The 57,671-nt window shown below is 51.3% G+C and carries 52 protein-coding genes (2 of these 52 running past the window's edge); 14 read left to right on the top strand and 38 right to left on the bottom strand.

Translation table 11 applies throughout. The features are described 5' to 3' along the window. The 9 genes from FMR86_RS08505 to FMR86_RS08465 form a co-directional block, all read right to left on the bottom strand. Positions 1 to 60: the 5' end (the start) of a transketolase family protein gene (locus FMR86_RS08505; RefSeq protein WP_163350669.1), read on the bottom strand. It extends 861 nt beyond the left edge of the window; 60 of the gene's 921 nt are visible here — the first part of the coding sequence; its start codon is at positions 58 to 60; the stop codon falls past the left edge of the window. Next, positions 53 to 859, bottom strand: coding sequence for a transketolase (locus FMR86_RS08500; protein ID WP_163350668.1), 807 nt, complete (start codon positions 857 to 859; stop codon positions 53 to 55). The genes FMR86_RS08505 and FMR86_RS08500 overlap by 8 nt, the downstream gene beginning before the upstream one ends. A gap of 17 nt (positions 860 to 876) precedes the next feature. Then, complete coding sequence (locus FMR86_RS08495) at positions 877 to 1,908, bottom strand: phosphotransferase (RefSeq protein ID WP_163350667.1); 1,032 nt, start codon at positions 1,906 to 1,908, stop codon at positions 877 to 879. After that, positions 1,895 to 2,521: a hypothetical protein gene (locus FMR86_RS08490; protein ID WP_163350666.1), complete on the bottom strand. Its 627-nt coding sequence runs from the start codon at positions 2,519 to 2,521 to the stop codon at positions 1,895 to 1,897. Before FMR86_RS08490 ends, FMR86_RS08495 begins: the two co-directional genes overlap by 14 nt. A gap of 99 nt (positions 2,522 to 2,620) precedes the next feature. Further along, positions 2,621 to 3,691 (bottom strand): radical SAM protein, encoded by a 1,071-nt coding sequence (locus FMR86_RS08485; RefSeq protein WP_163350665.1) that lies wholly within the window; start codon positions 3,689 to 3,691, stop codon positions 2,621 to 2,623. 9 nt (positions 3,692 to 3,700) lie between these two features. Further along, complete coding sequence (locus tag FMR86_RS08480) at positions 3,701 to 4,267, bottom strand: SIS domain-containing protein (RefSeq protein ID WP_163350664.1); 567 nt, start codon at positions 4,265 to 4,267, stop codon at positions 3,701 to 3,703. Continuing rightward, complete coding sequence (locus FMR86_RS08475; RefSeq protein WP_163350663.1) at positions 4,257 to 5,234, bottom strand: hypothetical protein; 978 nt, start codon at positions 5,232 to 5,234, stop codon at positions 4,257 to 4,259. Before FMR86_RS08475 ends, FMR86_RS08480 begins: the two co-directional genes overlap by 11 nt. A gap of 1 nt (position 5,235) precedes the next feature. After that, on the bottom strand, positions 5,236 to 6,765 hold the full coding sequence (locus FMR86_RS08470; RefSeq protein ID WP_163350662.1) for a PfkB family carbohydrate kinase: 1,530 nt from the start codon (positions 6,763 to 6,765) through the stop codon (positions 5,236 to 5,238). A 4-nt stretch (positions 6,766 to 6,769) separates the two neighbouring features. Beyond that, positions 6,770 to 7,645, bottom strand: coding sequence for an N-acetylneuraminate synthase family protein (locus FMR86_RS08465; RefSeq protein WP_163350661.1), 876 nt, complete (start codon positions 7,643 to 7,645; stop codon positions 6,770 to 6,772). 192 nt (positions 7,646 to 7,837) lie between these two features. Between FMR86_RS08465 and FMR86_RS08460 the strand changes: the two genes are divergently transcribed. The 3 genes from FMR86_RS08460 to FMR86_RS08450 are packed head-to-tail and all read left to right on the top strand — an operon-like array spanning position 7,838 to position 12,255. Then, positions 7,838 to 8,992: a glycosyltransferase family 4 protein gene (locus FMR86_RS08460; protein WP_163350660.1), complete on the top strand. Its 1,155-nt coding sequence runs from the start codon at positions 7,838 to 7,840 to the stop codon at positions 8,990 to 8,992. A gap of 39 nt (positions 8,993 to 9,031) precedes the next feature. Next, a complete protein-coding gene (locus FMR86_RS08455) occupies positions 9,032 to 11,560 on the top strand; it encodes a glycosyltransferase (RefSeq protein ID WP_163350659.1) in 2,529 nt (842 codons plus the stop codon). A gap of 38 nt (positions 11,561 to 11,598) precedes the next feature. Next, the gene (locus tag FMR86_RS08450) at positions 11,599 to 12,255 is read left to right on the top strand and encodes an FkbM family methyltransferase (protein ID WP_163350658.1); all 657 of its coding nucleotides are present in this window, start codon (positions 11,599 to 11,601) and stop codon (positions 12,253 to 12,255) included. A 63-nt stretch (positions 12,256 to 12,318) separates the two neighbouring features. Here FMR86_RS08450 and FMR86_RS08445 read toward each other — a convergent pair whose 3' ends face one another. Together FMR86_RS08445 and FMR86_RS08440 are read right to left on the bottom strand one after the other, a co-directional pair. Beyond that, positions 12,319 to 13,833 (bottom strand): hypothetical protein, encoded by a 1,515-nt coding sequence (locus FMR86_RS08445; protein WP_163350657.1) that lies wholly within the window; start codon positions 13,831 to 13,833, stop codon positions 12,319 to 12,321. 17 nt (positions 13,834 to 13,850) lie between these two features. Continuing rightward, positions 13,851 to 17,654 carry an FkbM family methyltransferase gene (locus tag FMR86_RS08440; RefSeq protein WP_163350656.1) on the bottom strand — a complete coding sequence of 1,268 codons (3,804 nt, stop codon included), beginning with the start codon at positions 17,652 to 17,654 and terminating at the stop codon, positions 13,851 to 13,853. 441 nt (positions 17,655 to 18,095) lie between these two features. Here FMR86_RS08440 and gmd point away from each other — a divergent pair, with 441 nt between their 5' ends. Genes gmd through pseC form a run of 3 tightly spaced genes read left to right on the top strand, consistent with a single transcriptional unit; the run spans position 18,096 to position 21,302 of the window. Beyond that, positions 18,096 to 19,184: a GDP-mannose 4,6-dehydratase gene (gmd, locus tag FMR86_RS08435; protein WP_163350655.1), complete on the top strand. Its 1,089-nt coding sequence runs from the start codon at positions 18,096 to 18,098 to the stop codon at positions 19,182 to 19,184. Between the two features lie 15 nt (positions 19,185 to 19,199). Further along, positions 19,200 to 20,138, top strand: coding sequence for a GDP-L-fucose synthase (locus tag FMR86_RS08430; protein WP_163350654.1), 939 nt, complete (start codon positions 19,200 to 19,202; stop codon positions 20,136 to 20,138). A gap of 12 nt (positions 20,139 to 20,150) precedes the next feature. Next, positions 20,151 to 21,302, top strand: coding sequence for a UDP-4-amino-4,6-dideoxy-N-acetyl-beta-L-altrosamine transaminase (gene pseC / locus FMR86_RS08425; protein ID WP_163350653.1), 1,152 nt, complete (start codon positions 20,151 to 20,153; stop codon positions 21,300 to 21,302). A 13-nt stretch (positions 21,303 to 21,315) separates the two neighbouring features. Here the strand turns inward: pseC and FMR86_RS08420 are convergent, their stop codons facing one another. The 11 genes from FMR86_RS08420 to pseF all read right to left on the bottom strand — a co-directional run bounded on the left by FMR86_RS08420 (position 21,316) and on the right by pseF (position 33,670). Then, the gene (locus FMR86_RS08420) at positions 21,316 to 22,338 is read right to left on the bottom strand and encodes a sialidase family protein (protein WP_239057183.1); all 1,023 of its coding nucleotides are present in this window, start codon (positions 22,336 to 22,338) and stop codon (positions 21,316 to 21,318) included. After that, positions 22,338 to 24,275 (bottom strand): glycoside hydrolase, encoded by a 1,938-nt coding sequence (locus FMR86_RS08415; protein WP_163350652.1) that lies wholly within the window; start codon positions 24,273 to 24,275, stop codon positions 22,338 to 22,340. The genes FMR86_RS08420 and FMR86_RS08415 overlap by 1 nt, the downstream gene beginning before the upstream one ends. A 5-nt stretch (positions 24,276 to 24,280) precedes the next feature. Then, positions 24,281 to 25,477 (bottom strand): ATP-grasp domain-containing protein, encoded by a 1,197-nt coding sequence (locus tag FMR86_RS08410; RefSeq protein WP_239057182.1) that lies wholly within the window; start codon positions 25,475 to 25,477, stop codon positions 24,281 to 24,283. A gap of 214 nt (positions 25,478 to 25,691) precedes the next feature. Then, entirely contained in the window at positions 25,692 to 26,897 is a 1,206-nt protein-coding gene (locus FMR86_RS08405; protein ID WP_163350650.1) for a bifunctional 2-polyprenyl-6-hydroxyphenol methylase/3-demethylubiquinol 3-O-methyltransferase UbiG, read from the bottom strand. 13 nt (positions 26,898 to 26,910) lie between these two features. After that, complete coding sequence (locus FMR86_RS08400) at positions 26,911 to 28,443, bottom strand: TIGR04372 family glycosyltransferase (protein WP_163350649.1); 1,533 nt, start codon at positions 28,441 to 28,443, stop codon at positions 26,911 to 26,913. Positions 28,444 to 28,452: 9 nt separating this feature from the next. Beyond that, positions 28,453 to 29,382 carry a transketolase family protein gene (locus FMR86_RS08395; protein ID WP_163350648.1) on the bottom strand — a complete coding sequence of 310 codons (930 nt, stop codon included), beginning with the start codon at positions 29,380 to 29,382 and terminating at the stop codon, positions 28,453 to 28,455. Then, positions 29,382 to 30,212, bottom strand: coding sequence for a transketolase (locus FMR86_RS08390; protein ID WP_163350647.1), 831 nt, complete (start codon positions 30,210 to 30,212; stop codon positions 29,382 to 29,384). The genes FMR86_RS08395 and FMR86_RS08390 overlap by 1 nt, the downstream gene beginning before the upstream one ends. A 9-nt stretch (positions 30,213 to 30,221) precedes the next feature. Beyond that, positions 30,222 to 30,971, bottom strand: coding sequence for an SDR family NAD(P)-dependent oxidoreductase (locus tag FMR86_RS08385; protein WP_163350646.1), 750 nt, complete (start codon positions 30,969 to 30,971; stop codon positions 30,222 to 30,224). A 5-nt stretch (positions 30,972 to 30,976) separates the two neighbouring features. Further along, positions 30,977 to 31,891: a bifunctional 2-polyprenyl-6-hydroxyphenol methylase/3-demethylubiquinol 3-O-methyltransferase UbiG gene (locus tag FMR86_RS08380; protein ID WP_163350645.1), complete on the bottom strand. Its 915-nt coding sequence runs from the start codon at positions 31,889 to 31,891 to the stop codon at positions 30,977 to 30,979. Between the two features lie 101 nt (positions 31,892 to 31,992). Further along, positions 31,993 to 33,027 carry a PseG/SpsG family protein gene (locus tag FMR86_RS08375; RefSeq protein ID WP_239057181.1) on the bottom strand — a complete coding sequence of 345 codons (1,035 nt, stop codon included), beginning with the start codon at positions 33,025 to 33,027 and terminating at the stop codon, positions 31,993 to 31,995. Further along, positions 32,984 to 33,670 (bottom strand): pseudaminic acid cytidylyltransferase, encoded by a 687-nt coding sequence (gene pseF, locus FMR86_RS08370; protein WP_163350644.1) that lies wholly within the window; start codon positions 33,668 to 33,670, stop codon positions 32,984 to 32,986. The genes FMR86_RS08375 and pseF overlap by 44 nt, the downstream gene beginning before the upstream one ends. Positions 33,671 to 33,797: 127 nt before the next feature. On the opposite strand from pseF, the gene FMR86_RS08365 reads away from it, so the two are divergent. Next, positions 33,798 to 34,226 (top strand): PACE efflux transporter, encoded by a 429-nt coding sequence (locus FMR86_RS08365; protein WP_163350643.1) that lies wholly within the window; start codon positions 33,798 to 33,800, stop codon positions 34,224 to 34,226. Positions 34,227 to 34,330: 104 nt separating this feature from the next. Here FMR86_RS08365 and FMR86_RS08360 read toward each other — a convergent pair whose 3' ends face one another. From FMR86_RS08360 to FMR86_RS08350, 3 genes are read right to left on the bottom strand one after another with little or no spacing between them, the layout of a single operon-like run. Next, positions 34,331 to 35,512 (bottom strand): NAD(P)/FAD-dependent oxidoreductase, encoded by a 1,182-nt coding sequence (locus FMR86_RS08360; protein ID WP_163350642.1) that lies wholly within the window; start codon positions 35,510 to 35,512, stop codon positions 34,331 to 34,333. Further along, a complete protein-coding gene (locus tag FMR86_RS20820; protein WP_163350641.1) occupies positions 35,509 to 35,826 on the bottom strand; it encodes a type II toxin-antitoxin system RelE/ParE family toxin in 318 nt (105 codons plus the stop codon). The genes FMR86_RS08360 and FMR86_RS20820 overlap by 4 nt, the downstream gene beginning before the upstream one ends. After that, the gene (locus tag FMR86_RS08350; protein WP_163350640.1) at positions 35,817 to 36,089 is read right to left on the bottom strand and encodes a CopG family ribbon-helix-helix protein; all 273 of its coding nucleotides are present in this window, start codon (positions 36,087 to 36,089) and stop codon (positions 35,817 to 35,819) included. Before FMR86_RS08350 ends, FMR86_RS20820 begins: the two co-directional genes overlap by 10 nt. 170 nt (positions 36,090 to 36,259) lie before the next feature. Here FMR86_RS08350 and FMR86_RS08345 point away from each other — a divergent pair, with 170 nt between their 5' ends. Further along, positions 36,260 to 37,003, top strand: a complete 744-nt coding sequence (locus FMR86_RS08345) for a hypothetical protein (RefSeq protein ID WP_163350639.1) — start codon at positions 36,260 to 36,262, stop codon at positions 37,001 to 37,003. Between the two features lie 76 nt (positions 37,004 to 37,079). Here the strand turns inward: FMR86_RS08345 and FMR86_RS08340 are convergent, their stop codons facing one another. Then, the gene (locus FMR86_RS08340; RefSeq protein ID WP_163350638.1) at positions 37,080 to 38,498 is read right to left on the bottom strand and encodes a mannose-1-phosphate guanylyltransferase/mannose-6-phosphate isomerase; all 1,419 of its coding nucleotides are present in this window, start codon (positions 38,496 to 38,498) and stop codon (positions 37,080 to 37,082) included. A 322-nt stretch (positions 38,499 to 38,820) separates the two neighbouring features. Between FMR86_RS08340 and ychF the strand changes: the two genes are divergently transcribed. After that, positions 38,821 to 39,921, top strand: a complete 1,101-nt coding sequence (gene ychF / locus FMR86_RS08335; RefSeq protein WP_163350637.1) for a redox-regulated ATPase YchF — start codon at positions 38,821 to 38,823, stop codon at positions 39,919 to 39,921. 156 nt (positions 39,922 to 40,077) lie between these two features. Here ychF and FMR86_RS08330 read toward each other — a convergent pair whose 3' ends face one another. Continuing rightward, positions 40,078 to 41,001 (bottom strand): DMT family transporter, encoded by a 924-nt coding sequence (locus FMR86_RS08330; RefSeq protein WP_163350636.1) that lies wholly within the window; start codon positions 40,999 to 41,001, stop codon positions 40,078 to 40,080. Positions 41,002 to 41,187: 186 nt separating this feature from the next. On the opposite strand from FMR86_RS08330, the gene FMR86_RS08325 reads away from it, so the two are divergent. Then, on the top strand, positions 41,188 to 42,321 hold the full coding sequence (locus FMR86_RS08325) for a hypothetical protein (RefSeq protein ID WP_163350635.1): 1,134 nt from the start codon (positions 41,188 to 41,190) through the stop codon (positions 42,319 to 42,321). 91 nt (positions 42,322 to 42,412) lie between these two features. Here the strand turns inward: FMR86_RS08325 and FMR86_RS08320 are convergent, their stop codons facing one another. From FMR86_RS08320 to FMR86_RS08285, 8 genes are all read right to left on the bottom strand, one after another. Continuing rightward, positions 42,413 to 42,781, bottom strand: a complete 369-nt coding sequence (locus tag FMR86_RS08320; protein ID WP_163350634.1) for a response regulator — start codon at positions 42,779 to 42,781, stop codon at positions 42,413 to 42,415. Positions 42,782 to 42,908: 127 nt separating this feature from the next. After that, positions 42,909 to 43,739, bottom strand: a complete 831-nt coding sequence (locus tag FMR86_RS08315) for an FAD/NAD(P)-binding protein (RefSeq protein ID WP_163350633.1) — start codon at positions 43,737 to 43,739, stop codon at positions 42,909 to 42,911. Next, the gene (locus FMR86_RS08310) at positions 43,732 to 44,790 is read right to left on the bottom strand and encodes a 4Fe-4S dicluster domain-containing protein (protein WP_163350632.1); all 1,059 of its coding nucleotides are present in this window, start codon (positions 44,788 to 44,790) and stop codon (positions 43,732 to 43,734) included. Before FMR86_RS08310 ends, FMR86_RS08315 begins: the two co-directional genes overlap by 8 nt. Before the next feature lie 2 nt (positions 44,791 to 44,792). Then, positions 44,793 to 45,752, bottom strand: a complete 960-nt coding sequence (locus tag FMR86_RS08305; protein ID WP_163350631.1) for a 4Fe-4S dicluster domain-containing protein — start codon at positions 45,750 to 45,752, stop codon at positions 44,793 to 44,795. Positions 45,753 to 45,782: 30 nt separating this feature from the next. Further along, the gene (locus tag FMR86_RS08300; RefSeq protein ID WP_163350630.1) at positions 45,783 to 46,247 is read right to left on the bottom strand and encodes a hydrogenase iron-sulfur subunit; all 465 of its coding nucleotides are present in this window, start codon (positions 46,245 to 46,247) and stop codon (positions 45,783 to 45,785) included. Continuing rightward, a complete protein-coding gene (locus FMR86_RS08295) occupies positions 46,235 to 48,193 on the bottom strand; it encodes a CoB--CoM heterodisulfide reductase iron-sulfur subunit A family protein (protein WP_163350629.1) in 1,959 nt (652 codons plus the stop codon). Before FMR86_RS08295 ends, FMR86_RS08300 begins: the two co-directional genes overlap by 13 nt. A 28-nt stretch (positions 48,194 to 48,221) precedes the next feature. Further along, a complete protein-coding gene (locus FMR86_RS08290; protein WP_163350628.1) occupies positions 48,222 to 49,112 on the bottom strand; it encodes a CoB--CoM heterodisulfide reductase iron-sulfur subunit B family protein in 891 nt (296 codons plus the stop codon). Further along, positions 49,109 to 49,669: a 4Fe-4S dicluster domain-containing protein gene (locus FMR86_RS08285; RefSeq protein ID WP_163350627.1), complete on the bottom strand. Its 561-nt coding sequence runs from the start codon at positions 49,667 to 49,669 to the stop codon at positions 49,109 to 49,111. The genes FMR86_RS08290 and FMR86_RS08285 overlap by 4 nt, the downstream gene beginning before the upstream one ends. A 584-nt stretch (positions 49,670 to 50,253) precedes the next feature. On the opposite strand from FMR86_RS08285, the gene FMR86_RS08280 reads away from it, so the two are divergent. Together FMR86_RS08280 and FMR86_RS08275 are read left to right on the top strand one after the other, a co-directional pair. Then, entirely contained in the window at positions 50,254 to 50,733 is a 480-nt protein-coding gene (locus FMR86_RS08280; RefSeq protein ID WP_163350626.1) for a cytochrome c family protein, read from the top strand. A 10-nt stretch (positions 50,734 to 50,743) separates the two neighbouring features. Beyond that, entirely contained in the window at positions 50,744 to 52,732 is a 1,989-nt protein-coding gene (locus FMR86_RS08275) for a methyl-accepting chemotaxis protein (protein ID WP_163350625.1), read from the top strand. Between the two features lie 328 nt (positions 52,733 to 53,060). Here FMR86_RS08275 and FMR86_RS08270 read toward each other — a convergent pair whose 3' ends face one another. From FMR86_RS08270 to FMR86_RS08260, 3 genes are all read right to left on the bottom strand, one after another. Next, a complete protein-coding gene (locus tag FMR86_RS08270; protein WP_163350624.1) occupies positions 53,061 to 53,480 on the bottom strand; it encodes a hypothetical protein in 420 nt (139 codons plus the stop codon). A 67-nt stretch (positions 53,481 to 53,547) separates the two neighbouring features. Beyond that, positions 53,548 to 54,621, bottom strand: a complete 1,074-nt coding sequence (locus FMR86_RS20685; protein WP_163350623.1) for an OmpA family protein — start codon at positions 54,619 to 54,621, stop codon at positions 53,548 to 53,550. A gap of 115 nt (positions 54,622 to 54,736) precedes the next feature. Next, positions 54,737 to 56,056, bottom strand: a complete 1,320-nt coding sequence (locus FMR86_RS08260) for a serine dehydratase subunit alpha family protein (protein ID WP_163350622.1) — start codon at positions 56,054 to 56,056, stop codon at positions 54,737 to 54,739. 451 nt (positions 56,057 to 56,507) lie between these two features. On the opposite strand from FMR86_RS08260, the gene rfaD reads away from it, so the two are divergent. Together rfaD and FMR86_RS08250 are read left to right on the top strand one after the other, a co-directional pair. Next, the gene (gene rfaD, locus FMR86_RS08255; protein ID WP_163350621.1) at positions 56,508 to 57,485 is read left to right on the top strand and encodes an ADP-glyceromanno-heptose 6-epimerase; all 978 of its coding nucleotides are present in this window, start codon (positions 56,508 to 56,510) and stop codon (positions 57,483 to 57,485) included. Between the two features lie 13 nt (positions 57,486 to 57,498). Continuing rightward, on the top strand, positions 57,499 to 57,671 hold the beginning of the coding sequence (locus FMR86_RS08250) for an LPS-assembly protein LptD (protein ID WP_239057180.1). 2,140 nt of this gene lie beyond the right edge of the window; the window shows 173 of its 2,313 coding nt (coding positions 1-173); its start codon is at positions 57,499 to 57,501; the stop codon falls past the right edge of the window.

The following is a 57,671-nucleotide window of genomic DNA, read 5'->3' as shown; positions in this document are numbered from 1 at the left end:
AACTACCCGTTCATCTTTTTTTGCCAGTTGGTAGACCTGTTCCAGACAAGCTTTACGCATGGTAATCCTCGATGCCCTTAATAATCATGGCGTGATCTTCTGCTGACATCTTTGTTTTGTGGTGCCAGGTGGGATTGTTTTCTGCGGCAGGTATGCCCTTGCCCTTAACGGTATGACAGATAATGACTGACGGTTTGTCTTTTTCAAAAGGAAGGTCCGCGAAAGCATTTTTCAGTTCCGGGACATCGTGTCCGTCAACCTCACGTACAGCAAATCCGAAAGCTTCCCATTTGTCGGCAAAAGGTTCCAGTCCGGAGATATCTTCAGTGGGACCGTAGGATTGCAGCTTGTTGTAATCCACAATGGCGGTCAGGTTGGAGAGTTTTTGGCGGGCCGCGCTCATGGCTGCTTCCCAGACTGAACCTTCTCCGCATTCCCCGTCGCCGAGTACAGTAAAAACACGGCTTGCCGAATTGTCGATTTTAAGTGCAGCAGCAACGCCCACCGCAAAAGGTAAACCATGTCCGAGGCTTCCGGTGGCAAACTCCACTCCCGGAGTTTTGGTGGTGGGATGCCCGCCTACGAGTCCTTCAAAGGAACAGAAACTGAACAACTCTTTTTCACTGATGAATCCCTTTTCCGCCAGCAGCACGTACAGGGCCAGACAGCCGTGTCCCTTGCTGAGAATGAAGCGGTCCCGCTCAGGCAGAAGCGGGTTGGCGGGATCATATTTTAAAACCGAATCATAAAGAACGCGCAACATTTCCACCAGAGACATGGACGGCCCGACATGGCCCCGCCCGGCATGGTGGAGCACGTCCACGATTTTTTTTCTGAGCTGCTTAGAACGCTGGTCCAATTTATTTCTCCGCTATATTAATTCTGTAAATTTAATGCGCTTAGTATCTGTAAATCTTTATTAAGGAAAATTTCAGCTTTTTCAAGTTGCTGCGTCTGCAACTCTTCACGTTTGCCGACGTTGCCACGGGCAAATTCTCGGCGTTCAAGGTGCTGGTTTATGAATTCGTTAAGCAGGATCATACACCATTTCAAACGGAACAGGGGCAGGTAGGTTTTAAAACGCCGGGTGAAGTTCTGATCAGATTTAAAGGTGTTTTTCATGCCCGCAAAGAAAACAGCCATCTGTTGCGCACCCAAATCCATGGCCGGGTGGAGCAGGAAGTCCGCAGCAGCTTTAACCGGATCATCCCAGCCGAAATATTCGAAATCAACAAAAGCGAGTCCGCTTTCAGTTCGCAACGCATTATGAAAACCGAAATCTGACGGGCTGAGCGTTCTGAAATTTTTTTTCAGCTGCTCATGCCATAATTCTCCGGGGAAATGTTGCTTTGCAATGCCGATGCACCTATCAAATTCCGGAAAAAACCTATCATCCAGAAATGAATGCATACGCTTGTAGATTCGGTTTTCTGCGGGCAGAGCTTGCAGTCGCGCTAGTCTATTTTTGATATTATCAACCAGTTCCGCAGGCGAAAAGCAGGCTTCGGCTGCACGGGGTATCTGGGTCGCTTCCGGGAGCATGGAAATATCTTTCAGGCTGGCGAGAAATGAGACTATTTCCCGGACGTCCTGATCTGTCCCGTTTTCAACAGGGGGTCCGGGAATAAAAGAAAATATTGCGCCCTGAAGGGATTCATCAAATCCCAGAGGAGAAGGAATCTTGCCCATGCCGGACCCGGTCATGAATATGATAGCGTCCCATTCCTGTTTCAACCTGCTGCGTCCGTCCGCAGTGGGCTGAAGGTAGAATTTAGCCAGCAGGGATTTGCCCGATTCGCAATCAACGCGAAAGACCCGGCTGTTTCGTCCGGCTCGGATGGGGGCAACCTTAACCGGAAGTTCTCCGCTCAGGGAGCGGACCAGCTCTCCGGGATCAGAATCTGCCATCCGCAATCCCCTTGAATACAAATTCGCTGATTTTGGTGAAGTCAGGCAGGACGATCACACCGGGAATCTCCACTTCCTGCTCTGAGGAAAAAAGTATCTTGGTGACCTGTTGCGGAAAATCTGCTTCGAGATAAAGTTCTTTCAGGTCATCGATGAAAATATTGTGTTTCAGCTGGCGGATAGTCTTTATCTTTTTTGACCGTGTGGGCAGAAAAAAGACGTCATTTTCATTTAACCCCAGCCCTGATTCCGAGAAAAAATTGTGGCGTTTTAAAAAGGCTCTTGCCGCTACGTGCAGATCAACTTTGCTGTCCCCGTAATTAGGGTAGCGGGTCTTGTGGCTGACAATCTGGAATTTAATCCCCTGGTTTTTCAGTTGCAGCAGAAAATCCCGGGCTCCCGGCATCAATTCCGCCTGCTCCATGTGGGTGCCGTAAATAGCTATCTGTAATTTCTGCCATTCAATATCGTCGTGGACGGCGCGGATCTGATCACGGATTACCCGTTTCTCCTTCGGCAGATCACTGGAAATCAAACCACGTTCCACGGCAATTCCATGCAACGAATTGTCATAACAGATAATTGTATTATCAAGGTCAATTCCGATTAGCATAACCCAAACCCCTATTAGGGAGTGCAGAGGGGATTATCCCCTTTGCCCGCCGGAGGCGAAATTAAATATCAAAAGCGCGAAGCGCATCAACTCCCTGCCTTAAATAAAATTTACATGATCACCGGGATTCTTAAGCTCCCAGAGATAGGCGTTGATCTTATCCATGCGGCAGTTTACGCGGCAGGTGGTGGGGTCAAGATTTTCAGCACACCATTTGAGCGAAGCTGTCCGCTTTGGTCCGGTCCAGATTTCTTCAAAACTGCTTTCATGAATATTTCCGTATAGGAAATTATCTTCATTGAGGTAGATGCTGCACCCCCATACATTTCCTTTTGCATCAATGTATGACCAGAACGGCAAGGCATTACAGCACTTGTAGTCGCGTTTCTGTCCGTCCCATATTTTCATGGTTGCGCTGCGGAAAATCACGTTGAAGCTGTCCGTCTTGTAGCTTTGCAGCCGCTCTTCAAGTTCACTGCAGTCCGTATAGTTTATGTCTTTGTATTCAGTACAGATGGATTGCGGGTGATGTGAGTAGGGCTTGACCACCAGATAATCCATGCCCGCATCGCGGGCCAGTCCGGCAAGGTTCTCCACTTCATCTTCATTTTCAGGCAGCAGTACCAGTTGCACGCCGAGTGTACAGCCGGAGTTCTGTTTTTCACGGATGTCGGCGGCGTTTTCCAGATTCTTGAGCACACGCTGGAAATCTTCTTCTTGCGTGCCGTGGATGTGGCCATAGGTTCCCGGGGTTCCGGCATTCAGGCTGACTTTAATCCAACTGGTGCAGGGCAGGATTTCGGCTGCGGTTTTCCCGTTAAGCAGCACTGCATTACTGGTCAGTGCCGTGTCAATGCCGCTGGCTTTGGTGGTTTGGATAATCCGGGCCATGTCCTTGTGGAGCAGGGGTTCACCTTCCCCGGCATACATGATGCTTTTGACTCCCAGCTTCCCCATTTCGGCAAGCCTTTCAGTCATGATTTCCGTGTCCAGAAAATCGGGCTTGTATCCGGCAAAGTCCAGCCCGCAGAATTTGCAGCGGTGGTTGCAGGATCCGGCGGGACTCAGTTCCATGTACAGCGGATAGATATTTTCACCAGCCAGCCAGTGGGCCACCCGCTCCGGGTGCAGGTGCAGTTTGTGGGAATCAATGCGTAAATTATCGCTCATACATGTTCCTTATGCAGGGGGAAAGGACACTGAATCCATCCAGTAGTGCAGGATGCAGGCATGCCCGGTTTCAGCCATGCCGTAGGTTTCAGCGGGCAGCCAGAAATTTATGTCGCCCATGGAACGCAGCTTGTTTTCCGCGGACATGGCACTCAGGGTGATTACCGAGGCTCCGGTGTCAGCGGCAAGGCTGCAGGCATTTACAACGTTCGGTGAGTTGCCGGAACTGCTGATGGCTACCAGCATATCGTCCGCGGTCAGTCTGCGTTTGAGCGGCTCAACAAAGACCTGATCATATGAAATGTCGTTGGCAAGGGCGGTGATCAGGGCCAGATCAGTGAAAACCTGAGTGTGAACGTGGGCATTTTTGGCAAGGTCGGCGGAAAAATGGCTGGCCATGGAGGCACTGGCCCCGTTGCCGATGAGGTAGATGATTTTCCCCTGCTTGCGCAGCTCTTCGGTCATTCCCTTCCAGACGGAAAAAGCTTCATCGCAACCGTCGGGACAGCAGTCGTTGCCGCTGACTTCGATGGAACTGAGACAGGTTTGTAAATTCTGGGTGTGTTTATTCCACAAGGTTTTTATCCCGTGCTTGAAGTTTTACGGCTGCGGTCCAGAGTTGGGGGATGGTCTGTTCGTGAAATCCCCGCACATAAAAGCTCCTGCCGCCGTCGGCAACAGTGCGGGCCAGCATGGTTTTCCACGGCCTGAAATAGTAGCGGGCGTCGTTTTTCGGGGCTTCGCAGTTGATGTCTTCCGGCAGATCGTGCAGGTCGCAGACGAGGGTGGTGAAATCGCAGATCGGATTGGAAGAGGCATTGCGGACCATGGCTAACGCTTTGAGATAGATTTCCGGTGCCATGATCGCACTGCCGAAATTCATGACCACCCCCTGCTCAAGCTCTTCCATCCGGTCGCAGAAGATCAGGAAATCGCGGTAGCTGGCCTCGCCGATGGCTGCTCCGTTGCAGTTCGGGTGCTCATGGATGATATCATAACCGATTCCGGCATGCACGGTCACCGGGATACCAAGTTCATATCCCTTGGCGAAAAGGCTGGCCTCTGCATGGGGAAGTTTCTGTTCGCAGATATATCTGCCTACGGCTTCTCCGAAACCCAGCCCCTGTGCATTGCCTTGAGAAATGATATCGTTGAGCAGTCCGGTTTCCTGCCAGAGGCCGAATTGTCCACTGGAAATGTATTTTGCCACTGATTCGGTGGTCTGCCCGCAGAGCGCGAATTCAAAGTCGTGGATGGCGCAGGCCCCGTTGACCGCGATGCAGCTGATCAACCCCGTTTCCATGAGTTCGAAAAGGTAGCGTTGTACCCCGGAGCGGATTACGTGCGCCCCGATCATGAGTATGCGTGCCTTGCCTTTATCCCGTGCCAAAGCGAGCTCTTCGGCGATAATTTCAAGGGACGGATGAATCTCTGTGCAAGGTTCCGGGGTTTTAATAATCCCGGTATCAAGCAGGCTCTCCCGTTCTGCTATGGGGCGCAGTTGAAGTCTGCTGCGGTCGAATTGGCGGTATCTGCTGCTCATATTATTTCATGGTCGCGGTTATGTATTTACGCATGGATTGTTTGTCGATTGCCCGGTCATTGCCCATGATCTGCACGGCCAGTGATCCGGCAATATTGCCCAGAAAACCGACCAGTTCTTCATGCAGCCCCATGCAGGCGGACATGGCCGCAATGGAGAAAAGCGCGTCCCCGGCACCGACCCGGTCCACAACATTGGACTGGAAGGAGGGGATACGCACAAATTCGCTGGCCGGATTGTACAGCGAACAGCCCCGGCTGCCTTGGGTGACCAGACAAATGTTTGCTTTCAGACGGTTTCCGGTCTCGATAAGCAGGGGGCGCAGTTCATTGAGCTGGTCGCGGGTTTCAAGACGCAGTTCGTGTTCGGCCAGCGAGAAAAAGTCCATGCGCGGATATTTGCCGATGGTGTTGAAACCGCGGTTCCCGGCATTGGCCTGTGTATTCACCGCAAGATAGGGGGCCTTTTCTGTCAGCAGTTCCACCAGCGCAGGGCTGATCAATCCGTGCCCGAAATCCGCAGTCAATACCATGTCGTACTCGGAAATAATTTCGTCCAGTCCGGCGCAGATATCCTGTTCCAGACTCTCCGGCAGCGGGCTGTCATCCATGACGTAGATTTCCATGACCTTGTTCAATGAATAGCTGTCAATGAATCTGCGTTTGAGAGTGGTCGGCCCCTTGGGACGGGTGAAAAAATGTGGTTTGATTTTCGGGTCCAGTTTTTCACGGATGAAATCTTCGTACCGCTCGTGTTCACCGAGCATGGTAAGCAGGGTCACTTCCCCTGCAAAATTGGCCACATGGTTGGCCACGGCCAGTGCGCCCCCGGCGTAAAGTTCACGGGACTGGTACTTGAGGGCCAGAATTGGGTCCTTGGAGGATTTTCCGAGAGTGGAAGCGATCTGGTATTCATCAAGGATGGTGTCGCCGACGACCAGAACTTTCAGGTCCTGCATGCGATCCAGATGATCGAGCAGGTCGTCCAACTGGTAGCGTTTGCGAAACATCTTCAGGTATTCGTCCAATTCTTCGCTGTTGCGGTTCAGGTAGCGGTTGATCAGGTTGGAGGAGCTGTAGACAATGTCCGAAGTGAAGACCAGTTCAGCCTCGATCTCACGGACCACATCAGCTTCCTTACCGATCTTGCCCAGCGGGTCGTTGTCGATGTCTTTGAATTCGTCGCCCTTGGCGTAGACATGGGGACGGATGGCCCGCAAAGTCTCCTCGGCAGTGGCCCATTCGTTGATGGCTACATAGTCGGTCTCGCCCAGTGAAGCCAGAGCTTCGGCACGCAGGATTTCAGTGAAGGCCGGGCGGTCCGGGCCTTTGTCTACGTAATGATCAGGGGTCAGGGTAACCATGAGCACATCGCCGTGCTCCTTGGCCTGATTGAAATAGCGGATATGCCCGATATGCAGCAGGTCGAACACGCCGTGGCAGAGTACGATCCGTTTGCCGCTTTCACGCAACTTTTCAGAGATTTCTGCAAGTTCAGAAATAGTTTTTATTTTACCGTCGGCACTGGCCATTTACTTAAGGCTTCCATGTGTTTCTTGTTGATTTTAAGGGTCTTAATCCGTCCTTCGGATCTGCCCGCCATTCCCGGTCCGGCAGTTCTGCCTCCGTAGGGGCTTTGATTCCGTTGCCGTCGGCGTTCACGCCCAGCCGGGTATTGGCGATCATTCTTTCCAGCTGGTGCGGCAGCCAGCAATGCCCGAAATCGTATTCCGGCCCGTTTTCGTCCAGATCGAGATGCAGTTCAACTGTCTGGGCATCGTATTTATGCACTGCCCGCTGGACCACACCTTCGCTTACAGTATGATCAGACCAGCCTATTTTGCATTTGAATTCCCTGCGCATGGTTTCTATGGCCGCGAGATTGGCCTGCTCCACCGGGGCCGGATAGCCGGATACGCAGTGCAGCAGGGTCAGGTCTGCGCAGCCTGCCTTGCGCAGGGTCTCCACAGCCGCCCCTATCTCATTCATATCGGCCATTCCGGTGGAAAGCACTACAGGCTTGCCGCTGGCAGCGCAGGATTCAAGCAGTTCGGTCCAGAGCAGTTCGTAAGAGGCTATTTTGAAAAAGTCCACCTGCGGGGCCAGAATTTTAACTGCATCAAGGTAAAACGGGGTGCATCCGAAGAGTACGTTCTGTTTTCTGCAGCGTTCGGCAATGGGCTGGATGAATGATTCCGGCAGCTCCCAGCGAACCCGGTTGCGGTGGTCTTCGCTGCGCTCCAGAATTTCCGGGGCAAAGAGTTCGTCTATCCTGAACAGCTGGAATTTTACCGCTCCGCAGCCTATGCGCGCGGCGGTATCGATGAATTTGTAACAGCGGCCGAGATCGCAATCATGGTTGCTGGATACCTCGGCTATAAAGAGGGGAGATAAACGATTGTTGCAGCTCAAGATTCACCGCCTTTTTTTAAGGTATAAAAGTAGCTACAAGCTATTTCTCAGGAAAGGACAAGTCAAGATAGAAGTAGAACTACTTTGCAAAGTAATCAGCAATTTACAATCTGTTCTTTGACTTGCTGCTTTCATTTAGATATCTGGTTGACGTAGGCTTCATAAATGCAACTGAAACAACTGGAAAGGGCGATGAAAAAAGTATTGTTGGTTGGTGAATTCTTTTGGCCGTCTTTGGGCGGCATCGAAGTCTTTCTCGGTGATCTGGGGCAGGAATTAATCAAAGCCGGCATGGCTGTTGAAGTTGCTACAACCCGGCGTAAAGAACGGGAATCCCGAAGCTGGCGCGGAATAAAGATCCATGAATTCGATCACTGGAGGCTCCTGAACAACGCCGGTCAGGAAGAACTCACCCGGCTCATAAATCTGATCATGAACGGCAATTATGATTCCGTTGTTATTCTCAGCCATCCGGATGGCTGGAGTATGAATATAATTGCCCAGCCCCAGCCCCGTCCCAAGATGATCTTCATGCCGATCATCAACCTGGCCAATATCGGTACCTGGACCGTTTCCCGGCAACTGCCGCTTACTGTCCAGTGCATCGGTCTGGCCGACCATGTCGTCCGTATTACGGAATCATCATGCGATGCCCAGCTGTTTACCATTGCAGGTGTCGAGTCTAAATTCATCCCGCACGGTATCAGGCAGGAAAATCCGGAAGTTAATTTCAGGGAACATATCGGTCTGGCAGAGGACGTCCCCCTGTTTGTCATGGTCGCAAACTACTGGCCGGTAAAGAACCATATCCCGTTGATCCAGACTGTCAGCAATAATCTGAAAGGGGACTGGCATCTGGCAATTATGGGCAGTCCCCATGTTCAGGGGTATTTTCGGCAAGTGTGCAAGACAGCTGAAGGAGACAAACGTATTACGGTTCTGCCGCGCCAGCCCCGCGAAGTTGCCTCTGCGGCCATCCGCGATGCCGACGGACTGCTGCTTGCCTCTGCCGGGGAAGGGTGTCCGCTGGTTATTTTGCAGGCTATGAGTCACGGCACTCCATGGATTGCCACCCCGGAATGCGGATCGGTACACGAACAGGCCGGTGGTGTTGTCACGCCGCTGAATAATTTCCCGGATATCATGCACAGAATTATCACTAACAAAGTTGTGGCTGAAAAACTGGGCGGTGTAGGCAAGGCGCATTGGGAACGCTCCTTTGCCATGGACCGGGTTGTCAACGGGTTTGTGGATATCATTAACGGGAAAGAGCCGGAGCTGAAATTTGAATACGATCCCGCACTGAAGGCTGTGAATCAAAAAATGGTCCAGGCGTTGCTTAAATAAAATCCAACCTACAATAACCATATTTAAGGGAATACAGATATGTCCGTATCATTGTCTTGGCTGAATGCGGTACGAAACGCAGGGTGGTCCGAAGACCGGCCCCTCAGACTTCATCTGGGTTGCGGGGAGCAGAAGCTTTCAGGATACATTAATATCGATTTTCCGGTTCAGGAACACAATATCCAGCGCAACCCGGCGGCCGATCTTTTTGCAGATCTCCGGTTGATCGATTTCCCGGATGAAAGTGTTGATGAAGTCCGCCTGCATCATGTTTTTGAGCATTTTGACCGTCAAAGCGCACTGGCCCTTCTTGTTCGCTGGCATCGCTGGCTTAAGGTCGGCGGCAGGGTGGTCATTGAAACTCCTGATATGCGCGAATCCGCCATTCAGCTTACATCTACGCTTCCTTTTCAGACACGGCAGGCAATCCTCAGGCATGTTTTCGGCTCCCACGAAGCAGACTGGGCACTGCATCTTGACGGCTGGGATGCGGAAAAATTCCGGCTTACCCTCGAAGCTCTCGGCTTTGCCGTAAACTGCATCGAAGAAAAATGGGACAGACCTCCCTATCTGGCAAATGTCACCGCCGTCGGGGAAAAGCAGAAGACATTCAAGCAGCATCAACTGCTTGTCGCTGCCCGCGAAATTCTTTCATGGTCCCTTGTGGACCAGAGTCCGTGCGAAACCAAGAAGCTCGATTACTGGCATGAGGAATTTGCCAGAAAATTGCATGAATCCGCTCCCCCTGAAGGAATGGAGCCCGTTGCGGAATCCTCCGTTGGTCAGGAGAAGGTGCAAGCTCCGCCCTGCATTGCCGTTATTTTCAGTAAGGACCGGGCCATGCAGCTCGAAGCGGGACTGAGGTCTTTGTTTGACCACTGCACCGACCCGCAGCAGCTTTTGGTGCGGGTGGTTTTTACGACCTCAGAGCAGAAATACGCGGATCAATATGAAGCTCTGACCACTGAATATCCTGAAGTTGAATTCATGCGTGAGCAGGATTTCAGGGAAGATACGCTCAAAGGCTGTTCGGGCGGGGAGCTGATACTCTTTCTGGTGGACGATAATATTTTTGTCCGTGATTTCAGCATCGCGGAAATTAGTGAGGCTTTGTCCACCTACCCGGAATCCATTGGATACTCGCTGCGCCTCGGCAGGAACATCAATTGGCATTATCCCACCGGGACTCCGCAGGAACAGCCTCAGTTTCACAGCGCGGGGCAGGGCATGGTTATGGTGGATTGGCGGAGTTCAAAGGGGTATTTCGGCTATCCTCTTGAGGTTTCAAGTTCCATCTTCCGCACTGATGGGATCCTCCCGCTCCTGCACCAGCTTGCGTTCAGAAATCCCAATGAGCTTGAAGCCGCTTTGGATTCAGCTAAAGGGCTGTTTGTGGAAAAACGTCCGGGTTTGCTCTTCCCTGAAGCGTCTGCAGCATTCTGCAATCCGCTCAACCTTGTGCAGAGCGAATATGATAACAGGTATGCCGATGACGAGCAGACTACCGAAGAACTGGCTGAATTATTCGGGCAGGGCAAGCGCATTGATGTTGCCGCTTTTTACGGATTTCAGCCCACTGGCTGCCATCAGGAAGTCCAGTTTGCCTACGTGGACGGAAACGAACGGGGTGATCATAGTGAAGGAATTGCCCCTTTTATTTCGGTCTGCATTCCGACATACAACAGGGCGGATATGGTCGGTGATGCGATTAAATCCATCCTTGCCCAGTTTTATGATAATCTGGAAATCGTGATTGTGGACGATGGGTCCACAGACGATAGTGAATCAGTCATAAAAGCGTTTAATGACCAACGCATCCGTTACATCCGGCAGGAAAACATGGGGCGTCCCGGAGCACGCAACCGCTGCGTCAAAGAGGCTTCCGGGGATTATATTCTCTGGCTGGATTCGGATGATGCTCTTGTTTCCGGTGTCATCGGTAAATATGTAAAGCTTCTCAACAGGCATCCTGATGTGGAGATAGTCTACGGCGATCTTCTTTCGACAGATGTAAAGCTCAATCCCCTCCAGCTTGAAAAGTATGAGGACTGGTACAAAAGGGGCGGGGAACTGACATCCGCACTGGCCTTTGCCAACGTGCTGCCCAATCCGGGGACGCTGGTGAAAAAAGATTTGTTCCAGCTTTACGGGGATTTTGATTCAATTTTTCATTGCGCGCAGGATTATGAATGGTTTTCCCGTCTGGCGGGCAAGGTCGAGTTTAAGCATGTAGGCAGCAAAGTCTGCCTTTGGCGGCACCATGGATCAGGTCGCGCCACAACCGGCGCGCACATTCATCTGGATGCCCTCATAGTTGAGCGGCTTCTTGAAAGCCACGGTCTACGCGCCCTTTGTCCTGACGTTGGTTGGGGCAAGGTTCCGGAAAATACAGCAGAGGCCGTGGCCCTGACCCGCTTTGCCACCCGTTTTTTTGAACTGAATGCTCCGCACAAGGCCATTGACTGCCTCAAGCAGGCACTCATGCGTTCACCGGGAGCCGAAGTGGAAAAACAGATTTCCCAGATATTGGCTCTTATAGAACAGGTCCAGAAATCCCAAACGCCCTAAAAGCATCTGGTCGATGTAGATCAGGCCAAGGAATAAGCATGAAACATTGTCAATTTACATATCGCGGTCACGAACTGGAAGCGTTTGTTCCGGATCAGGAAATATTTCGGATTGATAGCGTATTTGGTCAGGAAGAATACCGTCTGCCTGTAGTCGCTGAAAATATCCAGAATATATGGGACGTGGGGGCGAATATCGGCCTTACTACTCTTTATTTTAAAATTCTTTTTCCTGATGCTGTGGTGCACAGTTTTGAACCCTGCCCCGGTTCTCTGGAATTGTTGAAGAAAAATACAGCCTCCCTTCAGGGGGTAACGGTTCATGGCTACGGGCTTTCAGATAAGAATACCACGGCCAAACTGCATATCCACAACTCCAATTCCGGGCAGAACTCGATCCATTTCAGCGGAGATGGATATGACGACGAAGTTGACATCGAGCTGAAGCATTCCGGTGAAGTTGCTGAGCAGCTTGGTACTCAGCCCATAGATATTCTTAAGATAGATACAGAGGGGTGTGAAGTGGAAGTTCTGCAGGCACTCGCTCCTTATCTGGGGCAGGTTCGCTATGTCATGCTGGAATCGCACTCCCCGAAGCAGCTCAAGGCTATTTGTGTTATTCTTAAGGGTTTTGACTTGATTGAAGATCTCGCCCACAAACCCGGATTCGGGACATATAAATTCAAGCACAAATAAAACCGTAACTTTTAAGTTTACGATATTTTAACTGCTTCCTGCTTTGACGCCGGAAGCAGTTTTTTATGTGTATATGGGCTTGTATTTCAGAAAATTGCGGAGTTGTTTTTTCCAGAGTTCGTATGTCGCTATTTCGGAATCTGACTTAGTGCTTAGCCAGAGCAGGTCTTCAGCTGCCTGCAATAGCTTTAAGGTCGGCACATCCACCTTCTTCACGCCTGTGGCCGTAACGTTATACAGATGGGGGGGGCTGTTCTGTTTTTCAGATTTTGTCTCAATCCGACCGAATCCCATATGGCTGAGTGTTACGTGGAAGCGTTCGGGGAACCACAGGTCAAGATGGCAGGTCCCGGTTTCAGTCTGGATACCGGCAAGATGTCTGAGTGCTGTCATTTTATCTTTGAATGACGCAGTGGAGAGCAGGGTTTTGGCACTGCCGGCAAGGTCGGGGGTTTCAATGTAGATGGTCCCGCCGGATTTAAGCCAGCGGTGGCAACGGATCAGAAAGCCCAGAGCTTCAACTCGGTTGAACCTTTCAAAAATATTATTCAGCCGGATTTCATCAAGAGTGTTGTCCGGAAAACGCAGTTCCTTTATGTTCGCGTATACGTCCGCCTTTGTACTCTTCGCTGAATCTCGGTCAGTTGCATGGCCGACATTGACATAACCATCTAGATTGTTTTCCGCGCAGCCCAGATGCAGATGCATGGGTTTACCCGGAACATACAGGCTTGCCTGATGCAGGCGAAAAAGAGCATCTTCGCCTTTTTCAATATTCGGAACCCCGTTAATTTCATTGCCGGATTTTTTATACTCTCCCTGAGGCAGAAGTGTGTCCGAAACATGGCCATTGGGCAGCAGTCTTCTAACTCCGTTTTGCAGGGGGTAGTATCTGGAGGTCCAGATTTTACGGTAAGTGGCTATGTCGGCGTCAGCCAGTTCGTTGCTGGATTGTTTCAGCTGGTCCAGCACATTGTCATGAAGGACCTTTGCTTCAAGACAGGGAATTATCCGGTAGCCGGATTCCAGAACGCGCAGGCAGATATCGCCGTCGGCGCAATAAAACTTGTACTCATCGGAAAAGCCGCCCAGAGATTTGCATAGCGGCGTGCTCAAAAATCCGTAATTGACAAGAACCTGATCTCCGAGGGTCAGGTCAACTCCATATTCAGACCATGGCGGGGTGGCAGCCACTGCGTTGCGGTAAGCCATCGCAACTCCGCCTGCCAGTCCTTCGCATTCGTTCAGGGCGTTCAGCGCATGTGCAATTGAATTTTTGCGGAAAACAATATCATCGGATGCATACATGAACCATGGAGCAGTAGCTTTTTGAAGCAGGAACTGCATCATTGCAGGCCATGTGGGACGTCCGGGAGGGAAATGGTCCGCCTGATCAAATACTGTAACCTGCGGGAAGCGTTGCTGCAGAAGTTCCGCCTTGTCGCCCGGTTCGGCATAAAGGATCAAAGCCTCCCAAGGGATGCCGACCGTATTGACCTCGACGGACTCAAGCATGCGTACCAGCAGTTCATAACGGTCTTTTGTGGGCAGGAGGAGAGAAATATATGGAGTAGACATATCAAGATTACCTTGTGTTATTTATACCAGACCTGCTGTATCGACTTCAGAAAATTATCAGTCAAAATTTCAGGAGGAAAGTCAGTTATATCTATCGGTTTGCGTTGAGCATGTCCGCGCCAGAACCTGATGATTGCTTTGCGGTAAACTTCGTCAAATTTTGCCGCCATATCTTCAATTCTGAAGCGTTCCAAAACACCCTTTCTGGCTTCGAGGGCAAATTGTTTTCTCAGTTCCGGCTGTCTTATTAAGGCAGTGGCGGCTTTAACAAGTGCACGGACATCTTTTACCGGAGTAACAAAACCGTCTACGCCCTGACGAACAAGGTTCGGAACCCCGCCTGTGGCAAAAGAGACAACCGGGAGTCCGCAGGACAGGGCTTCGATCACAACAAGGGGACAGGTATCTGCAAGAGGAGTATACAGGTATAAATCCAAAGCGGAATAAAGTCGGGCCAGCGTTGCTTCGTCGGAGATATGCGGAATGTTGACAATGTTCTTGTCCTTGACTCTGCCGCCTTCCTTGCAGCCGATATTGATAAAATACAAATCAGGGAAAACGGTTTGCAGTTCTTCAAGGGCCTGCAAAGTGAAATGGCCGCCTTTCCACTGGTTGGTAAGACTTCCGCCGTGGGCCACAGCCCCTACCAGAATTCCTTTTTCCGGAAGACCGAACTCTTTACGGGCTGCGTCTTTGTCGTGAGGCTGGAAAATTTCCGTATCAACACCGTTGTATATCAGCTCAATCTGATGTCCGGCTAGGATGCTGTTCTCAACCTTGTCTTTCATCCATTGGCTGGGGCAAACAATTACAAGATTGGAATTATCGTAAATCTGTTTCTTGTTGCGCCATAATCTCGCAGTGCTGTCCACATGAAGGGCCGGTTCGATGGATAAACCCGGGCAGTCTCCGCATCCGTGCATCCATTTTTCGCATTCAAATGCATGCGCGCAATGGCCGGTGAATGATTGCATGTCTCGCAGCGTCCAGACGATCGGGCGGAAATTGGAAAGCAGGGCAACACTGTATGGGTTGAAGTAGTGCCCGTGCAGATTCTGCACATTTATTACATCGGCTTTTTTTACAAGATGGTGTGAGACCAGCTTGTGGCTGCCCTGAAATTCATAAAATTGAAGCCCTTCAGCCGAACATTTTGCCGCCATGGACAAATCCGGCTCGGGATGAAAGGCATGAACTCCCGGGAGATTGCTAAGCTTGTTGCCCACAAGAATATCAGCCCGGTGGCCTTTTTGGCGTTGAATATCAGCTAAACGGCATGTTGATTTAGCTGCCCCGCCTGCAACATCATGGGTGTTGATATAAAGCAGCCGCAATCCTTTGTTCGGATCTTCAGCGGATTTAATACGTTTTTGGGCATCAAGTTTTATAAAAAGATTTTCCTGCCGACCATTCATGGTCGCCTGATCATGCGGAACAGGATCGTTTTCCATCCAATCTGCAAAAATGTTTCCATCCCAGTTGCGGACAACCCTTCGGGGTAGAGCCTGCATGTCCACATTTTCTGAAAGGTCACTCTGGGTAACAGCTACCGCCGCTTTAAAACCTTCAGTTTTGAGGATCCCCCGTGTCTCTGCGTTGAAGCTGTCTTTGCTTCCGTACGGATAAGCAAACAGGTCCACTTTTTTACCGGTAATTGATTCCAGCAGCAGTTTTGAGCCTTTTATTTCAGCTCGCTGAAGAGATGGCGGCATTGTCGCCAGATTGGCATGACTCATGGCGTGGGCTCCGATCTCAATATACGGAGACTCAGCCAGCTTTTGAAGTTCCTCTTCCGACAGAATCGGACGCATCAGATGTTCGTCATCAGATATTCCGGCCCAGAGACATAGCTCATCCAATACAGAATTGATTGTAGACGGAGGAGACTGGCGTAACAGCGTGCGGATATCGTCATGGGCTTTTATTCTGGAGGCTGGTGAATCCAAATGCCAGCTGCGCTCAAGGGGAGTGAGTTCAAGTTTGTCAGGAAGATCAAGCCCTGACAGAAAAATATATTCAACTTTATCCCCCCAGAATCCTCCCTGTGCGCCAAGGTTTCCGGTGCAGACAAAAACAGTCGCATGGATTTGATGCTTTTCCAGCAGAGGAAGAGCCTGTAGCAGATTGTCGGCATATCCGTCATCAAAGGTAATGGCTACGCAATTCTCCAGCGGTGCGCCTGATTCAATTGAATCGACCAATTCCGTCAGAGGCAGGACTTTTCTATTGGCGGCCAGATAAGCCAGCTGTCGGTCAAAATTTTCCGGTTCAACACAGAGCAGCTGCGCATCAATCTCATCCGTATCAACCCGGTGGTACATAAGTATTCTCGGGTCTGCTTTTTGAACTTTTATTGAGTCGGGAGCCCGTGATGAATCCTCTAGGCGAGCTTTGCCTTTTACGGCAATTCCGGTCACCAGCACCTGATAGTCATTGTCCTCTTTGTCGAGCAGCCAATCCGGAAAATATTCCGCAGGCATACCGTCAAGGTAGGCTTTTGCAGCAGAGAGGTTGCCGTATGCTTTCACCCTGACCTCGCCGTCGCTGAAAAGCTTTTCCAGCAGCATGTGGAGGCATTTGTCAGTGAAGCGCCAGTATTCTCCCCAGCGGTCCATATCGTAGCGTGAAATCTGTCCAAGCCCGGTGGCTGTGAGGATAAGAGCTCCGCCCTTCTTTAAGGCTCGGTAGCAATTCTCCAGCACGGACTGGTAATCGGCGATGCATTGGATGGTCTGGGTCAGGATAATACAATCGAAAGCATTTTCAGGTATATTTTCGCCTGTTTCCAGATTTCCTACAATCGTTGCATTTGAGGTGGGTTGGACGTGGAGAATGTCGCTTTGGGTCACTCCGCTGCCAAACTGCATTGTATATGTGTTCTCGGCAATCTCCAAAGCCCTGCCGTGAATCAGGGGGGTGCAGGACTTGAGAAAAGCGTTGATATAATATCGGCAGACGGAGGTCCCCAGATCGAGACCGAAGGACCGACTTATAGGTTCATGCCGGAGTACGTCGCCTACGCCTTTGTAAGTGTTTTTTGCTGTGCCGGCGTCATCCAGCCGGACTCCCTTGACCAGTTGATAAAATCTAGTCGTGGCAGATAGATTCATGGGCGGTTTGGTCGCCGGGTTGGTCATGGAATCAAAATCATGCATCGCATATCTGAAGCCGGAGCTGTCAAGCAGAGCCAGAATGTTATGCAATGATTGTCCTAATTCGGGAAACCCATGATATTCCATGATAATTTCTTTGACATTTCGGAGTAGGTTCCCAGCTTCTTTTAGTACTCCCCATTCAGCTCCTTCGATATTTAATTTTAAAATATCTACGTGGGTTTTGAGATAGGGGCTGAGTTTTACCACCTTAACGACTGTGTTTGTTTCAGTCGCAAATAGGTTGCTTCCGTCATTAGGGGTGCTGCTAAAGGCCAGTTCTCCGTCAGATTCATAAAGGCCTGCCGGAACCACCTGTACATCTTTAAAACCATTGGAGAACAGGTTTTTCATGAGCAGTTTCAAGTTGTTCTCATCAGGCTCAAATGCAATAATATTTGCTTTTGGGTATTTCAGTTTTGCATAAAGGGAGAACAGGCCAATGTGGGAGCCTCCGTCAATGACTACTGGTGAGTCTTTGTCGCTGCTGAAATCATATATTCGTTGGATGAAGATGTCTTTTATTGCAATGTGTAACGCCAGCAGGTCATGGCAGAAGATGTTCAGATTATAAAATTTAACGTGCCAGTCTCCGTATCTTTTTCGGGAGCCTATGCGTTTTAATTCTTCAAGATTGTTTTCATCAACAACAATAGTTTGGTTTGACATTGCCATATCTCCACCATGCCTTTCCCAAAGCAGATTAGTTTTGACTGATTTAAAAAAGCATTTTTGCGTCTAAGTTTAATTATGAAGAAATAGGTGAACTATCGAGGCGTAAAATGGTACATTTTAGATTTGGTTCCTCTGAAATGTCCTGAACAAGGGCAAAAATAATTATAATCAGGCATACATAGTATGGAATAGCTATTATCTTAAATTCTGTCGATTGGGCAAGGGGAAAAGCATTCTTTATGATGCTGTGTCTATGTGCATACTATGCTCATATTTATCATTTTTTGACTGTTATGGAGTCTAATTGCTTCCGTTGTCGTGCTCTTCCTGTTTTGACATGTTTCTACCATAGTTGCGACTGCAACCTATTGCTGGTATTGAAAAATTTGAATAGATTACCATTCAGCAACAACGCTCACCGGAAGGATAAATCATATGAGGAAAAAAGCATTAATCACAGGTGTTACCGGGCAGGATGGCGCATATCTCGTCCGGCTGCTTCTAGAAAAGGGATATGAAGTTCACGGCATCAAGCGCAGGGCTTCACTGTTCAACACCGCGCGTATTGATGACATCTATGAAGGTCCTCACGTTGAGGATAAGCGTTTTTTTCTTCATTACGGAGATCTCTCAGATGCTTCAAACCTGATCCGTATTGTTCAGCAGGTTCGTCCTGACGAGGTGTACAACCTGGCGGCGCAGAGTCATGTGGCCGTCTCCTTTGAGTGCCCTGAGTATACAGCTGATGTCACCGCGCTGGGAACCCTGCGGTTGCTTGAAGCCATCAGGATTACCGGGCTGGAAAAGAAAACCAAATTTTATCAGGCCTCCACTTCCGAACTTTTCGGTAAGGTTCAGGAAACCCCGCAGACCGAAAACACTCCGTTTTATCCCCGCTCCCCCTATGCCGTGGCCAAGCTCTACTCATACTGGATTTGCGTGAACTACCGTGAAGCCTACGATATGTTTACCTGCAACGGTATCCTCTTTAATCATGAATCTCCGGTTCGCGGTGAGACTTTTGTAACCAGAAAGATCACCAGAGAGCTTTGCCGGATCAAGCTCGGTCTCAGCGACTGTTTGTATCTCGGAAATATGAATGCATTGCGCGATTGGGGACATGCCAAGGATTACGTGGAGATGCAGTGGTTGATGCTGCAGCGGGATACCCCCAAGGATTACGTTATCGCAACGGGCGAGCAGCATTCTGTGCGTGAATTTGTAGAGATTGCGGCAAAGGAACTGGGCATGGAAATTGAATGGAAAGGAGAAAGGGAAAACGAGGTCGGTTATGATAAGGCGACCGGTAAAAAGATCGTCGGTGTCGATCCCAGATATTATCGCCCCACCGAAGTTGAGACCCTGCTCGGTGATCCCGCCAAGGCAAGGGAAGAGCTGGGCTGGGTTCCCAAAATAACATTCCGTGAACTGGTCAAAGAGATGGTTCAGGAAGACCTTACTATCGCACAGCGGGAAGAGTTGTGTGTTCGCAGCGGTTTTGAAATTCATCAACCTCAAGAATAGGGCATTGCAGATCAGATGAAACCTGATTCCTTAATTTATGTTGCCGGACATCGCGGGCTTGTGGGGTCCGCACTGATCCGCAGGCTTGAAAAGCAGGGCTATGGCAATTTTCTGACCAGAACTTCCAAAGAGCTTGATTTGCGCGATCAGGCTCAGGTGGAACAGTTCTTTAAGGATAACAAGCCCGAGTATGTTTTTCTGGCTGCGGCAAAGGTGGGCGGAATTTTAGCCAATGCCACTTATCCGGCTGATTTTCTGCGCGACAACTTATTGATTCAGACAAATGTAATTGATGCCGCGTATCGGCATGATGCTGAAAAACTTCTTTTTCTGGGCTCTTCCTGCATCTACCCGAAATTAGCCCCGCAGCCCATGACCGAGGACTGCCTGCTTTCCGGGCCGTTGGAACCGACAAATGAGTGGTACGCCATTGCCAAAATTTCCGGCTTGAAGATGTGCGCGGCCTATAAACGTCAATACGGATTCAACGCCATAAGCGTTATGCCGACGAACCTGTACGGCCCCAATGACAATTATGATCTTGAGAATTCACATGTGGTGCCTGCGTTGATGCGTAAATGCCATGAAGCCAAAGAGGCCGGTGAATCATTTCTGGAGGTCTGGGGGACAGGTGCGCCGCGGCGTGAGTTCTTATATGTTGATGACATGGCAGACGCCTGTATCCACCTGATGAATAATTATGATGGAGAGCAATGGGTAAATATCGGTGTAGGGGAAGATGTCACTATCCGGGAGCTGGCGGAGATAATCAGTGATGTGGTCGGTTTTGAAGGAACATTAAGTTTCAATACAGACAAACCGGACGGAACTCCGCAGAAGCTGCTTGATGTGGGTAAGCTTCATTCTACAGGCTGGCGAAGCAAAATCGGTTTGCGTGAGGGAGTGGCTGACACTTATGAATGGTATAAAGAATTCCGTACCCAAAACGGATAAATAGGTCCGCTTGTGGCAGATTGCAAAAAGATTCCCTACGGTCGTCAGTCCATTGATGAGCAGGACCTTAAAGCCGTTGCAGATGCTCTGAACTCCGGCTGGCTGACTACCGGACCCAGGGTGGCTGAATTCGAGCGGGCTGTGGCGGATATGTCCGGTGTTGCTCATGGTGTGGCGGTAAACAGCGGAACTGCGGCCCTGCATGCGGCCATGTACGCCTTTGACGTGCAAAAAGGGGACGAGGTCATAGTTCCACCCATGACTTTTGCGGCTTCTGCCAACTGCGTGGCCTATATGGGAGCTGCCCCGGTTTTTGCCGATGTCGACCCACGGACTCTGCTTATCGATCCCGCAGAAGTTGAAAAGAAAATTTCTTCCAGAACCAAAGGCATCATCGCTGTTGATTATGCGGGACAGCCCTGTGACTACAGTGCCTTACGCGAAATAGCGGACAGGCACGGACTTTTCCTTGCCGCGGACGGTTGCCATTCCATCGGCGCATCCCTTAACGGCAAATGCGTAGGATCACTGGCCGATATCACCACTTACAGCTTTCATCCGGTAAAGCACATGACCACCGGGGAAGGGGGCATGGCTGTGACCGGTAATGCTGATTACGACAAGCGCATGCGCGTCTTTCGTAATCACGGCATTACTGCCGACTTCAGGCAGCGTGACGGCTGGTTCTACGAAATGCAGGATCTGGGTTTCAACTACCGGATCACTGATTTTCAGTGTGCTTTGGGCTTGAGCCAGCTTTCACGGCTCCCGGAATGGATTGAGCGAAGACGTGAAATTGCGGCCATGTACGACAAGAAATTCGCAGCGATGGAAGCCTTAAGCCCTCTCGGCAGACAGGCCGGGGCTGAGCATGCCTACCACCTCTACGTTATTAACCTGCAAGGTGAAAAGCGCAGTGAAAAACGTAAGCTGCTTTTTGACTTCCTGCGCGAACACGGACTTGGCGTACAGGTTCATTACATACCCGTTCATCTGCACCCGTACTACAAAGATAATTTCGGCACCCATGAAGGCATGTGTCCTGTTGCGGAGAGTGCGTATGAAGGTATTCTCTCCCTGCCCATGTTTCCGTTAATGGAAGATGGCGATGTGGCTTATGTGGTCAAAACAGTTGAAGCAGCCTTGGCAGAAAACTCAGCATAGCCGCCTCTCAAATTTACCCCAGTTCCAGCACCATGCGTTCCACCACCGGCCCTTCGTGCCTGCGTGAAATGTAGTAAACCGCAATGACCTGCCCTTTATCATTCACCGCCAGATCACCGTAACCGCCGTGGAAGCGTCCGCCTTTGTACCATGCAAGGGTTTGCGCACGGCTCCATGTTGCGCCCTCGTCCTCCGAAATAGTCAGGGCCACGCGGCATTTTTTGTTTTTGCGGATCATGCCTCGATAGATAGCCAGCAGACGCCCGTCCGGCAGGAGTTTGACTGATGGGGCCTCCCCGTAAAGTCCGATGGGGACCGGGGTTGTCCATGTCTTCCCGTCATCATCGGAAGTCGCCTTGAACAGGCCGTCTTCGCATGGTGCCTGCCGCATCAGGGCCAGTATGCGCCCGGATGGCATCCGGGTGATTGATGTCTCGTTGAGCCTGTATTCCGGGAAATATTCATAGATATACGACTGTCCGGAGATCTCTCCGCTTTCGGGATTGAAACGGAAGGTGCCGCAGCCGGGACCGTTGTAGAAGGTTCCGATAAAAGTGCTCTCGTCATCAAGGGTAGGGATGAAGTGCCCGAAGGAGGCCCACTCCCCGCCGGGCAGCTCCAGCGGTTGGCGTTCAGGAAAATTATCGCCGCCGTCTGTGCTTAAGGAAAAAAAGTTGCGGCGCAGCTCTGGAGTGTGGGTGCGGGAGATGAGCAGTACTTTGCCCCCGCCTAGATGGGTGAGCAGAGCGTCATGTTCATTGGTCCGTTCCTGCGCGTGGCTGATGATAAGTTGCGGAGGTGAAAAGGTCTGCCCTCCGTCTGCGGAGCGGGTGGTGTAGATGTCTCCAGCCATACCGTGATCCATCCTCTGGCGCAGGTCTTCGCTGATATTCACTGCTCGGCGGAAGCCTACCAGCAGCTCGCCGTCCACATAGGTGATGGTGGGGAAGGATTGATAGCCGTCCCATTCCTGCGGGGTGATTCGTTTGGTATCGAGAATTGAAACTGAAAATTTGGGACGTTTGGCAACCATCATTATTCTCCGGGAAGGGGTTTTATGCTGAATCCGGTGCTAAAATTGAATTTGGGGTCGGAATTGCACCCCCGCAAACTGGTTTCATCCATTTCCTGCATGGAAAAAAAGACCCGCACAAATGGTGAAGGTGCGGCCTGTCTGCATTTGACCATGGTGATAAAGCCGTGCTCCGGGTAGAGGGGGCAGATTTCCAAAGCCCGTTCCGCTCCGCCGAGCACCACCCTTGAATCAGTCATGCCCAGTCCCTGTGAGGCCGAGACTGCAAATGAAATATTGTCGCTGTGGTCAAAGGTCAGGCCGTTCAGCTGAAATTCTTCTTTTCTGCCGCCGTTGCAGGTGGAGTAGAAAAGCCGGGTCGGGTCCATGTCTGCTGTAAGCAGGGTGACGTGTCCGATGCGTGCGTAGCCCGGCGGTCTGCTATCCAGTGCAAAACGGTACAGAATATCAATCTGTTCCTTGCCTTTATGGATACGCAGCACCTTATCAAGCATGCCCTGATATAATCCGATGGAGCCGGATACAGTGATGTATTCATCCGTTTCCTCAATGAACGGCGTGATCCGGGCCAGATCGGTATCCTTGGGGATTCCCGGTCCTTCCATGATGATGTGTCCGGAAAAAAAATCCGCTCCGAGGTCGATTTCATCAAAGTAGCCGTGGTCAAGGGTCCCGAGTGAAGGAATTCCATTATGGGAGGGGAACGATGCTTTCTGGATAGCCAGCCCCTTGGCTGTGTTCAGGGTGACTGATGCAGCCCCGGTCTCAATTTTAAGCATGCGCCCGTGCGGATTTGCGGGAATCCCGGAGATTTCAAAAGAGGGCTCCCGCACAACCGCTTTGGTTTCAGCTGCAAGTTGCTCCAGTTTTGCAAGGGCTGCGGCATATTTTTTTTTGGTGATGTGGGTGCGCAGGTCGCTGGACCAGCAGAAACAAAGTTTTCGCCATTTATCCTTGTTTCTGGAAAAGGTGAACCTCTGTTCAAGTTTGTGGCAGGCCGCCCGGCAAAGTGAATTCAGCCGGAAATCATCACGTCCGCTCAGTGCCCAGCGGGTGATGTTGTACTTGCTTTGTTTTTTGACTGGGATGGGCTGGCGTGCACAGGTCAGGTCCAGTTTGTTTCCCCCGGAATTATGATCAAGATCGCGCAGAACCTCAGACGGCAGCCGGAATTCATGGCCCCGTTTGCTCAACACCTCAAAAGCCTGCCGGATCAGCTGCCATTCACTTTCTGTGTTTTGGGCAGCCTCATATTTGTAGCGTCCGGGTCGGAAATCAAAAATTTCAGCATCATTGCCGTATACCGGAAGCCATCCGTCTCCTGTGCCGAGATTTTCCATGTAATCAAGATATTCGGAAAGTTCCAACTCCCGGTGTGCGAACCTCTGCAGCTTCTGGAAAACCATGGATCGGCTCCAGATTACCGGGATGGATTCAGCGTCAGTCCCTTTTGCGCGCTGGGGAAAATGCTGGATGTGTTCGGGCCAGTCGGCGTAGCGGGCCGGGTTGTCGTAATCCATGAATACGGCTTTGTATCCGGCTTCACGGTAATGTTCGACCATGCCTGCGGACCATGCCTGTTCGTTGACCAGCGCGATCTGCGGGGTCGTATCCAGAATTTCCTGCCCGGTCTGCATGCCCAGCGCGAGATTGGCCCGGTTTACAGAAGGCGGCACAAGGGGGCCGATGATCTGCCCGTAGCCGCTGCCGACGAATTCGGTTTTATGTTCACGCAGCAGGGCTTTGAAATTTGTGATCCATTCAGGATCAAGATCGCGGATGATTTCAAGGGTTATCCCGGAAGCCTCGATGCCAAGAGGAAAGCCGCTTTCGGCCAGCTTCAGCAGCGGCCAATAGCAGCGTTTGATAACCTCGGTACGGCTTTCTTCGGGAATGGAAGAAAACATGAGGTTGAGATGAAATATGGCGAATATTTTCATATCAACTATGCGGTAACGATTTTAATGGCGGCAACAGCCGCTTCAACCCGCTTTATGGCTTCTTCGCGGGTTTCAGCCCTTGCCATGACTACGCCGGCCCGGGCCGGGTGGCTGGTGGCTGGGGAAATTGCTTCGCCCACAGCGGTGCGGATTTCCAGCATGCTGATTCCGTCCATCTTCCGGGCCTCTTCCACTCCTTCAATGGCGGTTACCTTTCCCGGCTTGGGGAAAAGGTAACGCTGGGCGACACCTTTCTGGAATGGCGGAATCATATTTTCAGGAGCCGGAGCCTCTCCAAGGGCCAGCCGGATGGCCGTACTTACAAAATCCACCCCCGTATTCCACGGAATTTCATGGGAACAGAAATAGCCCCCGGAAAGACGGGCCGCCATTTCAATTACATACGGCCTGCCTTCATGTACTACCATATCACCCTTGAACATGGAATTTTCAATGCCCAGCGCAATGGCAGCCTTGCCGGAAAGCTCCTTTACCGCGTCCTGTGTGTCCTGATCCAGAAAAGAGGGCAGATCTCCGCCGTTCTCGATAATATTCGGCGCGAAGCGGTCCAGAAATTCATAGTTGCGGTCCGAGAATCCGGGGCAGAAGCACTGTCCGTTGACCACAAAACCCTCGGTGCTGACCTGCGGACCATGGAGGTACTTTTCCACCATGACCCGACCGCTGGGTGATTCTTTTTGCGAGCACTCAAAGGCCCACTGCGGGTCGGGCATATGCGGCGATCCGTAAACAAGCCGCAGCACCCCGCGCGCACCACGGCTGTCCACGGGTTTGATGACCAGTGTTTCCTGCTGGTCAGCCAGAAGCTGTGCCAGTTCGTCCGCGCTGAAGATTTCCCGGTACCACGGAATGGGAATGCCGCACTCTTTGAAGCGGTCCTTCATGGCTTTTTTGTCCGTTGCCAGCCGGGCCGTTTCCGCACTGACCGCAGTCAGTCCGAAATGATCGGCAACTGCTGCAACAGTGCCGGGAGCATCAACCGCAGCGCAGATGACCCCATGCGGTTTACCGCCCTTTGCTGACCATTTGTTCAGGGCGGCAACCGATTTTTCAGGGGTGTAGACACAACCGATGACCGATTCATGGGCATGGGCGAATCCGGGAGCCTGCGGGTTGGCGTCAACAGCCAGCACATACAGGCCCATCTCGCTGGCCCTCTGCAAGACTGGAATGGATTCCAAACCAGCCCCTATTACGATTAATGTCTTACGCATAAGTTATTTAGCTTTTGACGGTTAGCCATATGAAACGGCGAAGCCAAACTAAAAAGTTTTGGGATTCTTGCATTAGCTCTTAGGCAAGCGGTCTTCCGCGAGTCTTAGAGATAACGACAGTGGAACAAACCCTTTTCCCAAAAGGGTTTAAGGCCCCCGGCAGGGCCGCCGGAGGCATCTCTTAAATCTTTTTACGGCAGACCATAAAAGTATTCTGGCCTTTGGGATCATCGGGGAAGATAATGCGTCCCTGCTTGATGCCTGTGGTTTTCACTATTTCAAAATGTTCGGAACAAAGCCCGCTGATCTCCTGCAGAGAAAACTCGTGCAGATGCTGGGAGTTGACCGGGATATGTCCGAGACTGTTCTGGGGGGTGCTTAAGATGAGCAAGCCGCCCGGTTTGAGCACCCGTCGCATCTCCTTGAAATAGGGTGCCGGATCAACGTGCTCCACGGTTTCGAAACTGGTCACCGCGTCAAAACAGTTGTCTTCGAAACCGAGGGAGGTCGCATCTCCGGTCTGAAAGGTGATGTTATCATAATATTTGCCGGATGAGGCACGGCGCACGGTCTCAATGTCGAGATCGGCGGCGACTACTTTCTTCGCTTTATCGGCCAACATTCTGGACCCGTATCCGGGTCCGCACCCGCAGTCCAGTACCTCTGCATCCGGGCCGATGTAATCAAGGGCCATTTCGTAATGGAAACTGAGCTGATCCCCGGCATTGATGGATTTGCTGCTGTCCACGTTCATGTTACCGGCAATGTAAACCTGCTCTGCGGTTTCGCGACATTTTTTCAGCCACTCTTCGCTGACGGCTGGGCCGGGTACACGGGCGCATTTGAACTTGTCTGTTGCGGTGAACATGAAAAATTTGGGATGGACCCGGTAGGCAGCTCCATTGGATCTTTCTTCAAGTATGGAGAGTGCTTTTTTAAGTGCTCCCGGCCTGTAGATATCCGATGTGAGCTGGATGGGAAAATCGTCTTCGGTCTTAACGCAGTCCAGTCCGTTCTTGGATGCCTGATTGAGCATGGTTCGGGCGTGGTCGGTCAGCCAGCCGAAATGAAGTCCGTCCACCCGGATAACCGGGACATGGTCGCCTGCGTCTTCAAGGGCTGCGATCATGCGTTCCAGCGGGCTTTCATCAAAGCCGTAAAATACGCTGACCTTGTTTTCCGGGAACATGGCCGGGAGTTCGTCCAACCTGCCTCCACGGTCAAATTCCGGCGCGATGATGCGTACATCCGCTGCGGGAAATTCCTTGAATCCGTTTTCGATGGTCAAGGCTACCACCGGACGTCCGTCGACTTCATTCATGCACCAGTCCGGTGCGCCGCTCCATGCCCTTGATGCCGCCTGTACAAGTATAATCGGGTTATCCATCAGCTGTCCTTGTTCAGTTAAAGAGTTCGTCCGCATGCTTTTGCAGGAAGTATGCGCTGATCGGGGTTTCAAACCGTGAGTTGCAGTCTGAAACCTTGAGATATGAAAAGTAGCGGCTCTGCAACTCCCGTTCCTCTGCTGTGGCCCGCCACTCTCCATTTGTGCGCAAATGCATTTCCCGCATGGCTTCCAGAAGTTCTTCTTCTGTATTGTCGATAACCTCAAAATCGGAATCTGCAAAGTTTTCAATGGGCCATTTGCTAATTTTGGCAGATATTATTTCAGAAATGTTTAAAATCCGGCCTGTGGATTTCGAACGGATCAGTTTAAACAGGGCCAGATCCTCCGGGGAGCAGTACTCAATTACCTCCAGCCGGGCGGTGTTGACCCGCAAGCAGGGAACCCGGAACATGTTGGCCACATGCATGGGACCGCTCTGTACTCCCACAAAAAATTTGCAGGTGGCGGGCAGGTAGATGTCCATGAAATCATTCTGCTTTCCGCAGGTGGCGTAATCAACAAAGTTGGGATGATCAATTTTAAGCGGTTCTTGAACAATATTGCCGATCCTGATCACGTTGTATCCCAGACGGAGCAGCTCTTCGGCCCCGGCTTTGAAGGTGACAATATCCATGTTGCGCGGCTCCTGCATGTCCCCGTCGCTCTCCGGCATGGTCTGTTGCAGAAAAGCGTTGTCCCGTCCCAGCAGACAAATGTGTGGACGGTCAGCATCAAGGCCGAGTGCAGCAAGTTCGCTCCGGCCCCGCTCAATTTCGTCGGGGGTAAAGCTCACATGGGTGTCGGTCTGCCGGGTCAGACATTCATAGTCGCGGGCAAAGGATATTTTGCGGGTATTCATGAGCAGTTCATGTTTTTCGCGCAGATTGAAAAAGCGTACGGCCTGCAGCAGGTAGCGATCCCAGCGGCAGATTCGCATGCGGCGGGAAAAGAGTTTTCCCAGTGCTTTGTTGGCAACCTGTCCGTCTTTGAAACAGAACAGGTCAAGATATCCGTCATGCCTGCCCAGTTCTTTTTCCGCGAGGTACAGCTCACAATCAAGGACCAGATGCCCCAGCCGGGAGGAGTAAATTTCAGCCACCCGCAGGGGTTTTAACATGGATACTGTTTTGATCAGCAGAGCCAGCGCACCCAGAGAAACCCATTTCAATATTTCTTTGCAAGGGTTGGGTTTTAATTGCGGATCAGCCGGGCTGAGTTTGTTGCGCACGCAGGTGCTGATGCGCAGGTCGTAAAAATTCTGATAGAACGAGACTGCCCGGATAACATTGTCGTGATCGCAGACCATGCCGCAGACAATGACCGCTTCATGCGCTCTGAAGGAAAGTATGCTCTTCAGCAGGGGCGGGAAGAGGGCATGAAAGCTGCCGGAGAAAAAAACGGTCTTTTCACCAGCAAAAGCCCCCCGGTCCCTTTCCGGGAGCAGGAGCAGGACTTCCGTGCTGCTGCGGTCCACGGTGGCAAGAAAGTCGCTGATGTGGCACTGCTGGGCAGTGCCGATGATGAGCAGACGTTTTCGTTCAGCCATTGTGCCCCGTTATTTCCGCTTCAGGACTTTGCGTACTGCGGCAGCAATGTCGTCGGGCATTAGTCCGTATTCACGGGCAAGGTCTTCCGGTTCCCCGGAGCTTCCGAAAACATCATCCACGGCCACCCTTTGCACTGGTACCGGATGGTTTTCGCAGACGATTTCCATGACCGCACCCCCAAGACCGCCGTACTTGTTGTGGTCCTCACAGGTTACAACAGCTCCGGTTTCTTTTGCGGCTTTGATTACAGCTTCCTCGTCCATGGGCTTGAGCCAGCTCATGTTCAGCACCCGGCAGAAGATGCCTGCCTCTTTCAGTTTTTCCGCTGCCTGCACGGCCCGGTGGACCATTACTCCCACAGCCATGATGGTGCAGTCTTCTCCCTCGGCAAGAACCTGTGCTTTGCCCGGTTCGAATCTGGTGCTCGCATCAAAGACATCAGGCAGGGGAGAGCGTCCGGTACGCAGGTAGAGCGGGCCGTGGCTGTCCAGCAGATGGGGCAGCATGGCCCGCATCTCCAGCGGATCAGCCGGGGAGACCACGGTCATGTTGGGGATGGCCCGGTAAATGGCGATATCTTCAAGGGCCTGATGGGTGGCTCCGTCCGGTCCTACGTCCAGACCTAGGTGGCTGGCCGCGATTTTGACGTTGAAATCCGGGTAGGCAATGGAGTTGCGGGCCTGCTCCAGCGCGCGCATGGAAGCGAATACCGCATAGCAGGTCACAATGGGAATCACTCCCGATTCCGCCAGTCCGGCGGCCATGGAAAACATGTTCTGCTCCGCAATACCGCACTGGATGAAGCGGTCCGGGCAGGCTTCACGGAAATGATAGGTTCCGGTTCCCCCGGCCACATCGGCGTCAAGAACCACAAAATCGTCACGGATGGCGGCCAGTTCCACAAGGGCTTTGCCGAATTCGTCTCTCATATTCTGCATTATTCCAGCCCTCCGCACCCGCATTCGCGCAGTGCGCATTCCCGTTCCTCTCCGGTGGGGCAGAGGCTGCCGTGCCATTTGGGAACATTTTCCATGTATGAGATTCCTTTGCCCTTCACTGTGTGGGCGATGATCATGGTCGGTTTGCCTGCTGTGGTACGGGCGCGCTGAAGCGCGTTCTCGATTTCCCGGAAGTCATGGCCGTCAATCTCAATGACCTGCCAGCCGAAAGCCTTGAATTTATCGCTCAAAGGCTCAAGGGCGGTGATGTTTTCGTTGAGGTCGTCACTCTGAAATTTATTGTAATCCACCAGCGCAACAATATTATCCAGTTTGTGGTGCGCGCCGAACATGCAGCCTTCCCAGATCTGGCCTTCGTTGAGTTCCCCGTCACCGAGGAGTACGTAAGTGCGGTTGTCGCGTCCGGCCCGTTTGGCACCAAGTGCACAGCCCAGTGCAAAAGAGAACCCCTGCCCCAGCGAACCGGAGTTGAATTCCACGCCGGGGGTTTTTACGCGATCCGGGTGGCCCTGCAGCATGCCGTCCGCGTGGCGCAGTTTTTTGAATTCTTCTTGGGAGAAAAAGCCCTTCTCCGCCAGAGCGGCGTAAAGCGTGAGGCAGGAATGGCCCTTGGAAAGGATGAAGCGGTCCCGGCAGGGATCATCCATATTCGTCGGACTGAAACTCATTTCCTTGGCAAAGAGGTAGCTGACGATCTCTACACAGGAAAGGGAGCCCCCCGGATGGCCGGACCCGGCATAACAGTTCATGGTGATGATGGATTTGCGCAGCTCGGCGGCGAAATTCACAAGTTCCTGATACTGGTCCATTTGTTCTCCTTAGAAATAGAGTCCGCCGTTGACATTGATGGTCTGGGCGGTGATGTAGGATGCTTCGTCCGAGGCAAGGTAGGCCACGCTGTCCGCCACTTCCGCAGCTGCGGCAAAACGTTTCAGGAGCACGTTTTCAGCGGCCTTCTGTACTGCCGGATTCTGCATTCCCGCATCTGCCATGTCCGAAACCACCAGTCCGGCGGCAACAGTGTTGCAGCGGATGTTCCACTGGGCCCCGAAGCGTGCCGCAACCTGAGTCATGGAAATCAGCCCGGCCTTGCTGGCAGCATAATGTGCGGTGCGCGGTCCTCCGTACTGTCCGCTCACCGAGCCGATGTTGACCACACTGGCCCCTTTGCTTTTCTTGAGCAGTTCAAGACAACGCTGGGTGCACAGGAAGGGGCCTTTCAGGTTCACCGAAAGGATACGGTCCCATTCATCCGGGGTGATTTTGTCGAAATCCTGCGGATCATTGATCCCGGCATTGTTGACCAGTACATCAAGCCTGCCTTCATTGGCGGCAATGTCGGCTACAACCGCGTCCACGGAATCCGCATCGCTGACTTCAAGCTGCAGGATGCGCGCTTTGCCGCCTTCCTGGGAGATTTCTGCCGCGGTTTCTTCTGCGCTTGTGCGGTCACTGACCCATGTCAGAATAACCTCTGCGCCCTCGGCGGCCAGTTTCCGGCTGATGGCTTTGCCGATTCCGCGCCCGCCTCCGGTAACCAGTACGATTTTATCTTTTAATCTTTGCATATATTTTAATCCTTTTTCCCGGCCATGAGCACTGCGTGGCGTCCGAATCCGGCCTCGGCCAAGCTGCTGTATAGTTTGTCCAGAACATCGCGGTTGCCCGTGCGGGTCAGATTCAGTTCCAGTTCTTTGCGCATGGCGTGGCATTCGCGGCCCAGCTGCGGGTCTTGAAGATAGTTTTTGCCCATGAGCAGGAACAGTTCCATGGGGAAAGTTGTTTCATAATGCAGCGGTTCAAAATCCAGCCTCCGCAGCAGTCTTTCCAGCGAATTGCGGTTGAAGAAATTTATGTGATGGGGCGGTGCCAGCCACCATGGTTTTTCGCCGAGGTCCTCATGCATGATCCTTTGCAGTTTATTGTAATCGTTGGGTACTCCGATGACAATCAGTCCGCCGGGGTTAAGCACCTGTCTGCATAGGGCGATCATGGATATGGGATCGGGCAGGTGTTCGAGCACTTCCCAGAGATGGACCACATCAAATTTACCTATGGAGTCAGCGCAGGCCTGATCGAATATCCCGTGAACCACATCAAGTCCCAGAGAGCGGCAATATTCAGCAGCCTTGTCTGAAGGCTCCACACCTCTAGCCTGCCAATCCAGTTCCATGGCCTGCTTAAGGAAAAAACCGTTGCCCGATCCTATATCCAGAATGGAACCCTTGCGTTTGAGCTGCTTTTCAATGGATTCCAGCCGGGCAGCGTTGGTGGTTTTGTGCCACTCCTCGTCTTCCAACTGGTGCTGAAGCATGAGCGGTTTATCTTTCACGTGGTATTCGTGCTTGTAGATGCGGGCCAGTTCCTCTTCATCGGGAATGGGAATGATGTGTTTGAAGCCGCAGCTTTCGCAGTGGATTACATCAAATTCTCCAACGGTATGCAGCACTATGCCGCTATGTTCGACCCAGCATTTTCTGTCGCTCAAAATTTATGCTCCAAGAAGATTATGATGCGCTACGCGCTTTTGTCGGACGGATTTCGCCTCCGGCGGCCAAAGGGGATAATTTCCTTTGGAATCCCTAGTAGTTAAATTCTTTTTATGATCAGAGATGCAATGTTTTTGGCACCCTCGCCGATCTTCAGTCCGGCAGCTTTTGCAGCCATGGATTTTAATGCTTTCTGGTCGCAAATGAAATTTTGCAGCTCTGCAGCCAGTTTTTGCTCCGGGATGCGGTCAAATTTTCCCAATGAAACCGCTGCTCCGCATGCATGCAACGCTGATGCCGAGCGGGCGTGGTCCTTACTCAGGCAGAGCAGCAGTTGTGGCACCCCGCAGGCCGCCAGTTCATAAGCGGTCATGCCGAAGGAAGCTATGGCTGCGTCGCAGCCCTGCATGGGCAGGGACATGTCCTTTATATCATGCAATAATTTAATCTTATCACCGTGCTCTAGCGTTATCTTGCGGATTCTGTCCAGATTATTGAACATGGGACCGATGACAACCTCGGCCTGCCAGTCTTCGGTTACGAATTTTAATCCCTGCAATATTTTCAGGGTCAGCTCGTGGGGATCGCTGCCACCCATGCTGATCAGTAATTTGGGCGGGGAGTGAATTTTTTTTGCTTGCGGGGGTAAGCGGAATTCCCTGCGCAGGGGAATGAACTCCCAGCCTCGATGGATGGTGCCGTTAAAATCGGTCCAGTCCAGCTCATGGAATTGCGGCACCGGCGGGTAGAAGGCCAGATCTGCATGCAGTCTGTTGGGGGTGGGGTCATCGATGCTGACCAGCTGTTTTTTCGCTGATTTCACGCGTTGGAAAAAAGATGTTGAAAGCGGAATCCGCAGGTCGAGGATTACCGCCGCTTCATTGCTGAATTGCCAGCTGTTGAAATCCATAACCGGAGCAACTTTGAATCCGGCTTGGGTGACTTTTTTCTCAGCCGCAGGAGGACCCCGGAATCCGAAGATTGATTCCCGTCCGAATTCATCACGCAAGGCTGCGGCAAGAGCCATGCAGCGTCCGGCGTGTCCGAATCCACTCTCAGGTCCGGCTTCGCAGAAAAAGAGAATCGGTCCGTTATTCATCATCACACATGAAGGCTTTGTAGATACGTTCGGCAATGCGCCAGTCTTCTTCGGTATCAATGTCCACCACCATATGGCGGGGCAGGAAATAGGGCATGTTCAATCCCTGTTTCCGGTCCGCAGGCAGGTCGGTCAGTTCTGTCCAGTAGAACTGGGCCGCATCATGGAAAAATACAGGCAGATCCTGTGATCGGCAGGGGGCGTATTCCGGGAAGGCGTATTCAACGCCGCCCTGTTCATTCTGCTTGAAAGAGCGCAGCACAGGAAAGGGGAATTCTGCCACACCGAGCACGCAATTGGCCCGGTGTTCACGCAGCATTTTATATCCGCCGCGAATATTCTCAGCAGTGACAAAGGGGTTGGCGTAGAATTGGCAGTAACGTTCAGGCTTGCCCCAATTTTCGCGGACCCAGCCCAGAGCATGGTCCACAACCGGCTGGGTGGGGGTGAAGTCATCGGCAAGTTCCGCCGGGCGCATGAAAGGAACTTCTGCTCCGTATTGGCGGGCAATTTCTGCGAATTCTTCGCTGTCCGTACTGACCAGAATATGGTCGAAGAAACCGCTCTCACGGGCGGCCTCAATGGTATAGGCGATAAGCGGCTTGCCCAGAAAAGGGCGGATGGATTTTTTTGGGATGCGTTTGCTGCCCCCGCGGGCGGGGATAATGGCGACCTGCACGATACTTCCTCCGGCTTTGTTTCAGGTAAGTGGCTTCTGTTATATTAAAGTATCATGCTGAAAACAATAACTATCTTTTTATATTATCCTCTTGAATCTGTAGCGGCGCAGCAGTACCCTAAGCCGCATGAGAACAACAGCAGACAGAATACGGCACACACTTTTATTTGAGATTATCGGGCTTTGCACCTGCACCCCGCTGGCCGCGTGGATACTTGATAAGGATATGGGCCGCATCGGGATCATGAGTGTCGCCATATCCATGACCGCCATGGTCTGCAACTATGTCTATAATCTTATTTTCGATAAGGTGTTGGTTGCCATGAACCGTCCCGTAAATGTACGCCCCACATGGATGCGGGTGCTGCATGCAGTATTGTTTGAAATTTCGCTTCTGACCATCACCGTACCGTTCGTGGCATGGTGGCTGGATATGACCCTCTGGCATGCCCTCATCGCCGATATCGGGTTCGCGCTTTTCTTTCTGGTCTACGCCTTTGTCTACAACTGGGTCTACGATATTGTTTTTCCCATGCCCGTGGAACAGCACGGCTGATGCCTCCGGCGGCTCTCCGAGGGCCAAAGAAACTTTTTGAAAAAAGTTTCTCTGGACTCTTCAAAAACTTTTACTAGGCTTCGCCGTGTAGCTTGGCTGACTTGCTATACAAATTGGGCGGCGGCGTAGCCTGATGACCACGCCCATTGGAGGTTGTACCCTCCCAGCCAGCCGGTCACGTCCAGAACCTCTCCGATAAAATATAGACCGGGTACTTTCTTCGCTTCCATGGTCTTTGACGAAATTTCGGCAGTGTCCACTCCTCCGGCGGCAACCTCGGCTTTGGCGAATCCTTCTGTTCCCTGCGGTTTGACCACCCATGCATGAATGTGTTCGGCAAGGGCTGATGTACGTTTCTTGGTCAGCTGACTAAGCGGGGTATCTCCGTCCTGATCCTCCAAAAGGAGTCCAACCATTTTGCGGGTGAAGAATTGCGCGAGGAAATTTTTCAAGGCAGTATTTTCAGTGCGGTTCGCTTCAAGCAGTTCCGAAATATCGTGAGCAGGCAGCAGGTTGACGGTCAAAGCAGAACCACGCCGCCAGTAGTTTGAAATCTGGAGCACTGCCGGGCCGGAAATACCCTTATGGGTGAAAAGCATATCACCGGCAAAAGTCCGTTTTTCGCAGGTAATCTCCACAGGAAGGGCATTGCCGCTCAGCTCCTTGCAGAATTTACCATCCCGTCCGCCGATGGTAAAAGGTACCAGTGAGGGCCGCGCCGGAAACACATTCAGCCCGTACTGTTCCGCCAGCTTGTACCCGAAAGAAGAAGCACCCACCTGCGGCCATGCCGGGGAACCCAGTGCCACAACAAGGGATTCAGCCTCAAAAACCTGCGATCCGCTGCGCACTGCAAACGGCCCCTCGCCGCTGACTTCTTCAATCTCACGGTCAAGGAGAGTTTCCACACCCGCGCGGTGGCACTTGGAAACCAGCAGCCCGGCAATCTGTCCGGCCCCCTCAAGGGTAAACAGCTGCCCGTCCTCGCGCTCTTCGTATTCGATCCCGGCCTCAGCAACAAAGGAAATAAAGTCCCACTGATTGTGCCGCGCCAGCGCGGATTTCACAAAGTGGGGATTTGCCGAAATATAGTTATCCGCCGCAACATCCATATTGGTAAAGTTACACTTGCCGCCCCCGGCCACCCGGATTTTACGCCCTGCCTTACCGGAATGGTCCAGCACCAGCACCTTACGCCCGCGCGTTGCAGCATGCATGGCACAGTACAGCCCGGAAGCCCCGGCACCGAGGATGATTACATCATATTTAGAAGAGGTATTGCTCATGGGAGGGGTTGTAGGCTGGATTGGGGGCTTTGGTAAAGGGGGAATTTAGCGGGTTCTTTGGAATGCCAGATCCGCAAAATATATACGTAATCTGGCTTCTCTGTGTAGCGAACAACGTACCTGCCGAATGTAAAATCTCGCATATTTTCAATGTGTTCTATGGTTCTGCCAAGCTGTGGATGCAATGAAAAACGGTTGATTGCGCTTTTTAAATTTAGCACTGTGGTACGGGCTGAGTCTGGATCGTGTTCAGCGATAAAATTATAAATTCTTTTCAGATCATCAACAGACTCAGGAGAAAACCTTATTCGCATTTAGGAGCTTCCTTCACATTGTCAGTTCCCCACGAATCAAGCCAATCGAAAACTTCGTCCCCTTCAATAAATCGTCCTGCTTCAATGCTTTCCAAGGCCAGCATTGTTTCAGCATCACGTTTTTTAGTCTCTTCGTGCTTACGCACAAAATCAGCCATAAATTCCCGTAGAAGATGACTGGAACTTTGCCCTCGGTCTTTGGCCGCAAGTTCAAATTTTTCTTTTAAATCAGATTCTACACGGGCTCGTATGGTTTCCTGCATAGGTTTTCTCCTTCTGTAGCTACAGTATGCTACTGGAGTGTGGTTGTAAATGTGTTTCGATGTCTACAAAACAATTTATGCAAGTCGTTGTGTTGATCTAATTAAAACCTAAAGTTTTATTAAGGTTATCCGATAATAATGAATATAATTTCATAAAATGGAGGCCTGCCATGAAGATTGGGTCAGCAAATAATGCTAATTCTATGAAGATTAATGTCGTTAATCTTGCAGAAGAAAGAGAAAAAATAGCAGAGCAGTCACAGCAGCCAGAAGTAGAATCTGAAGATGCTGAAACACAGGAAAATCATATTTCCATAAGTGCCAAACCTTTGAATATGATGGCTGGCAGTTTTGTCCATGCTGATGGAGCCAATGATGACGATAACTACAGCTTGATGAATTTAAATGGAATCAAGAGTCAGCAGAACTTGATGGCCAAATTTAACACCTTTATGGTTGATTTGGTCGCTGACCGAATGGTGTATACAGATAAGTTAATAGAATCAGGACTCTCTGTTACAGATGCTAAAGCTGCGGCGGCAGCAGAATTTGAGAAAAAGGGTGTTGAGGCGCATAAAAAGTTAGGTAAAGAGCTAAGTGAAGAAGAGCTTGAGAAGCAGGCAGAAGAAACAAAAGAATTTACCGAAGAGCGCACCGAAGATGTAGTAGAAGAAAAGCAGGAAGAAAAAGCTGCTGAAGCGAAAGAGGCTGAAGAAGAAGCTGAAGCAAAGGTAGAAGATAAAATAGCTGCCAATGCCAGAGAAGCTGTCGAGGGTACAAGTGCTGACGAAGGGGGCGGTGCTGATCCAGTAGCCGCTAAATCCGGTGCACTGGGTGCTGAGCCATTGTCATCTGATGCCGGGCCAGCACAAAAAGGGGATGGTGTTGGTGAAAATGTAGACGAATTTGTTTAAGATTGCCGGCATAAATAAAACAGGCGAAGAGCACACAACTCTTCGCCTGTTTTATTTCGTATTAAAAATCTAAAAACTACCCCTCAGACCGCCCATAAATATCCTCAAACCGCTGGATATCATCCTCACCAAGATAACTACCGGTCTGGACCTCAATGAGCTCAAGGTTGATCCTGCCGGGATTCTCCAAGCGGTGCATGGCCCCTATGGGGATGTAGGTGGACTGGTCTTCCTGCAGTAAAACTTCCTTTTCGCCGACTAATACTTTGGCTGTGCCCTTGACTACTACCCAGTGTTCGGCGCGGTGGTGGTGCATTTGCAGGGAGAGTACCCCGCCGGGTTTGACGATGATTCTTTTGACCTGAAAACGTTCTTCAAGATCCACGGTCTCGTATGATCCCCACGGGCGGTAGACCCTGCGGTGATGGTCTACTTCGCTGCGCTCCTGCTTTTTCAGTTCCGCAACCAGACCGGAGACTTCCTGACCGTGCTCGCGCCCGGCAACCAGTACGGCGTCCGGGGTTTCGACTACGATTACGTCATCAACGCCGACCACACCGACCAGCCTGCTTGAGGATTGCAGGAAGCTGTTGGCCACGTTCTTGGCATGTACATCCCCGGAAATTACGTTGCCGTTTTCGTCCGGCCTGCGTTCGGTCATCAGGGAATCCCATGATCCGATGTCAGACCAGCCGCCGTCAAAGGGGACCACGCTCAGGTTTTCGACCTTTTCGATTACAGCGTAGTCAACGGACTTTGCCGGGCTGGATTTGAAGCTTTCCTCTTCAAGACGCACAAAGTCGAGGTCAACGCGGGCATTTTCTGTGGCATTGCGGCAGGCGGTGTGCATTTCCGGTTCAAGCTGGTCCAGATGTTTCAGGAAAACGTCCGGGCTGAACAGGAAGATACCGGAGTTCCAGAGATAGTTACCGGATTTAAGGTATGTCTTGGCCGTGTCGAGGTCCGGCTTTTCAACGAATTCGCGCACTGCCTGCGGAATAATGGGATCGAACTCTTTGCTGGTGCGGATATATCCGTACCCTGTTTCCGGCCTGTCCGGTACAATGCCGAAAAGAACCAGATCGCCTGATTTGGCAGGCCCGGTCCCGGCGGTGACTGCGGCTTCAAAACGGTCCAAATCGTGAATGGCATGGTCCGAGGGCATGACCAGCATGAGTGCTTCCGGGTGGTTTTTGCGGATATGGAAAGCTGCCGCAGCAATGGCCGGGGCGGAATTGCGGCCCTGCGGTTCCAGAAATATTGCTTCAGGCTGGATGTTCGCTTCCCGTAGTTCTTCTGCGATCAGGAAACGGTAGCTTTCATTGCAGACTACAATGGGCGCTGTGGCAGAATCCAGTGCGCAACCGCGTTCAACAGTATTGCGCAGCAGGGAATGTTCCCCGGTGAGATTCAAAAGCTGTTTGGGATGTTTTTTGCGCGAAAGGGGCCAGAGTCTTGTACCGCTGCCGCCGGAGAGAATTACAGGAATGATCATGATTTACCTGCCTGAAAAGTATGTTCGGGAGATAATTCCCATAGTTATATGCCATCACGTATACACGCTTCACAGGCAGTGTGCAAACACAAGGGCGTAACTCAGTAGAGAAAGACACATAATCAACACTTGCCCATCCCCGCAAAGACGGGTATTGAGGGTCCGCAACATGTGAGACTATCTTTATAGATAGCAAAAACGAAAGACTTACCTTTCACGGCAGATCATCCCGGATAGATTCAACTTTTCATGCAGCAGCCGTTGCATGTGCGGGATTTTTGCGGCGTGGAAAGGAATTTATATTTTTTTAGGAGAATTTCTTATGGCTCTCAGTATCGGTATCGTGGGACTGCCCAACGTCGGTAAATCCACACTTTTCAATGCCCTGACCAAGGCCCAGAACGCGGAAAGCGCAAACTACGCTTTCTGTACCATCGAACCCAACAAGGCTGTTGTTCCAGTCCCGGACGAGCGCATCGACAAGTTGGCCGAGCTGGTTAAACCCCAGCGCGTGCAGCAGTCCACTGTTGATTTCATTGACATCGCCGGGCTGGTTGAAGGCGCGAGCAAGGGTGAAGGTCTCGGTAACAAGTTTCTCGGCAACATCCGCGAAACTCAGGCTATCCTTCACGTTGTACGCTGCTTTGACAACGATGACGTCATCCACGTTGCCAACTCCGTTGATCCACTGCGCGACATCGAGGTTATCGAAACCGAGCTGATTCTCGCTGACGTGCAGGCTCTGGACACCCGCATCGAGGGCATGAAGAAAAAGATCAAGGGCGACAAGACCCTCGGTCCTAAAATTGCCGAAGCTGAAAAGCTGCTCGAGCACCTCAACGAAGGCAATCCCGTGGGAACCTACGGCGAGCTGGATACCGACAACATGGACGAAATGCTCCGTGATCTGCGTCTCATCACCGCCAAGAACGTGATCTACTGCGCCAACGTGGACGAAGAAGGCCTCACCGAGGACAACGATTACGTCAAAAAAGTGAAGGCTCTTGCTGAAGAACGCGGTGCAGAGTTCGTCAAGATTTCCGCCAAGATGGAAGAAGAGCTGGTCGGTCTTGATGAGGAAGAATACAACGAATTTCTCGAATCCTACGGCGTAACCGAATCCGGTCTGGCAAAGATCATCCGCACCGGGTTCCACACTCTGGGCATGATCAGCTACTTCACCGCCGGGGTAAAGGAGGTCCGCGCATGGACCATCCATGACGGCGACAAGGCTCCCCGTGCCGCCGCAGCAATTCACACCGATTTCGAACGCGGTTTCATCCGTGCTGAAGTTATCGGTTACGACGACTACGTAAGCAACGGCAGCGAAGCAGCCTGCCGCGCAGCCGGAGTGCTCCGCGCTGAAGGAAAGGAATACATCGTAAAAGACGGCGATGTTATTCACTTTTTGTTTAACGTGTAAGGCTTAATGCCTCCGGCGGCCCTTCGGGGACCAAAGAAACTTTTTGAAAAAAGTTTCTCTGGACTCTTCAAAAACTTTTATTAGGGCTTCGCCGCTTTGCATTATGAATTTGCGATAATAAATCCCGTAATATCTTTTTGATATTGCGGGATTTTTTTATCTCTTTTTCAGCACAATCACCCCGATCACAATTAAAAAACACCCCGCCCATTGTTCCAGCGTCATGTATTCGCCGAGCATGGGGATAGCCGCCAGTCCGGTCATCATGGGTTCGGTGGTCAGCAGGATGTTGACTACTGAGGGAGACAAATGGGTTAGACTGGAGTTGATCAGGGTCCATCCGGTCATGGACGGGCCGATGGCAAGGGTCAGGATACAACCCCAGCCCTTCCAGTCCACTCCGGGCATGAGCATTGCCGCAGGGGTCGGGGCTGCGCCGGGGATTGAGTTTCCGGCGAAAAGATTGATGATCAGCATGTAAAAGGCGGCGATTCCGAATACGTGCATGAGTACGCTGTAAGAACTTATGTTGCGCTTGGCGCATTCGCGGCCCATGATTGTGTAGGCTGAGAAAAATACGCTGGAGAGCAGCCCCAGAAACATGCCCATGGGGGTTAGCGAGAATTCGGACATGGACTTGATTCCGCAAACCAGTCCGCAGCCGAACAGGCAGAAAAGGATAGAGGGCAGGATGCGCAGGGTCGGTTTTTCATCGCCCAGTGCCCACTGGGCCAGCACAGTAATGGGTACGGATACATAAACCAGCACTGTAGCCACCCCGGCTCCGTTGAAATATACCGATCCGCCCCAGATGCCGTTCAGCCCGACCAGTACCAGCCCGTAGGCGGCCAGTAGGCCAATATGCTCCCGTTCAAACCTGAGTTTATGCGGTTTGAAAATTTTTAACCCGGCCATGAGAATTGTGCTGACAAATAGATTGCGCCAGAAGGTGACCACAAAGATGGGCTGGGCGTAATCCACGACCATGATTTTTATGAAAATACCCACAAGCGAGATAAGCGCGGCTCCGGATAGAACCTGCGCCACCCCAAGGCTGGTGGATGATTTGGGCTTGAGCATATTTTTTATCCTTCAATATATTCATAGCGCATTTCAAATGCGCAGAGGCACAATATTTCAGGAGTTTAAAATCTCAAAGCAAAATCTGGCGGCTTAAGATTTCTCTTTTGTAATTAATTTGACCTGATCATGTAATGCTGGATAGATGAGAGTCAGCAAAACACATAAATACAGCGAGGATTAATTATGCCCAAAGTTTTGCCACGACTTATAACCGCTCTGCTGCTTTTCCTGCTCGGCGGCTTCATTCTGTTCATGCTCAACCAGATCGCCGGGCTGGCCCAGCTTTGTGCGGTGTACATTCCTACGTCTCACGATTACGTGCTCTTCGGCTTGAGTGGATTGTTTATGGTCATCTGTCTAAGCCCGTTTGTGATGCACCTGTGCCGCCCCGGACCGCTGGTCATGCCGGATAATCCCACCCCGGCCCAGCAGCGGGAATTCATCCGCAAGCTGCGTAAAAGACTACGCGGCAACAGGTATATCCGTGAAGCGGCATTGCCCCTGAATACAACTGAAGATCTTGATGTAGCCCTTGAGCATCTGGACCGTATTTCCACGGAAAAAATGAAAACTGTGGCCTCGCGGATTTTCCTGTCCACGGCAATTTCCCAGAACGGGCAACTGGATTCATTCATCGTGCTCGGAACCCTGACCAAGCTGGTTTGGGATGTTTCAAAAATTTACAACCAAAGACCCTCTTTGCGCGATATGCTGGCTGTCTACGCCAATGTGGCGGGTACGGCCTTTTTTGCCAGCGCAGTGGAAGAACTGGACATTCAGGCCCAGATTGAGGCGATCATGTCCCCGGTACTTGCCGGGTCGGCACTGGGTATGATCCCCGGAGCCAGCGGGCTGACCTCCATCGTCACCGCTTCCATTCTGGACGGCTCCACCAATGCCTTTCTGGCCCTGCGGGTGGGCATCATCACTCGCGGTCATTTTAATTTCCATGCAGAGCGCAACTCTCCGGGCTACCGCAGGGCGGTCCTGCGAGAGGCAGCGGGTATGCTCCTTTCCATTGCCATGGGGTCCACCAAGACCATCACCACTGCCTACCTGAAGACCATCACCGGAGCAGCCGGGGAAAAAGCGGCCAGCGCGGCCAAAAAAGTTGTGGATTCTACAGATAAGGCATTTCAGGCCACCAGCAAGGCAGCCAAATATTCCGCAGAACAGGTTGGCAAAGTGGCCCGTTTCGCGACATTCAAAAGTGATAAACAGGAAGAATCTGAGCCTGAGCCGGAAGCGGAGACTATGAAAGAGAAAGCGGGTAAAAAGCTGGGTAAGGTCAGAAATTTATTCCGCAGAAAGAAATAGAGCGGCGAAGCCCCGATAAAAGTTTTAGGAGAGTCCAGAGAACCCTTTTTCAAAAGGGTTCTTTGGCCCTCGGAGAGCCGCCGGAGGCATCTTAGCTCGTAGCTTCTTCAATAACTCCAATCAGGGTATTGAAATCAAAAGGCTTGCACACGTAATGTTCTATTCCGGCCTGCTTGAATTTGTCTCTGGCATCGGTAAAGCAATGCCCGGTCATGGCAATTATGGGTGTTTTGGATTTTTCACCGAAAACAAAGTCATCGCGGATTCTGCTGATGGCTTCGTAGCCGTCCATTTCCGGCATCTGGATATCCATGAGGATGCAGTCGAATGCGGATTCATGCAGCTTGTCGAGGGCTTCAAGGCCGTTACAGGCAGTGGTGACAGTGTGCCCCTGCTTTTCAAGCAACCGGGAAGCGGAGAGGGTGTTTATCTTTTCGTCATCAACTAACAGTATTTTCATGATTATATAGTAATAAGAAAAAACCTTTGCTGTAAAGATAAAGCCAAAACAAAACCCCGTCCTTGATTTTACATCAAAGACGGGGTTCCTTTTTGCAATTTAAGTCCAGCCGCAAAGGGCGGAGTAATTACATTTCGTTCGGCAGTGCCTTGAGCTGTTCGTATGTGTAGACGGGGCCGTCCTGACATACGTAGCTGGTGCCGATGTTGCAGCGGCCGCAGATGCCGACGCCGCATTTCATCCGTTTTTCAAGTGTGGTGATGATCTGATTGTCTTTGAAACCGAGCTTGGCGAGAGCCTGCACGGTGAATTTGATCATGATCGGCGGTCCGCAGGTTACTGCGTATGCGTTTTTAGCAGAAGGCTTGATGTCAAGCAGCACGTTGGGGATCAGACCCACGTTGTGCTCCCAGCCTTCGTATTCCGCATCAATGGTCAGATGGGTGTCGAGGTCATCGCGCTCCATCCATTCAGGCAGTTCGTAGCTGAAAGCCATGTCTACAGGGCTTCTTGCACCGTAGAGCAGGGTGATCTTGCCGTAGTCCTTACGGTTATCCAGCATGTAGTAGAGCAGGGTCCGCAGAGGAGCCATACCGATACCACCGCCGACGAAGACAATGTCTTTGCCTTTCATTTCTTCGTAAGGAAAGCAGTTACCCAGAGGTGCGCGAACGCCGATCTGGTCACCGGCACTTAAGGTGTGCAGCTTTTCAGTAACCTCACCAGTGCGCATGACACTGAACTGCAGGTAGTCCATGCGGGTGGGGGTTGAGTTGATTACGAATGTTGCTTCACCGATCCCAAAGGCGGACAGCTGTCCCACCTGACCGGGTTCAAAGGTGAAGTTCTTTTTGATTTCCGGGTTGTTGAGAGTTACCCGGAAAGTCATGATATTGTGAGTTTCCTGAATGACCTCCTGAATGGTGGCCATTGCAGGAAGATAAGGATTGCTAGTCATTTGCCTTCTCCTTTGCTTCGTATGCAATAGCGTTCAGGACGATTTCACGGATATCCACACCCACGGGACAGCTCTTGATGCAGCGACCGCAACCGCAGCAGGAGATAACTCCGTCGTGCAGGTCCGGGTAGTAGCTGAATTTGTGACCGACCCTGTTTTTAAGGCGGTGGGCCTTGGTGGGGCGGGGGTTGTGTCCGCTGGCTTCCATGGTGAACATGGAGGACATGCAGTTGTCCCAGCTTCTGATGCGTTCGCCTTTTACACCGTCAGATTCGTCGGTGATGTTGAAGCAGTAGCAGGTGGGACAGAGATAGGTGCATGCGCCGCAGCTGAGGCATTTTGCAGACTGTGTTTCCCAGAAGTCCATGTCGTCGAAAGCTTCGAGAAGCTTTGCCGGAGCCTTGGAGAGGTCCTTGGCTTCGCCCATGGACTGGTCGGCGTCTGCGCGGAACTTGTCGGCGTCAGCCTGTTTGGAGCCGCCGTCTTCAAGCAGGGAGCTTGCCAGCAGTGCTTCGCCGCGGTCGCTGACTGCTTCAAGGAAGTAGCCGCCGTCAACGGGAACCATGAGCACGTCGGACCCGGTGGGGTCGGACGGGCCGGAACCTACCCAGTTGCAGAAGCAGGTGGTTTCGCCTTTTTCACACGCCAAGGTGATGAAGAAGGTGTTTTCCCTGCGGGCTTTGTAATATACGTCCACGTGCTTGCCGTTCAGGTAAACACGGTCGAACATGGTGAATCCGCGGGCGTCACAGGGACGGCTGCCGAAAACAACCCATGATGAATCTGGAATGGTTTCCTTTACATCAAGGGCCACTTTCTCTGGATTCTCAAGATCTTTGATGTGGCTGAATTCAACTAAGGTTTCACTCTGGGGAAAGCAGGCCTTTTTAGGGGGCGCGGTTGCTTCACGCTCGATGTTGAAACCTTTCTTGGAGTCGTAGGGCTTGAAGACAATGGAATCGCCCTCGTTACGGGGAGCGAGAACCTCGTGCTTCTGGCCCAGTTCTTCCAGCCATGCCGATACTTTGTCGGATTTGATGAATTTTGCCATGGCTACCACTCCTTCTCCTTGATGGTAGGTTCTTCAATTTTGAAGGTCTGCAGCGGCGGAGTCGCCTCGGGATCAAGACCGGCTTCGTAGTTGAAGACTTCCTTGATTTCCTTGTTGAACTTCTTCTTGAAGAGCAGGATGGGAATGTCTACCGGGCAGGCGCGCTGGCACTCACCGCACTCGGTGCAGCGACCGGTGAGGTGGTAAGCGTGGATAACCTGAAACATCCACTTGTCGCGGACGTGGGCTTCCTGGCTGAGCCAGTGCGGATCGCGGGACTGCGCTACACAATGGTCGCGGCATACACACATGGGGCATGCGTTGCGGCAGGCGTAGCAGCGGATGCAGCGGTCCATCTCACCAAGCCAGAATGCGAATTTTTCTTCGGTGGACTTGGCTTCGAACTCTTCGAGATCCTTGTAGCCGTCTTCAAAGGAAGCGGTTGCTTTGATCTCTTCACCGACAAACTGGTCGGAGAGAACTGCATTGGGGTAGCGGCAGGTCTGGCATTTGTCGGCCAAAACGTCTGCCATGGGCAGCTTGTGCTCTTTGCCTGCGACGGTGAGCTTTACTTCAGAATCGCTCACTTCGCAGGATTCAACCATGCCTGCATCACCTACAGCGCGGCGGATCTTGACCTGATCCACAACGCCGCTGCAGCCGAAACCGAAGATGGTTACGTCGTCGCGGTTGATGAGGTTTTCCTGCAGCAGTTCAACTACGCTGCGGCTGTCGCAGCCTTTGACCACGATACCGACCTTTTTGCCCTTCAGGGAGGGCAGGTAGGTGGCAAGGTTGTGAACGCAGAGTGCGTCCACTTTCAATTTATCTACATCTGCTTCACTGCGCATGAAGTGCGGAGTGGCGTGCAGGGGATCGAAGCTGTCCGTCCAGCCGATGACCACATCAAGCTCAGACAGTCCGTCCTTGATTTGCTTTTTAAGATCTTCCAGATTTTTCACTCTGTTTCTCCTTAGGTGGAACAGCCCCGGCTAAAGGGATGCTTCCATCAATTTGAGTGTCTCCTCAGCATCCGGGCCTTCGATCTTACGGGCCGGGCCGAGTTTGTGAATCTGTTCGGTGAACTTGGTCACAACTTCCTGCCAGCGCTGGCCTTCTGATGCGGAAACCCAGGTGTAGTCGAAACGCTCAGGATCGATTCCCAGCATGGGGATGAACCTTTTGAGCATTTCCAGCCTGCGGCGGGCATAGAAGTTACCTTCAGCGTAGTGGCAGTCATTGGGGTGACAACCGGACACGAGCACTCCGTCCGCACCGGACATGAGTGTCTTCACAATAAACAGAGGATCAATCCTGCCTGAACAGGGAACCTTGATGACTCTCAGGTCAGTCGGCTGGGTGAATCTTCCTACGCCTGCGGTGTCAGCACCGCCGTAGGAGCACCAGTTGCAGAGAAAACCGACGATTCTGAGTTCTTTACCTTCTAGAACCGGCATACTGCGTTAACCTCCGCAAGAATCTGATTGTCAGTGAAGTGCTGGAGCTGGATTGCACCCTGCGGACAGGTGGATGTGCAGATACCGCAGCCCTGACAAATTGTTTCAATCACCTCAGCTTTGGGCTGCCCGCGGAAGTCTACTTCTTTAATAGCTCCAAAGGGGCAGGTGCTGATGCATTTGCCGCAACCGATGCAGCGTTTGATATCAACTACAGAAACCGCGGGGTCACTTTCCAGCTGGTCCTTGGCGAACATGGCCAGAACCTTTGCCGCTGCCGCGCTACCCTGCGCAACAGAGGAAGGAATGTCTTTGGGACCCTGACATGAACCGGCCAGGAAAACCCCGGCGGTGTTGGTTTCAACAGGCTTGAGTTTGGGGTGGCCTTCCATGAAGAAACCGTAGGCATCGTAGGAGATGCGCAGCTTCTTGGCCAGATCGGATGCGCCCACGGCAGCTTCAGCACCCACAGCGAGGACTACGAGGTCCGCGTCCACTTCGACCTGTTCACCCATGAGGGTGTCGGCGCCGCGGACAACGAGTTTGTCGCCCTTGGGGTAGATCATGGACACGCGACCACGGATGTAGCGTGCTTCGTATTCTTCCTGCGCCCTGCGGGTGAATTCATCGAACATCTTACCCGGGGAACGGATATCCATGTAGAATACGTAGGACTGTGAATCCGGGCAGTGGTCCTTGGTCAGGATGGCCTGCTTTGCAGTGTACATGCAGCAGAAACCGGAGCAGTAGGGACGTCCGATGGATTTGTCACGGGAGCCTACGCACTGGATGAAGACCACGTTCTTGGGTTCCTTGCCGTCGGAAGGACGCTTGATGTGACCTTCGGTGGGGCCGGAAGCGGAGAGCATGCGTTCGTACTGCAGGGAGGTGATTACGTCGGGGTATTCACCGCCGCCGTATTCTCCGTATACAGTCCAGTCCACGAGGTCGAAACCGGTGGCCGCAACAACTGCGCCCACTTCTTCAACTACGAATTCATCCACCTGATCGTAAACGATGGCTTCAGAGGGGCAGACCTTGGCGCATACGCCGCATTTATCGCGTTTGATTTTGATGCAGAAGTTGGGATCAATAACCGCTTTCTTGGGGATGGCCTGCGGAAAGGGAATATTGATGGCGGGTGCTTTACCCAGATCTTCGTCAAAGGGGTTGTCAGCTTTTTTGCTGGGGCATTTTTCCATGCAGATTCCGCAACCGGTGCATTTGTCCCAGTCAACATAAGTGGCTTTTCTTTTAACTTTAACAGAGAAGTTACCCACATAACCGTTTACTTCCTCAATTTCCGAGCAGGCGTAAAGGGTGATGTTTGGGTGCTGGGCAACGTCAACCATGCGGGGGCCGAGGATACAACTGGAGCAGTCCACAGTGGGGAAAGTCTTATCCAGTTTAGCCATCTTACCGCCGATGGAGGATGTTTTTTCAACAAGGATAACATCGAGGCCGCCGTCCGCGCAGTCAAGCGCAGCCTGAATACCGGCAACACCGCCGCCCACAATCATAACCCTTTTGTTCATGTCAAAGAATTTGGCATTGAGGGGTTTGTTGTTGAGCAGTTTAGCCGCTGCCATGCGGACAAGGTCAACGGATTTATTGGTGTTGGCTTCGCGGTCCCGACCGATCCAGGAAACGTGTTCGCGAATGTTGGCCATCTCGAAAAGGTAGCGGTTAAGGCCCGCTCTTTCGAGGGTTTTGCGGAAGGTGGGTTCGTGCATTCTGGGTGTGCAGGATGCCACGACCACGCCGTCGAGTTTGTGTTCCTTGATTGCTTCTATGATCTCGTCCTGTCCGGGTTCGGAGCAGGCGTACATTGTATCTGTTGCGAAAACAACACCGGGGAATTCCCGTGCGGCTGCGGCAACGGCAGCGGTGTCCACGGTACCTTCGATGTTTGTCCCGCAATGGCAGACAAAGACTCCTATTTTCATTTAAGTCTTCTCCTTAGCAGGGTTTCCGCTATTTTTTCTCTTCTTTGCCGATGGCGGCAAGAGCTTTACGGGGGCTCACGCAGAGCTTGTCCATTCCCATTTCTTTTTCACTCATGCCGAGGGCGATACCCATGAGCTGGGTGTAGTAGAAGATGGGCAGGTCGTGCCTGGCACCTGTGGCGGAGTTGACCTGAGACTGGCGCAGGTCAAGGTTCATCTGGCACAGGGGGCAGGCGGTAACCAGTGCGTCAACACCGAGATCGTCTGCCACGTCAAGCAGCTTTCCGGACAGGTTCATGACCACATCCTTGCGGGGAATACCGAAGGAGGCACCGCAGCACTCTACCTTTAAAGGAAAGGGCAGTACGGTGGCACCCATGGCTTTCATGATGTTGTCCATGGCCATGGGGTGTTCGGGGTCATCGAAGTTCATCACTTCCGGGGGACGGTTCATGATGCAGCCGTAGTAGGCGGCAACTTTCAGCCCTTTGAGCGGTTTGATGGTGCTTTTCTTCAGCGCGTCAAGACCTAAGTCTTCCACGATGATCTGGAGCACGGATTTGGTCGCAACCCCGCCGTTGTAGGGATTGTCCAGCAGTTTGTTGACCTTGTCGCGCATCTCGTCTTTTTCCATACGATGTTCTGCGGTCTTGAGGTTGGTCAGACAGCTGGGGCAGGGGGTGATTGCGGTGTCCATGTTCATCTTCTCCACCAACTGCAGGTTGCGGGCGGAGAGTGCACTGGAAAGGGTGTGGTCCACGGTGTGAGCCGGGGTGGAACCGCAGCAGCTCCAGTCCGGGATGTCTGTCAGCCGGATGCCCAGCTTATCACAGACAGCCCGGGTGGACATGTCATATTCCATGGATGTTCCTGATCCGGAGCATCCGGGATAGTAGGCGTATGTTAAGGAATCACTCATTTGCGGGACTCCTCTTCGAATCTCTTGAAGATTTTTTTGATTTCATCCTTGCCCTGAATTTCGTGGGGTTTGAAATGCATTTTGCCTTTGGGCAGCACTTTCGGTCCCAGATCAAGGTCGGTCCAGAAACGTCCTGTTTTGGCTACATAAGCCGCAAGCAGGCCCACTTCGAACACTCTTCCGTTGTTTTCAACGGAATCGAGGAAGCTGTCCCAGAATTTTTTGACCGTGGGTACGGAAGCGTATCCTTCCCTGCGGGCCATGTGGCGCAGCACATCCATGATGTGGGCCACGTCGATGTTGTTGGGGCACCTTGTGGTGCAGGATTCACAGGTTGCGCAAAGCCAGATGGATTTGCACTTGAGCACGGTATCCTTTTGCCCTGCCTGAACGAGACGCATGATTCTGCTTACAGGGATGTCGTACGCGAATGTGTACGGGCACCCGGCGGTACAGTTACCGCACTGGTAGCAAAGGGACATGTCCTGTCCGCTTTCTTTTTCTACCTGCTTTACAAAATCGGCATCGTAAGTCTTGGTAATGTTAACTATTCCCATAAATGAGTAGCCGCCTTCCGCTTTAAAAGTCCGGTGGAGCAGACCTTTAGTTTCCGTAGATTGGCTTAAAGATTATTGACAGAGTATGGATTCTTAAGAGGCCGTATTCTGCCAGAACTTCTAGGTATACTGCAAGTGGTAATAACGTGTTTCAACGCTGTTTCTTTATCTTAAAGTTACTTTGTGGATAATTTAAAAATCAGGCAACTAAAATTTCGCTTAATCTCCTTAAGTCTTTTTGAAAAAAGACGATAGATAATCTGTTTGCCTATTACGTTGCCTGAGTGTGGTGACAATGAGATTTAAAATATAATGGTTGGGCTTGTTTTTTATGTTTTTTTTATTGAGACAAGTTTTGAGGTGGTTTATAACTGAGTTGGTTTAAAACCAAATGTTGTGTTCTTGTTACTGTTGGTTGTCAGAATGTTAAATTGTACTTCACTTCTATATTAAAAAAAGGTATTCAAATAGGAGTACATATATATAGTTCGAGACCGAATCTGAGAGTGGGACGGCCATAATGTATACGGAAGTGGTGTCTGGGGTTGTTTGGTGATAGGGACTGTCAAAACAATGGGGTAATTATGATGGGAAGAGGTTTTGCCGTGCGAATAGGGGTGTTTGTTGCGGTCATTGTTGTTTACAGCTGTGCGCTGGCCGGATACGGGATAACCGATTCGGCTGTATACGTGGGGTCTGAGGCATGCGAAGAATGTCACGAAGTGGAATACCGCAACTATAAAAAATTTTCCAAAAAAGCCCATTCCGCTAAAAGCGTGAAGATAATGGCTTCAGATCTCGATGCCGATGAACTGAAGGAATGTTTTGTCTGTCATGCTACCGGATATGGGAAGCCCGGCGGTTTTACTTCTTTTGAAGAGACCCCCCACCTTGCCGATGCCGGTTGTGAAGTCTGTCATGGTCCCGGTTCCCTGCATGTGGAAGACGGTGATCCTGAATTGATCAAACTCAAAATGACCATCGAAGAATGCGAAGTCTGCCACAATGCGGAAAGGGTCAATAACTTTAACTACAAGCCGCTGATTTTCGGCGGTGCGCACTAGGGAGGCGGGTATGAATTTTATCAAGACTTCCCTCGGCAACAAAGTTATGGTCCTGACCTCTTTGCTTACGGCCACTGCTTTTATTATCCTCTTCCTTGCCAACTCTTTCTGGCAGCAGAATACCATGATGGAAGAGATTGAAAGTAATGCCTATAAAACTGCGGACATGCTGCAGTTGGCCATCCGTGAGCCCATGGCAAAGGGTGATAACCGTGCAACAACTGAAAAATTCGCTACTGTTTCCAAAAAATATAAAGATGTTGAGATTTACCTGACCAACTTTAAGGGCAACATCACCTACTCCACTAATACCGGTGATATCCGTTCCGACATCAAAGATAAAATTCGTGATAAGGATATAAATTCCATTATTGCGAACAGCCTTAAGAATCCCCTTAAAGACGGACTTCTTTCCGAAATTAACGGCAGGGAAGTTTTTGTTGAGGTGGAGACAATCAAAAACGAAAAAGGCTGCTACCACTGCCATGGCAGAAGACAGCCGGTTCTCGGTTCACTGGTCATGGTGCAGGATGTTTCGCATCAGTTCGCAACTTTCCATGCCTCCCAGTTTAAAGGGGCGGCACTTTCTTTTTGCGGATTCATTTCCCTGCTCGCAGCTCTCCTGTTCTTCATGCGCAGGTCTATTGTGAACCGCATCCAGATTATCTCCGGTGCGACCAGTGATTTCGCACAGGGTGACCTTGATGCGAAGTTTGATGTGGACAGCTGTGACGAGCTTGGTCTGCTTGGGGATAACCTCGGTGAAATGGCCCGGCAGATCAAGGATCAGCTGGTTTACAACCGTGGTGTGCTCAGCGGCATTAATGTACCTATGTTCGTGACTGACGGCGAGGACAGGTTTGACTTCATCAATGGTCGTTTGCTCGAAATCCTCGGCAAGACTGAGTCTGATGTGCTCGGCAAGCCTGTGGGAGATATTTTCCGCAGTGAAGGCAAGTCCATAACATCCGGAGCAAAGCCCAGAGGGTTGCTAAGATATGAAAGGGAAGACGGGGTGGAATTCCCGTTGCGTTATCAGGTTTCACCTTTGCTTAATGCCGAAAATGAGACTGTCGGAGCCATCGCGGTGACAATTGATCTCACTGAAGAGGAGGCCAATCGTAAGCATATTGAGCAGCAGCAGGAAGCTCTGCTTGAAGTTGCGAACGAGGTGACTGAAGTGGCAAGGAATCTGCTTTCCTACACCACAGAGCTCTCGCAGCAGATGAATGAGCTTACTTCAGGTGTTGATACCACTGCCATGCAGACCGGACAGGTCGCCACCGCCATGGAAGAAATGAACGCCACAGTGCTTGAGGTTGCCCAGAATACCAGCGAAACCGCCGAAGCTTCCGACAGGGCCAATTCCGTTGCCCGTGACGGTGGACAGGTGGTCAGCAACACTGTTTCAGAAATTCATATTGTTACCGAAACCACGGAAAAGCTTTCCGGTATGCTGGCCGACCTTTCGGAGCGGGCCATTAATATCGGCGAGGTCATGTCCGTGATTAACGATATTGCCGACCAGACCAACCTGCTGGCACTCAACGCAGCTATCGAAGCAGCCCGTGCCGGTGAGGCCGGACGCGGTTTCGCAGTCGTTGCCGACGAAGTCCGCAAGCTGGCAGAAAAAACCATGGGTGCTACCAACGAAGTTGAAAGTGCCATCTCCCTCATTCAGCAGTCCACCAATCAGGTGGTGTCCGAGATGGGCGGCGTACAGGGCAGAGTTGAAAACTCCGTGCAGATGGCCGAAGGAGCAGGCGGTGTTCTTGATCAGATCGTAAACGAAAGTGAAACCATTGCCGATATGGTCCGGGCTATTGCAACAGCTGCCGAGCAGCAGACTGCCACCAGTGACGAGATCAACAACAGCGTCACCGAAATCAACAGTCTTTCGCAGGCCTTGTCCGAAGGTATTCAGAATGCCAACTCCAATATTCAGGAAGTGGCGGAAATGGCTGAAAAACTGAGTCAGCTGGTCGAACGATTCAAGTAAGATTATCGTAAATAAATTAAACGGCCCCCTTCCGCTTTTGCGTAAGGGGGCCGTTTTTGTTTGCCTCCGGCGGCTGGGGAAGGGGRACTTTTGGGAAAAGTTCCCCTTCCCCAGACCCCATCCCCTCAAAACTTTTTAGTAAGCTTCGCAGACAGTTTGGTTAGGCAGCTTTCAAATAGAAAAACGCAATATCAATCAAGATATTGCGTTCATATTTTTAAAGCTGTTTTGCCGCTCTATATGCGAAGCTTACTAAAAAGTTTTGGGATTCTTAAACCCTTTTTTCAAAAGGGTTTAAGGCCCCCGGCAGGGTCGCCGAAGGCTGCCTTTAACGCCAGCCTTTGCCGGAGTTGCTGAAAATTTCAGTGATGCGGATATTTTTTACGGGTTTGAATTTGTTGGCCCGTGCTTCCTGCGGGTTTTTTCCGGTGCTTTCGTAGATGGTCTCAATGTATTTGAGCAAGCCGACCATGCCTTTGGACTTGGCACTGGTTCTTTTTACTTTGCAGGATATAGTGTCGGGTGAAATGGCGTGATAGCGGGCAAGATAGCTGCCGTCCTTTTGCGGGAGAATCTCCATGCGGCTGAATCCTTTGATGTGGCTTTTGTTCAGCTTGACCACCCAGCCGATGGCGAAATTTTTAAATTTAGCAAGTTCCTGCGGTGTTCCGGGCTGTGAGGCGGATGCCGTTGCGCAGAGCAGCAGGCAGATAAAAAGTGATGTCAAAAGCTTGCGGGCAAGTTTCATCAGGTACTCCAAATTAAGAAAAGGGTGGAAGGAATTATCCTTCCACCCTTTTTTATTGTCGAGACTTCTAGTCTTCTACGTCGATTTCAACGCGGCGGTTAAGCTTGCGTCCTTCTTTGGTCTTGTTGTCATACTTGGGGTTCAGTTCGCCGTAGCCTTTTACCTGCAACCGTTCAGGAGCAACACCGTTTGCTGCCAGCCAGTCGGCAACGGCCCTGGCTCTGCGCTCGGAGAGGCCCTGGTTGTATGCTTCGGAGCCGGAGGAGTCAGTGTGTCCGCCAACCAGAACCTTGAGGTTGGGGAATTCGTCGAGCAGTGCAGCTGCTTCGGTCAGTGCGGGAACCATTTCATCAGTGATCTGGTATTTGTCGAAACCGAAGTTGAAGTTGCGGAAAACGATTTTTTCCTGAACCGGAACTACCGGGGTGATTACTACTTCTTCAATTACTTCAACGATGAGTTCTTCTTCCTGAGTGTAGAATACGTCCTGCGCGAATTTATCGAGAACAGCTTTGTCTGCGAGGGCGGTGGCGTCAACATAAACACCACAGGGGGTTAGGCTGGCCATGCGCTTCAGGTTGGACTTGCCTTTCGCGGTGTCGGCAACGCTGATGACGTGCAGGCAGAAACGGTCACCGTATTTTTTAGCCATGTCGGAAACAACACGGATGGGGCTGCGTCCGCTGTTGGACAGACCGTCGGAAACAAAGATTACCGCGAATTTGCCCTGCCAGTTCTGGACTGCATTATCAAGATCTTCAAAGCCTTCGCCCATGGGGGTGGACTGGAAGAAAGGCAGGTCGCTGGGTACGGAAGCGAGTCCTTTAGCCATGGCTGATCTGCTGAAAATTGATTTGGGAGCGTAGGTCGCAAAGTCGGGCATGGCGTAAAGAGCAGAGTCGTAACCCAGCTCGGGAACAACGTTGTTCAGTCTTTTCAAGGCGTTGAGTCCGGCAATGATTTTAGGGTTGCCGGTGGAGCCGTAAGACTGGGACATGGACGGAGAGGTGTCTACGAAATATGCGAAGGCATCAACTTTGGGTTTGAGTACAATTCTGGATTCCGCAAAGGCCATAGAGCCGAAGGCCAGAAGAGCGACTAAGGCAACTGTCAGGGTTAAAACAACTTTTCTGCTATGCATTATGAAAGTCCTCCGGTAATTGGGTTGACGGTTGTTGGTAGCAATTTTTACTCAATTAAAATTAAGGTATTGGCAGACCTTAATCAATAGTTTTGTATTATTTTTCCATGTCTTTTCAGTTTTCCGTGCCGGCAAAGTGTTTTTCAAGCATGATTTTCAGGATGGTTCGGTCCGTGTCAATCATGCCCTGCGTGCTGAGGGTGCCGATGTTCTGCATGGTCTGCTCGGGGGACGCGCCGATAATGCCGTCTGTGGAATGGACGTTTACACCGTGGATGGCGAACAGCGCGGCCTGCACAGCTGTTCCTGCGGCAGTGGCCAGCTTGAGTGCGCAGCCGCATTTAGCTCCGTCGCAGATGATCCCGGCAAGGTCCTCGGTGAGGTTGGTGATGGCCCCGGACATCTGGGCCGGGGTGCCGCCCATGAGATAGGTTATTCCGGCGGTTGCTCCGGCTCCGGCTGCAACAGAACATCCGCATACAGCGGATAGCCGCCCGGTCTGCGCCTTCACGTAGGCGGTGACAAGGTGGCTCAGGGCAATGGCTTCGAGCATGGTTTTTTCAGAGCAGTCTACATATTCGCTGACAGCATGGATAGGCAGAATGGCAGTCAAGCCATGGTTACCGGACCCCCCGGAACTCATGGCCGGAAGTTTGATGCCGCCCATGCGGGCATCTGAAGCTGCCGAAGTGACAATGCGTGCGGCCAGAATCATGTCCCGGCTGAGAATTTTCATGCGGGCCAGTTTTTCAAGAGTGGCCCCCACGGCCAGCCCGGAGCCGTGCTTCAGGCCGTGGTCGGCAAGGCGCATGTTGTAGGTAATGCCTTCCTGAAGGAATGCGAAGTCTTCTTCATCCAGTTCGCTGAGCATGTCCACAAGTTCGGAAAGGGAGAGGGTTTTTATATAGTCCTCAAGTCTGGACATGTCTGTTTTCTGGGCCTGCTGGGTTTTAACCAGCGCAGAATCTTTGACCGGTTTACCGTCAAGGGTCAGGGAAATGATATTGTCGTGTACGCCTTCAATGATTGTTTCCACACTGCTTTTGCCGTAGCTGAGCAGTGCCCGTACATAGATGCCGTGTCTGTTTTCGAGCAGGTTTACAGTTACGGGGTTGCTCTCTTTGTATTTGCAGGCTTCTTTGGTTGAGGTCTCGTTGAGCGGTTCAAGAACTTCCAGCCCCAATGCGGGATCACCGTAAAGCGCACCAAGGGCAGCTGCTGTATCGAGGCCGTTCAGCCCGCCTGTTCCGGGGATGATAACTGCCAGCCCGTTTTTATATATATTGGGATCAACCCAGACTTCGATTTTATCCGGCTGTTTTTCGGGCATGACCGAGGCTGCAGCAGCAGTGGCAAGGGCAATGGCTACCGGCTCGGTGCAGCCCAGTGCCGGAGATACTTCGAGATGCAGGATTTCTTTTACAGAATATGTCATGGCCGTCCTTGTCTTTAGAGTGTTGAAAAGAAGATGGATTTCTGTGTATGGCTGAATTTAAATAACGATTGTAAACAAAGTCTAGAAAAAATCATAATATAAATGATGTGTAAATAAATATAACATGAAGAAAATATGAAGCAAGACTAAAAAGAAGGGGCGTAATATTAAATGGCAGTGCGGGATGTGTGCTGAATGTGAAAATGGCGTTCTTTTTGTTGTTTGTAACAAAGGTTCTTTATTTCTGAAGTTGGTTTTATTGTGAAAAAGTTTAATTGAATATGAAGTAATGTTGAAATAAAATTTTTACTTGATTATTGCCGTAAATCGGTTCTTTTTACTCAATTGTAGTTGAAAAGTGTCAGAAAAATAAGTAACATCCGGCAACTTATATTGTGTGATAGTATTAATAGATGTTCATATCTGTTTAAAATAGCTGGAGAACTGATATATGTATATTGTGACTGGCGGCGCCGGATTTATCGGCAGTGCCATGGTCTGGAAACTGAACCAGATGGGAATTGACGATATTCTTATTGTCGATAACCTTGCCAAGACTGATAAATGGAAGAATCTGGTTAATCTTCGTTATGAGGATTATGTCCATAGGAATCAGTTCTACAAGCTTATCCTCGAAGGGGATGATCCCTTTGAAACCGATGCCGTAATCCACATGGGTGCCTGTTCCTCCACTACGGAGCAGGATGCTGATTTCCTTATGGAAAACAACTACCGCTACACCCAGATGCTCTGCCGTTTCTGCCTTAATCATGATGTGCGTTTCATCAATGCTTCAAGTGCCGCCACCTACGGTGACGGCCGCTTCGGCTTTGATGACGGTCATGAGGGCATTGACCGGTTGCAGCCCATGAACATGTACGGCTATTCCAAGCAGCTTTTCGACCTCTGGGCCAAGCGCGGCGGTGTGTTGGATAAGCTGGTCAGCCTTAAATTTTTCAATGTATTCGGACCTAACGAATACCATAAAGACGACATGAAGAGCGTTATCTGCAAGGCTTTTCACCAGATCGGTGAAACCGGGGAGATGAAGCTGTTCAAGTCCTACAAGCCGGAATACCCCCACGGCGGACAGAAACGTGACTTTGTTTACATCAAGGATTGCGTGGACGTGATGTGGTGGTTCCTGCAGAACCCGGACGCAAACGGTATCTTCAACATCGGCACCGGGCAGGCCCGTGAATGGAACGAACTTGCAAAGTCCGTTTTCGCTGCCATGGGCGTGGACCCGAATATCAGCTACATTGAGATGCCGGAAACCATCCGCGATAAATACCAGTATTTTACCCAGGCCAATATGGATAAGCTGGTGGCCGCCGGATACGATAAGCCGTTTACTTCCCTTGAAGATGCGGCCAAGGATTATGTGCAGAATTATCTGGCTCAGGAAGATCCTTACCTAAAGAACTAAAGGGCAGGTTGTTTTGAAATCAAGGTTCGCCATATTTGTAGTTTTACTTCTCCTCTGTCTGCCGTGCATGGCTTTTGCGCAGCAGCAGATGACTGTGCCCATGACCGACAGTACTGGCGCGGAGCAGAAGGGTGAGCAGTGGAAGTTCGCCGCGGATAAGCTCGTTGTGGAAAGCGACAGCGAGTA

The organism is Desulfovibrio sp. JC010 (assembly GCF_010470675.1).
Classification (GTDB): Bacteria; Desulfobacterota; Desulfovibrionia; order Desulfovibrionales; family Desulfovibrionaceae; genus Maridesulfovibrio.
Note: the sequence above shows the minus strand (reverse complement) of the source record. Positions and strands in the feature narration are given on the sequence as shown.

Excerpts from the sequence above, each read along its gene's own strand:
- FMR86_RS08455 (WP_163350659.1), top strand. The coding sequence starts at position 9,032 with ATGTCCGTATCATTGTCTTGGCTGAATGCGGTACGAAACGCAGGGTGG.
- FMR86_RS08400 (WP_163350649.1), bottom strand. The coding sequence starts at position 28,443 with ATGGCTGAACGAAAACGTCTGCTCATCATCGGCACTGCCCAGCAGTGC.
- FMR86_RS08360 (WP_163350642.1), bottom strand. The coding sequence starts at position 35,512 with ATGAGCAATACCTCTTCTAAATATGATGTAATCATCCTCGGTGCCGGG.
- FMR86_RS08495 (WP_163350667.1), bottom strand. The coding sequence starts at position 1,908 with ATGGCAGATTCTGATCCCGGAGAGCTGGTCCGCTCCCTGAGCGGAGAA.
- FMR86_RS08330 (WP_163350636.1), bottom strand. The coding sequence starts at position 41,001 with ATGCTCAAGCCCAAATCATCCACCAGCCTTGGGGTGGCGCAGGTTCTA.
- FMR86_RS08310 (WP_163350632.1), bottom strand. The coding sequence starts at position 44,790 with ATGGCAAAATTCATCAAATCCGACAAAGTATCGGCATGGCTGGAAGAA.
- FMR86_RS08275 (WP_163350625.1), top strand. The coding sequence starts at position 50,744 with ATGAATTTTATCAAGACTTCCCTCGGCAACAAAGTTATGGTCCTGACC.
- FMR86_RS08315 (WP_163350633.1), bottom strand. The coding sequence starts at position 43,739 with ATGACTAGCAATCCTTATCTTCCTGCAATGGCCACCATTCAGGAGGTC.
- FMR86_RS08395 (WP_163350648.1), bottom strand. The coding sequence starts at position 29,382 with ATGCAGAATATGAGAGACGAATTCGGCAAAGCCCTTGTGGAACTGGCC.
- FMR86_RS08290 (WP_163350628.1), bottom strand. The coding sequence starts at position 49,112 with ATGAGTGATTCCTTAACATACGCCTACTATCCCGGATGCTCCGGATCA.
- FMR86_RS08420 (WP_239057183.1), bottom strand. The coding sequence starts at position 22,338 with ATGATGGTTGCCAAACGTCCCAAATTTTCAGTTTCAATTCTCGATACC.
- FMR86_RS08475 (WP_163350663.1), bottom strand. The coding sequence starts at position 5,234 with ATGAGCAGCAGATACCGCCAATTCGACCGCAGCAGACTTCAACTGCGC.
- FMR86_RS08345 (WP_163350639.1), top strand. The coding sequence starts at position 36,260 with ATGAAGATTGGGTCAGCAAATAATGCTAATTCTATGAAGATTAATGTC.
- FMR86_RS08270 (WP_163350624.1), bottom strand. The coding sequence starts at position 53,480 with ATGAAACTTGCCCGCAAGCTTTTGACATCACTTTTTATCTGCCTGCTG.
- FMR86_RS08295 (WP_163350629.1), bottom strand. The coding sequence starts at position 48,193 with ATGAAAATAGGAGTCTTTGTCTGCCATTGCGGGACAAACATCGAAGGT.
- FMR86_RS08430 (WP_163350654.1), top strand. The coding sequence starts at position 19,200 with ATGAAACCTGATTCCTTAATTTATGTTGCCGGACATCGCGGGCTTGTG.
- FMR86_RS08450 (WP_163350658.1), top strand. The coding sequence starts at position 11,599 with ATGAAACATTGTCAATTTACATATCGCGGTCACGAACTGGAAGCGTTT.
- FMR86_RS08300 (WP_163350630.1), bottom strand. The coding sequence starts at position 46,247 with ATGCCGGTTCTAGAAGGTAAAGAACTCAGAATCGTCGGTTTTCTCTGC.
- FMR86_RS08325 (WP_163350635.1), top strand. The coding sequence starts at position 41,188 with ATGCCCAAAGTTTTGCCACGACTTATAACCGCTCTGCTGCTTTTCCTG.
- FMR86_RS08350 (WP_163350640.1), bottom strand. The coding sequence starts at position 36,089 with ATGCAGGAAACCATACGAGCCCGTGTAGAATCTGATTTAAAAGAAAAA.
- FMR86_RS20685 (WP_163350623.1), bottom strand. The coding sequence starts at position 54,621 with ATGCATAGCAGAAAAGTTGTTTTAACCCTGACAGTTGCCTTAGTCGCT.
- FMR86_RS08415 (WP_163350652.1), bottom strand. The coding sequence starts at position 24,275 with ATGAAAATATTCGCCATATTTCATCTCAACCTCATGTTTTCTTCCATT.
- FMR86_RS08365 (WP_163350643.1), top strand. The coding sequence starts at position 33,798 with ATGAGAACAACAGCAGACAGAATACGGCACACACTTTTATTTGAGATT.
- FMR86_RS08280 (WP_163350626.1), top strand. The coding sequence starts at position 50,254 with ATGATGGGAAGAGGTTTTGCCGTGCGAATAGGGGTGTTTGTTGCGGTC.
- FMR86_RS08320 (WP_163350634.1), bottom strand. The coding sequence starts at position 42,781 with ATGAAAATACTGTTAGTTGATGACGAAAAGATAAACACCCTCTCCGCT.
- FMR86_RS08460 (WP_163350660.1), top strand. The coding sequence starts at position 7,838 with ATGAAAAAAGTATTGTTGGTTGGTGAATTCTTTTGGCCGTCTTTGGGC.
- FMR86_RS08340 (WP_163350638.1), bottom strand. The coding sequence starts at position 38,498 with ATGATCATTCCTGTAATTCTCTCCGGCGGCAGCGGTACAAGACTCTGG.
- FMR86_RS08390 (WP_163350647.1), bottom strand. The coding sequence starts at position 30,212 with ATGGACCAGTATCAGGAACTTGTGAATTTCGCCGCCGAGCTGCGCAAA.
- ychF (WP_163350637.1), top strand. The coding sequence starts at position 38,821 with ATGGCTCTCAGTATCGGTATCGTGGGACTGCCCAACGTCGGTAAATCC.
- FMR86_RS08260 (WP_163350622.1), bottom strand. The coding sequence starts at position 56,056 with ATGACATATTCTGTAAAAGAAATCCTGCATCTCGAAGTATCTCCGGCA.
- gmd (WP_163350655.1), top strand. The coding sequence starts at position 18,096 with ATGAGGAAAAAAGCATTAATCACAGGTGTTACCGGGCAGGATGGCGCA.
- FMR86_RS20820 (WP_163350641.1), bottom strand. The coding sequence starts at position 35,826 with ATGCGAATAAGGTTTTCTCCTGAGTCTGTTGATGATCTGAAAAGAATT.
- FMR86_RS08385 (WP_163350646.1), bottom strand. The coding sequence starts at position 30,971 with ATGCAAAGATTAAAAGATAAAATCGTACTGGTTACCGGAGGCGGGCGC.
- FMR86_RS08285 (WP_163350627.1), bottom strand. The coding sequence starts at position 49,669 with ATGGGAATAGTTAACATTACCAAGACTTACGATGCCGATTTTGTAAAG.
- FMR86_RS08485 (WP_163350665.1), bottom strand. The coding sequence starts at position 3,691 with ATGAGCGATAATTTACGCATTGATTCCCACAAACTGCACCTGCACCCG.
- FMR86_RS08490 (WP_163350666.1), bottom strand. The coding sequence starts at position 2,521 with ATGCTAATCGGAATTGACCTTGATAATACAATTATCTGTTATGACAAT.
- rfaD (WP_163350621.1), top strand. The coding sequence starts at position 56,508 with ATGTATATTGTGACTGGCGGCGCCGGATTTATCGGCAGTGCCATGGTC.
- FMR86_RS08470 (WP_163350662.1), bottom strand. The coding sequence starts at position 6,765 with ATGGCCAGTGCCGACGGTAAAATAAAAACTATTTCTGAACTTGCAGAA.
- FMR86_RS08440 (WP_163350656.1), bottom strand. The coding sequence starts at position 17,654 with ATGTCAAACCAAACTATTGTTGTTGATGAAAACAATCTTGAAGAATTA.
- FMR86_RS08445 (WP_163350657.1), bottom strand. The coding sequence starts at position 13,833 with ATGTCTACTCCATATATTTCTCTCCTCCTGCCCACAAAAGACCGTTAT.
- FMR86_RS08405 (WP_163350650.1), bottom strand. The coding sequence starts at position 26,897 with ATGGATAACCCGATTATACTTGTACAGGCGGCATCAAGGGCATGGAGC.